This window comes from Bradyrhizobium sp. CCBAU 53421 (assembly GCF_015291625.1).
In the GTDB taxonomy this organism is placed as follows: Bacteria; Pseudomonadota; Alphaproteobacteria; order Rhizobiales; family Xanthobacteraceae; genus Bradyrhizobium.
Map to the genome: position 1 here is coordinate 7,952,780 of NZ_CP030047.1, position 57,671 is coordinate 8,010,450.

General features: G+C 59.2%; 47 protein-coding genes and 10 pseudogenes (2 of these 57 running past the window's edge). 26 read left to right on the top strand and 31 right to left on the bottom strand.

Annotated elements, in window-relative coordinates; genetic code table 11:
• The 6 genes from XH92_RS36980 to XH92_RS37005 form a co-directional block, all read right to left on the bottom strand.
• A protein-coding gene (locus XH92_RS36980) for a transporter substrate-binding domain-containing protein (protein WP_194456469.1) crosses the window boundary here: on the bottom strand, positions 1 to 691 show its 5' portion. 164 nt of this gene lie to the left of the window's left edge; 691 of the gene's 855 nt are visible here — the first part of the coding sequence; the start codon lies at positions 689 to 691; its stop codon lies off the left edge, out of view.
• A 53-nt stretch (positions 692 to 744) separates the two neighbouring features.
• A complete protein-coding gene (locus XH92_RS36985; protein ID WP_194456470.1) occupies positions 745 to 1,704 on the bottom strand; it encodes a PDR/VanB family oxidoreductase in 960 nt (319 codons plus the stop codon).
• A gap of 379 nt (positions 1,705 to 2,083) precedes the next feature.
• Positions 2,084 to 3,178, bottom strand: a complete 1,095-nt coding sequence (locus tag XH92_RS36990; RefSeq protein ID WP_194456471.1) for an L-2-amino-thiazoline-4-carboxylic acid hydrolase — start codon at positions 3,176 to 3,178, stop codon at positions 2,084 to 2,086.
• 354 nt (positions 3,179 to 3,532) lie between these two features.
• The gene (locus XH92_RS36995) at positions 3,533 to 4,546 is read right to left on the bottom strand and encodes a D-2-hydroxyacid dehydrogenase (RefSeq protein WP_194456472.1); all 1,014 of its coding nucleotides are present in this window, start codon (positions 4,544 to 4,546) and stop codon (positions 3,533 to 3,535) included.
• Between the two features lie 92 nt (positions 4,547 to 4,638).
• Complete coding sequence (locus XH92_RS37000; RefSeq protein ID WP_194456473.1) at positions 4,639 to 5,760, bottom strand: aromatic ring-hydroxylating dioxygenase subunit alpha; 1,122 nt, start codon at positions 5,758 to 5,760, stop codon at positions 4,639 to 4,641.
• The gene (locus tag XH92_RS37005; protein WP_194456474.1) at positions 5,757 to 6,503 is read right to left on the bottom strand and encodes a GntR family transcriptional regulator; all 747 of its coding nucleotides are present in this window, start codon (positions 6,501 to 6,503) and stop codon (positions 5,757 to 5,759) included. Before XH92_RS37005 ends, XH92_RS37000 begins: the two co-directional genes overlap by 4 nt.
• A 320-nt stretch (positions 6,504 to 6,823) precedes the next feature.
• Here XH92_RS37005 and XH92_RS37010 point away from each other — a divergent pair, with 320 nt between their 5' ends.
• Complete coding sequence (locus XH92_RS37010) at positions 6,824 to 7,603, top strand: Crp/Fnr family transcriptional regulator (RefSeq protein ID WP_194456475.1); 780 nt, start codon at positions 6,824 to 6,826, stop codon at positions 7,601 to 7,603.
• A gap of 135 nt (positions 7,604 to 7,738) precedes the next feature.
• On the opposite strand, the pseudogene XH92_RS37015 reads toward XH92_RS37010, so the two are convergent.
• From XH92_RS37015 to XH92_RS37025, 3 genes and pseudogenes are all read right to left on the bottom strand, one after another.
• Positions 7,739 to 9,413: pseudogene (locus tag XH92_RS37015) on the bottom strand (MFS transporter).
• 158 nt (positions 9,414 to 9,571) lie between these two features.
• Positions 9,572 to 10,330: an SDR family oxidoreductase gene (locus XH92_RS37020; protein ID WP_194461605.1), complete on the bottom strand. Its 759-nt coding sequence runs from the start codon at positions 10,328 to 10,330 to the stop codon at positions 9,572 to 9,574.
• Between the two features lie 478 nt (positions 10,331 to 10,808).
• Positions 10,809 to 12,341, bottom strand: coding sequence for a porin (locus tag XH92_RS37025; protein ID WP_194456477.1), 1,533 nt, complete (start codon positions 12,339 to 12,341; stop codon positions 10,809 to 10,811).
• A 1,426-nt stretch (positions 12,342 to 13,767) separates the two neighbouring features.
• On the opposite strand from XH92_RS37025, the gene XH92_RS37030 reads away from it, so the two are divergent.
• Positions 13,768 to 14,094, top strand: coding sequence for a hypothetical protein (locus XH92_RS37030; RefSeq protein WP_371818109.1), 327 nt, complete (start codon positions 13,768 to 13,770; stop codon positions 14,092 to 14,094).
• Between the two features lie 179 nt (positions 14,095 to 14,273).
• Here the strand turns inward: XH92_RS37030 and XH92_RS37035 are convergent, their stop codons facing one another.
• Both XH92_RS37035 and ehuB read right to left on the bottom strand, forming a co-directional pair.
• Entirely contained in the window at positions 14,274 to 15,452 is a 1,179-nt protein-coding gene (locus tag XH92_RS37035) for a cytochrome P450 (protein WP_194456478.1), read from the bottom strand.
• Between the two features lie 445 nt (positions 15,453 to 15,897).
• Positions 15,898 to 16,785 carry an ectoine/hydroxyectoine ABC transporter substrate-binding protein EhuB gene (ehuB, locus tag XH92_RS37040; RefSeq protein WP_194456479.1) on the bottom strand — a complete coding sequence of 296 codons (888 nt, stop codon included), beginning with the start codon at positions 16,783 to 16,785 and terminating at the stop codon, positions 15,898 to 15,900.
• Positions 16,786 to 17,691: 906 nt separating this feature from the next.
• On the opposite strand from ehuB, the pseudogene XH92_RS44140 reads away from it, so the two are divergent.
• The 3 genes and pseudogenes from XH92_RS44140 to XH92_RS37055 form a co-directional block, all read left to right on the top strand.
• Positions 17,692 to 17,895: pseudogene (locus tag XH92_RS44140) on the top strand (transposase); the annotation flags it as partial.
• A gap of 57 nt (positions 17,896 to 17,952) precedes the next feature.
• Positions 17,953 to 18,593, top strand: a pseudogene (locus tag XH92_RS37050) (IS3 family transposase); the annotation flags it as partial.
• Between the two features lie 367 nt (positions 18,594 to 18,960).
• On the top strand, positions 18,961 to 20,352 hold the full coding sequence (locus tag XH92_RS37055) for a hypothetical protein (protein ID WP_246787948.1): 1,392 nt from the start codon (positions 18,961 to 18,963) through the stop codon (positions 20,350 to 20,352).
• Positions 20,353 to 20,529: 177 nt separating this feature from the next.
• Here XH92_RS37055 and XH92_RS43425 read toward each other — a convergent pair.
• Positions 20,530 to 20,763 (bottom strand): annotated as a pseudogene (locus XH92_RS43425) (IS5/IS1182 family transposase); the annotation flags it as partial.
• 450 nt (positions 20,764 to 21,213) lie between these two features.
• Between XH92_RS43425 and XH92_RS43430 the strand changes: the two are divergent.
• The 5 genes and pseudogenes from XH92_RS43430 to XH92_RS37075 all read left to right on the top strand — a co-directional run bounded on the left by XH92_RS43430 (position 21,214) and on the right by XH92_RS37075 (position 26,080).
• Positions 21,214 to 21,501, top strand: a complete 288-nt coding sequence (locus XH92_RS43430; RefSeq protein ID WP_246787950.1) for a hypothetical protein — start codon at positions 21,214 to 21,216, stop codon at positions 21,499 to 21,501.
• A 450-nt stretch (positions 21,502 to 21,951) separates the two neighbouring features.
• A pseudogene (locus XH92_RS43435) lies at positions 21,952 to 22,206 on the top strand (hypothetical protein); the annotation flags it as partial.
• A 592-nt stretch (positions 22,207 to 22,798) separates the two neighbouring features.
• A complete protein-coding gene (locus XH92_RS37065; RefSeq protein WP_194456482.1) occupies positions 22,799 to 23,545 on the top strand; it encodes a YqcI/YcgG family protein in 747 nt (248 codons plus the stop codon).
• 187 nt (positions 23,546 to 23,732) lie between these two features.
• A complete protein-coding gene (locus XH92_RS37070; protein ID WP_194456483.1) occupies positions 23,733 to 24,986 on the top strand; it encodes an APC family permease in 1,254 nt (417 codons plus the stop codon).
• On the top strand, positions 24,983 to 26,080 hold the full coding sequence (locus tag XH92_RS37075) for a radical SAM protein (RefSeq protein ID WP_194456484.1): 1,098 nt from the start codon (positions 24,983 to 24,985) through the stop codon (positions 26,078 to 26,080). Before XH92_RS37070 ends, XH92_RS37075 begins: the two co-directional genes overlap by 4 nt.
• A 370-nt stretch (positions 26,081 to 26,450) precedes the next feature.
• Here XH92_RS37075 and XH92_RS37080 read toward each other — a convergent pair whose 3' ends face one another.
• Positions 26,451 to 26,609, bottom strand: a complete 159-nt coding sequence (locus XH92_RS37080; protein WP_194456485.1) for a hypothetical protein — start codon at positions 26,607 to 26,609, stop codon at positions 26,451 to 26,453.
• A gap of 283 nt (positions 26,610 to 26,892) precedes the next feature.
• On the opposite strand from XH92_RS37080, the gene XH92_RS37085 reads away from it, so the two are divergent.
• The 4 genes from XH92_RS37085 (at position 26,893) to XH92_RS37100 (ending at position 29,873) form a co-directional block, all read left to right on the top strand.
• Positions 26,893 to 27,315 (top strand): transposase, encoded by a 423-nt coding sequence (locus XH92_RS37085; protein WP_194456486.1) that lies wholly within the window; start codon positions 26,893 to 26,895, stop codon positions 27,313 to 27,315.
• A 63-nt stretch (positions 27,316 to 27,378) separates the two neighbouring features.
• Positions 27,379 to 27,657, top strand: coding sequence for an IS66 family insertion sequence element accessory protein TnpB (gene tnpB, locus XH92_RS37090; protein ID WP_194456487.1), 279 nt, complete (start codon positions 27,379 to 27,381; stop codon positions 27,655 to 27,657).
• A 51-nt stretch (positions 27,658 to 27,708) separates the two neighbouring features.
• Positions 27,709 to 29,274: an IS66 family transposase gene (locus tag XH92_RS37095; RefSeq protein WP_194456488.1), complete on the top strand. Its 1,566-nt coding sequence runs from the start codon at positions 27,709 to 27,711 to the stop codon at positions 29,272 to 29,274.
• Complete coding sequence (locus XH92_RS37100; protein WP_194456489.1) at positions 29,271 to 29,873, top strand: plasmid pRiA4b ORF-3 family protein; 603 nt, start codon at positions 29,271 to 29,273, stop codon at positions 29,871 to 29,873. The genes XH92_RS37095 and XH92_RS37100 overlap by 4 nt, the downstream gene beginning before the upstream one ends.
• Before the next feature lie 44 nt (positions 29,874 to 29,917).
• Here XH92_RS37100 and XH92_RS37105 read toward each other — a convergent pair whose 3' ends face one another.
• Positions 29,918 to 30,298: a Fic family protein gene (locus XH92_RS37105; RefSeq protein WP_246787952.1), complete on the bottom strand. Its 381-nt coding sequence runs from the start codon at positions 30,296 to 30,298 to the stop codon at positions 29,918 to 29,920.
• Between the two features lie 300 nt (positions 30,299 to 30,598).
• Between XH92_RS37105 and XH92_RS37110 the strand changes: the two genes are divergently transcribed.
• The 3 genes and pseudogenes from XH92_RS37110 to XH92_RS37120 form a co-directional block, all read left to right on the top strand.
• Positions 30,599 to 30,946 (top strand): transposase, encoded by a 348-nt coding sequence (locus XH92_RS37110; protein ID WP_246787954.1) that lies wholly within the window; start codon positions 30,599 to 30,601, stop codon positions 30,944 to 30,946.
• The gene (gene tnpB / locus XH92_RS37115) at positions 30,943 to 31,287 is read left to right on the top strand and encodes an IS66 family insertion sequence element accessory protein TnpB (RefSeq protein ID WP_027583889.1); all 345 of its coding nucleotides are present in this window, start codon (positions 30,943 to 30,945) and stop codon (positions 31,285 to 31,287) included. The genes XH92_RS37110 and tnpB (XH92_RS37115) overlap by 4 nt, the downstream gene beginning before the upstream one ends.
• Positions 31,288 to 31,361: 74 nt before the next feature.
• Positions 31,362 to 32,363: pseudogene (locus XH92_RS37120) on the top strand (IS66 family transposase); the annotation flags it as partial.
• A gap of 244 nt (positions 32,364 to 32,607) precedes the next feature.
• Here XH92_RS37120 and XH92_RS37125 read toward each other — a convergent pair.
• Positions 32,608 to 33,633, bottom strand: a pseudogene (locus XH92_RS37125) (IS110 family transposase).
• Between the two features lie 74 nt (positions 33,634 to 33,707).
• Here XH92_RS37125 and XH92_RS37130 point away from each other — a divergent pair.
• Positions 33,708 to 34,254, top strand: a pseudogene (locus XH92_RS37130) (transposase); the annotation flags it as partial.
• Here the strand turns inward: XH92_RS37130 and XH92_RS37135 are convergent.
• The 7 genes and pseudogenes from XH92_RS37135 to XH92_RS37165 form a co-directional block, all read right to left on the bottom strand.
• On the bottom strand, positions 34,240 to 34,554 hold the full coding sequence (locus XH92_RS37135; protein ID WP_194456491.1) for a hypothetical protein: 315 nt from the start codon (positions 34,552 to 34,554) through the stop codon (positions 34,240 to 34,242). The pseudogene XH92_RS37130 and the gene XH92_RS37135 overlap by 15 nt on opposite strands.
• Positions 34,551 to 35,654, bottom strand: a complete 1,104-nt coding sequence (locus tag XH92_RS37140) for an IS5 family transposase (RefSeq protein WP_194456492.1) — start codon at positions 35,652 to 35,654, stop codon at positions 34,551 to 34,553. The genes XH92_RS37135 and XH92_RS37140 overlap by 4 nt, the downstream gene beginning before the upstream one ends.
• 235 nt (positions 35,655 to 35,889) lie before the next feature.
• Positions 35,890 to 36,378, bottom strand: a pseudogene (locus XH92_RS44145) (Fic/DOC family N-terminal domain-containing protein); the annotation flags it as partial.
• Complete coding sequence (locus tag XH92_RS37150) at positions 36,327 to 37,979, bottom strand: IS66 family transposase (RefSeq protein ID WP_194456494.1); 1,653 nt, start codon at positions 37,977 to 37,979, stop codon at positions 36,327 to 36,329. The pseudogene XH92_RS44145 and the gene XH92_RS37150, both read right to left, overlap by 52 nt.
• A gap of 45 nt (positions 37,980 to 38,024) precedes the next feature.
• Positions 38,025 to 38,372, bottom strand: coding sequence for an IS66 family insertion sequence element accessory protein TnpB (gene tnpB / locus XH92_RS37155; protein ID WP_027584861.1), 348 nt, complete (start codon positions 38,370 to 38,372; stop codon positions 38,025 to 38,027).
• The gene (locus tag XH92_RS37160; RefSeq protein ID WP_194456495.1) at positions 38,369 to 38,770 is read right to left on the bottom strand and encodes a transposase; all 402 of its coding nucleotides are present in this window, start codon (positions 38,768 to 38,770) and stop codon (positions 38,369 to 38,371) included. The genes tnpB (XH92_RS37155) and XH92_RS37160 overlap by 4 nt, the downstream gene beginning before the upstream one ends.
• Positions 38,771 to 39,862: 1,092 nt before the next feature.
• Entirely contained in the window at positions 39,863 to 40,111 is a 249-nt protein-coding gene (locus XH92_RS37165) for a hypothetical protein (protein WP_194456496.1), read from the bottom strand.
• 1,678 nt (positions 40,112 to 41,789) lie between these two features.
• On the opposite strand from XH92_RS37165, the gene XH92_RS37170 reads away from it, so the two are divergent.
• The 3 genes from XH92_RS37170 to XH92_RS37180 all read left to right on the top strand — a co-directional run bounded on the left by XH92_RS37170 (position 41,790) and on the right by XH92_RS37180 (position 44,229).
• On the top strand, positions 41,790 to 42,149 hold the full coding sequence (locus XH92_RS37170; RefSeq protein WP_194456497.1) for a Dabb family protein: 360 nt from the start codon (positions 41,790 to 41,792) through the stop codon (positions 42,147 to 42,149).
• A gap of 104 nt (positions 42,150 to 42,253) precedes the next feature.
• Positions 42,254 to 43,648 carry an aminodeoxychorismate synthase component I gene (pabB, locus tag XH92_RS37175; protein ID WP_194456498.1) on the top strand — a complete coding sequence of 465 codons (1,395 nt, stop codon included), beginning with the start codon at positions 42,254 to 42,256 and terminating at the stop codon, positions 43,646 to 43,648.
• Entirely contained in the window at positions 43,645 to 44,229 is a 585-nt protein-coding gene (locus tag XH92_RS37180; protein WP_194456499.1) for an aminodeoxychorismate/anthranilate synthase component II, read from the top strand. The genes pabB and XH92_RS37180 overlap by 4 nt, the downstream gene beginning before the upstream one ends.
• A gap of 947 nt (positions 44,230 to 45,176) precedes the next feature.
• On the opposite strand, the gene XH92_RS37185 is transcribed toward XH92_RS37180, so the two are convergent.
• The 4 genes from XH92_RS37185 to XH92_RS37200 all read right to left on the bottom strand — a co-directional run bounded on the left by XH92_RS37185 (position 45,177) and on the right by XH92_RS37200 (position 48,522).
• Positions 45,177 to 45,941 carry an IS5 family transposase gene (locus XH92_RS37185; RefSeq protein WP_194456500.1) on the bottom strand — a complete coding sequence of 255 codons (765 nt, stop codon included), beginning with the start codon at positions 45,939 to 45,941 and terminating at the stop codon, positions 45,177 to 45,179.
• 146 nt (positions 45,942 to 46,087) lie between these two features.
• A complete protein-coding gene (locus XH92_RS37190) occupies positions 46,088 to 46,579 on the bottom strand; it encodes a lipocalin-like domain-containing protein (protein WP_194456501.1) in 492 nt (163 codons plus the stop codon).
• Between the two features lie 57 nt (positions 46,580 to 46,636).
• Positions 46,637 to 47,410: a dienelactone hydrolase family protein gene (locus XH92_RS37195; RefSeq protein WP_194456502.1), complete on the bottom strand. Its 774-nt coding sequence runs from the start codon at positions 47,408 to 47,410 to the stop codon at positions 46,637 to 46,639.
• On the bottom strand, positions 47,368 to 48,522 hold the full coding sequence (locus XH92_RS37200; RefSeq protein ID WP_246787956.1) for a tripartite tricarboxylate transporter substrate binding protein: 1,155 nt from the start codon (positions 48,520 to 48,522) through the stop codon (positions 47,368 to 47,370). The genes XH92_RS37195 and XH92_RS37200 overlap by 43 nt, the downstream gene beginning before the upstream one ends.
• Between XH92_RS37200 and XH92_RS37205 the strand changes: the two genes are divergently transcribed.
• The 4 genes from XH92_RS37205 (at position 48,502) to XH92_RS37220 (ending at position 53,064) form a co-directional block, all read left to right on the top strand.
• A complete protein-coding gene (locus XH92_RS37205) occupies positions 48,502 to 49,413 on the top strand; it encodes a LysR family transcriptional regulator (RefSeq protein ID WP_194456503.1) in 912 nt (303 codons plus the stop codon). The genes XH92_RS37200 and XH92_RS37205 overlap by 21 nt on opposite strands.
• 219 nt (positions 49,414 to 49,632) lie before the next feature.
• On the top strand, positions 49,633 to 50,682 hold the full coding sequence (locus XH92_RS37210) for an MBL fold metallo-hydrolase (RefSeq protein WP_194456504.1): 1,050 nt from the start codon (positions 49,633 to 49,635) through the stop codon (positions 50,680 to 50,682).
• A gap of 312 nt (positions 50,683 to 50,994) precedes the next feature.
• Positions 50,995 to 52,446, top strand: a complete 1,452-nt coding sequence (locus tag XH92_RS37215; protein ID WP_194456505.1) for an amidase family protein — start codon at positions 50,995 to 50,997, stop codon at positions 52,444 to 52,446.
• A gap of 39 nt (positions 52,447 to 52,485) precedes the next feature.
• A complete protein-coding gene (locus XH92_RS37220; RefSeq protein ID WP_194456506.1) occupies positions 52,486 to 53,064 on the top strand; it encodes a TetR/AcrR family transcriptional regulator in 579 nt (192 codons plus the stop codon).
• Positions 53,065 to 53,467: 403 nt separating this feature from the next.
• Here XH92_RS37220 and XH92_RS37225 read toward each other — a convergent pair whose 3' ends face one another.
• Both XH92_RS37225 and XH92_RS37230 read right to left on the bottom strand, forming a co-directional pair.
• Entirely contained in the window at positions 53,468 to 53,650 is a 183-nt protein-coding gene (locus XH92_RS37225) for a hypothetical protein (protein ID WP_194456507.1), read from the bottom strand.
• 106 nt (positions 53,651 to 53,756) lie between these two features.
• On the bottom strand, positions 53,757 to 54,800 hold the full coding sequence (locus XH92_RS37230) for a nucleotidyltransferase domain-containing protein (protein WP_194456508.1): 1,044 nt from the start codon (positions 54,798 to 54,800) through the stop codon (positions 53,757 to 53,759).
• Between the two features lie 218 nt (positions 54,801 to 55,018).
• On the opposite strand from XH92_RS37230, the gene XH92_RS43725 reads away from it, so the two are divergent.
• On the top strand, positions 55,019 to 55,141 hold the full coding sequence (locus tag XH92_RS43725) for a hypothetical protein (protein ID WP_256437509.1): 123 nt from the start codon (positions 55,019 to 55,021) through the stop codon (positions 55,139 to 55,141).
• 1,143 nt (positions 55,142 to 56,284) lie between these two features.
• Here the strand turns inward: XH92_RS43725 and XH92_RS44150 are convergent.
• The 3 genes and pseudogenes from XH92_RS44150 to XH92_RS37250 form a co-directional block, all read right to left on the bottom strand.
• A complete protein-coding gene (locus tag XH92_RS44150) occupies positions 56,285 to 56,527 on the bottom strand; it encodes a hypothetical protein (RefSeq protein ID WP_371817873.1) in 243 nt (80 codons plus the stop codon).
• 46 nt (positions 56,528 to 56,573) lie between these two features.
• Positions 56,574 to 56,750: pseudogene (locus XH92_RS37245) on the bottom strand (AsnC family protein); the annotation flags it as partial.
• Positions 56,751 to 57,594: 844 nt separating this feature from the next.
• On the bottom strand, positions 57,595 to 57,671 hold the 3' end of the coding sequence (locus XH92_RS37250; RefSeq protein ID WP_194461610.1) for a GNAT family N-acetyltransferase. Its footprint extends 472 nt past the window's final position; 77 of the gene's 549 nt are visible here — the last part of the coding sequence; the start codon falls outside the window, past its right edge; the stop codon is at positions 57,595 to 57,597.

Consider the following 57,671-nt stretch of genomic DNA (forward strand, 5'->3'; position numbering starts at 1 on the left):
CTTCCTTGCGAAATGCTGCTGAGGCACCTGATACAGGAGCCTGCTCGTCCACGACGAGCTCGAGCCCCATCTTCTCGGGATGATTGACCGCCGTCGTGCTTTCTACGTATGTATCCGCTCGTCCGTTGAGCACCGTTGCAACGCCGGCCTGAACGTCAGGGACACGCACGACCTGCTCCTGCTTCACTCCGTTTTTGAGCGCATAGGCTCCTTGAGCCGACCCATCGATCATCGCAACCTTGATGTCCGGATTTTGCGCAAGATGGGCGATACCGGTCAGGCGCTTCGGGTTGCCCGATCGCACATACAGCGCGACTCGGTAGACGTAGATGGGCGCGGTGAATAGGACTGCTTTGCAGCGTTCTTCGGTCGGCGCAAGATCGGCAACGAAGTCCACCTGCCGGCCCTGAAGCGCGGGGATCATGGCACTCCATGCGGTGAGCTGGGGCTTGATCATCGGCAAGCCCAACTCCTTGAGAATCATGTTCTCGATTTCTAGAACGGTGCCCTGCGCCTCGCCGCTCGGTGAAATCAGCATATAAGGGGGCTGCGAGGCCATCGCGACCTTGACGTCGCCCGCCTTGTGGATCGAGGCCAGCAGCGCGTTATCGATTTCGGCGAAGGCAGGGCTCGCAGCAAAAGTTGACGCGAGCACGGCGGCAAGCAGCAAGCGGTTCTGTATCCCAGACATGACATTCCCCTTCCTCGTTAATGTTTTCTCAAAAAGTTCCTTGCAGCGTGTCCCTACAGTCCGAGCTTTAGCCGTGCCGTGATCGCCCGAGAGCAGCACGTAACGATTTTCGTTGATTGCTCGGTTTCGAACAGGACCGAGTCGCGGTGATCGGCGACTCCCTCCAGCAGATCAACGACACAGGTGCCACATACGCCCTGCGTACACAGAAACGGCGGATCCAGACCATGCCGGCGCAACGCTGCGAGTATCGTCTCATTCGCCGCCACGGCAATGACCGCGCCGCTGCTGGCGATCTCGACCTCAAAGGGCTTGTCGTCGCCAGTCGTTACAGCGGCAGTGAAGCTCTCAAAATGGACACACTCCTTGGGCCAATCCTGAAACGCACCCTCCACTCTCTTCATGAGCCCGGAGGGGCCACAGCAATAGACATGCGCGCCATCGCCCTTCTCGGCCTCTGCAATGCGTTCGACCTGCATTCCGCGGCTTGGATCACCTCCATCGATGTGGAGCGTCGTACGCGCTGCAAAGGGCTGCTTGGCGAGCAGCCCCAGGAACGCCCCGCTCGTTGTGTCCTTGATGCAGTAATGCAGATGCCAGAGCGCGCCTTGTTCAGTCAGCGCACGAACCATCGAGAGTATCGGAGTGATTCCGATACCACCGGCAATCAGCACGTGCCGTTTCGCCGACGTCGCGAGCGGAAAATTATTGCGCGGTTGCGAGATCTCAAGCACCGATCCGCATTCGATACGGTCGTGAAATTCGATCGATCCGCCGCGTCCATTGAGCTCGCGCAACACCGCGATATGGTATGAGTTGGGAGCTTCGATTCCTCCGATCAGGGAATACTGCCTGATCAGACCAGAAGGCAGATGAACATCGATATGGGCGCCCGGCGAGAATCCCGGCAAACCATCTTTCGTGCCTTTCAGGACATAGGACCGAACTCTCTCTGCCTCGGCACGGACGTCCGCAACTTGAACCTGCAAAAGTTCATTGGGTTCAGCCGTCATGACTTCTCACCTTCAATCCCGCCCAGTGCCTAACGGGGTCGAAACGATCCAAATCGTTCACCAACTCCGTACCACCCGCCGTCCTCTTGACTATTTGACCTTCCGATCGATCCTGACGCGCTGTGGCTCGACCGCACGGCGTGGCTTCGGCTTCCGCTTGGCACTCGCCGGCGCGCGCACGCGCTGCGACGCCGTCGCGTCGGGCCAGCCAGTCGCCAGAGAATATCGATGCTATTTCGACCTTTAGCTCGCCGGCGGCGAGATCGTCTCTTCGGACGAAAACCAAAGCATCTTCCGCTTCGCTGCGGGCTTTGCGTTGCGTTACTCTTACCTTGAGCTCCACCGACGAAATCCTTTCCTCCACGCGGTCGCAAACGACCTAGTCGCCTACCGCACGTTTCTTCATACTGAATTGCGGGTCTTCAGGGCCGACGAGTTCGGGAATCGAGAAGCGAAATCTGCACACATGATCGCCTCTCGTCTTGAGGGATTCCCAGCGGACCAGGGCTTGGGGGTGGTAAGTTTGGTACAAGGTCGTGTGCAGCTCAACGTCGTACAGATATCCCAAGTCCATGCCCTCGTTTCCAAATTGAGTCCACACGTCAGCATACGGACAATAGATGCAGTCCTGGTGCCAGGTCCCCTCTGACAAAAAGCCCTCATCCTTGAAGACCCACGTGGAGACAAGCGGGCCGTCCCAATCAAGCATCAGCGTCTTCATGTTGAGTTCGCGGCCTTCTCGAAGGTGCTTTTCGCGCAGCGCCAACCCGCGTTCGCGCCCGAAGCCGCGGACACCTTCGCGAACGAGCTGTTCACCGGCCGCGTCGTAGTTACGGATGACTTCGCGGGCAACGAACATGTAGAGTGCGCCGGCGTTGCGCGAGCTGCGCCGGATCAAGGGCAGCGCACGTTCCGGATCCGACAGAATTTCTGTGTCGATCCCCTCGCTCCGCACGCGTCCTTTTGCATGTGACGCCAGGAACTCGACCGTGATCGTCCAGGGACCGAAGATATCGGGAGCATCGCTTCTGATCGTGCAGCCATCGCTAAAACCTGCCGCGATTCCGGACATCGTTTCAGCCCAGTAGTGGCGCAGCAGGTGTTCGTTGCCAGCACCCAAAAACTGCTCTGAGCCGAGCATGGCCGGCATCGTGATGCTCGCCTGCAGTAAGCCGCCTGATATCTCGTTCGATCCATCAAGTGTCCCCAGGACAAGGTCGCCGCTGTCCCAGTTCTGCAGAATTGCCCGGGCATTCTGATTTCCTGCGATCGCCGACGGCGCTATGCGCAGATTCTCGCCCCGCCACTCACCGAACTGGCGAAATCCGCGGTCGATGACGTCAAGCCCAGCTTGGCCAAGAGCAGCTTCTACTGGCTTCACCAGATTGCGCACCAGCATGAACTGCTTTTCACTCACGTCCCGAAGAGAGGCGAGAAGCCCATCACGGCTGGTTACATCTTCTTCGAGTCCCATCGCGCTCGATCCTTGAAGCTAAGTGCCTATGGCCACAGCAGGACCGTGGCGCCGTAACGTTTCCCGTCTTCAGATCGCAGATATACGAACCGCCTACCTTGCGCTCTCGCACACGGCTTTGCTGGTCGTGCCCTGGCATTCCTCTGGAGGGCTCGGCCGGCGGCTCGTCAAGACCGCGCCGGCACGCGGCCTTCCTTCCCAAACCGCGCTAACGCTGACGACCCGCGAGACGCCTAAAGAGTCGTCTGCTGGCAATCACGTGCTCGCGCAGCATTCACCCGGTGCATAGAGATCAGCACTCGCACCGAGCTATCCGGTTAACGATCGTCGAGCGCTAACCGGGGCACGCCATTCCTAGTATCCACGCTCCGGCTGCACCTGGTGAAGCAGGGGCTGTCCAGCAACATAACGCTTGATATTGTTGCAGAGAATATCAAGGCACCGGACGATGTAATTGTTATCGTCCTGCGTACCGATATGCGGCGTCAACAGCAGGTTGGGCGTATCCCAGAGCGGGGACTCCGACGGGACCGGCTCCGCTTCATATCCGTTGACGATCGCACCGCTCAAATGGCTGTCCGATAGCTTGGCACGAAGCGCATCCCAGTCGAGCACCTGGCCGCGCGAGATGGAGGAAAATCCGGCGCCAGGCTTCATGCTGTCGAACTCCTTCCGTCCGATCAGCTTTCGCGTCGCGTCGGTCAGGGCTGCGCTAAGGAACACGAAGTCGGCGCGAGCTAGCACCTTGTGGAGCGCCTCCGGTCCGAACATCTCGTCCACATTCTGGTGCGGCTCGCCGGAGCGGCGAACTCCAAGGACCTTGAAGCCGAGCTTCTTCGCCAACCCCGCAACAGCACCCCCAATGGCTCCCACGCCGATGACTGCAACGGTTTTGCCCTGAACAGTTGAAATGAATTTCCGTTCCCAACTATGGTTACGCTGATTTGTGACATACCAGGGCATCTTGTTGTTGAGCATAAGCAGCGTCGTGAGCCCATATTCGGCGGCGACCGGCATATGGGCGCCCAGACTCTTGGTCATCACCGCCCCCGCCGGCATCCAGTCGAGCGGCAGCAAGTGGTCGATGCCAGAACCGATGTAATGGACATATTTGAGCTTCGAGGCGGCCGAGAGGCGCTTGAGCGGAAACGTCAACCCCATCAGTGACGTAAATAAAATGTCGGTATTCTCCACGATGTCATTTATATCGTCATAGTCGGTGCCGACGCGAAATTCCGCTAGATCGGTCAGCCCCTCGTGCTTTTTCAGAGCGGCACTCAAGCGGTCCGGAGTAACCCAATAGATTTGCGGCACAGCCGTGATGTTGGCGATATTCACGACTAGACGACGCGATGCGTTGCTGTTCATTAAAGATTACTCCCAGAGATGCTACTTATCGGCCGCTTGTACCGTGATCTGCTCGTGCATCTAAATTGACGCCGACCGGCACGGCTCTGTCGCTACTTTGCGTTCACCTTGTCGATCACGTAGTTCGCGAAGCGATGGATGAGGATTTCCTCGTCCGCATAACGACCCGGCGTGCAAAAACGCGATCGCTGCCCCTGCTGCACAAGTGGCGCCACATCCATGTCTTCCTGCAGCACAGCCTCATACCGCTCGTAATAGCTCGCCGCCACCTCGGCAAAACCTGGTCGCTTGGTCGTGTTTTCCGGGAAACACCAATTGTGGACGAGCGCAAGTTTGTTGGGTCCTTGTGGCAGATACTGGCGGTAGTAGAGATAGCTCGAGGTCAGGATCAATTGCAGATTAGGCTGAACTAGCAAATGATAGGTGCCGCTTGCCTCGCGCTCCGATAAGGTCTCGATCACCGGCAAGTCCGAGAAGGCGGTGATGCCCGCAGGGACAAAGAGGGGAAAATAAGGCCCGGTTGTTTTTGGAAATTCCGCTACCGTCGCCTTGCCGACAAGGTGTTTCGTGTGCACTGTGGCAACATGATAATTCTCCATCGAGTTTTCAAAATAGATTTTCCAATTGCACTCGATGGTCTTCACGTGGCTGTGGGTTAGCCGCATGTTCGCCAGCCCGTAGTTCCTGACCAATTCCGGCAGATCGCCCAGCCATTCGAGCAACGGCTTGGCGTCACGATCGAAGTTGACGAAGATGAAGCCCCCCCAGAGCTCCGTGCGATGCGAGATCAACCCATAGTTCTTCGGATCAAAACCGGCCGCGTGATCCATCGGGTCAGGCGAGCCGGGAACCGAAACCAACTCGCCGGATAGAGCGTAGGTCCAGCTATGATACGGGCAGATGAAAGTACGGCACTTGCCTTTGCCGCGCCCGAGGACGGCCCCACGATGCCGGCATACCGCGCTATGGACACGGACGATGCCCTTACCGTCCCGCACGACAACGAGCGGCTCGCCGACAATGTCGAAGCGGAAATAATCGCCGGGATTGGGGACCTGCTCCTCGCGCCCAACGCAGATCCACTCCTTGGTGAAGATGCTCTCAACCTCCCGCTCGTACCACTCGGCAGACGTGTAACAGAACCCCGGCATCGTCGAGGCGCGCTCGAAATCGGCTCGCGTGTTGGCCAGCAAGCTTGCCTGCGCGCTGTTCATACCCCTTCCCTTTCTATCTGGAGATCCGATTCACTCGGCGAGTACCGGGACGCATAGGAGAACTTCACGCGATCGATGCGATAGTGCATCGCTGTGAAGGCATATGACTCACCGTTCTGCATGTAGTCGGTACCGGAGCTGACCACGATCATGGTGCCCGGAGTCACGCCCAGGATCTTCGCGTCATCCAGCGAAGCCGGTGCAAACTCCAATTCCATCTTGTGTTCAGTGATAGGCAGTCTTGCGTGGCCGCCGAACAACCTTCCGGCAGGGACAGTACCAATCCTGCTCAGGTCGACTTCATCGACGATTGAATCCGGGACGTACCGACGATCAAAAGAGATCACTCTGTCCTCGACGCTGCGAAGCAGGGTGACGACCGAGATCTTATCCAAACGCGCGCGCGGCAGCCTTTCCAGCACGTGATCGGGAGCTTGGGCAGCACGCTCTACCGACAATATCTCGGAGCGCATCTTGATCCCTTGTCGCTCGAAATCCTGTTCAATCGGCAACAAGGGCATCAGCGAGCGCACCACCCTGGGCGGGTTGACGATCGTCCCCCGGCCACGCTGCCGGTCGACCAATCCACTCCCCTCCAGCACGGCAAGTGCACGCCGGATGGTGACCCTGCTGACATTGAAACGGCGAGCAAGCTGATCCTCGCTGGGCAACAGCGAATTGAAGCCCAGCCCCTCGATCTGAGCCCTCAACTCGTCGGCCACTGCGACGTAGCGAGCCATCATCCTCGGTTCCCACCTCTTCGCGTCGCATCAGCGACGGGCTCTTGTAGATACTTAGATGTAGGTGCTAATATGTAGATACTAATATGTCAATACAAATATGTAGACACGATGCATGCTTATCCTCGAAACTGCAATTTCGGATGAGACCGTTCGGGGCGAGGACGCACACCGGAGAATGCCTCGATCCAGTCAGGCGGCCGAAATGGGTCTCGTTGGAGGCCGGCGATGAGCACCAAACTCGTTTTCGCAATGCCGATCGAAGTGCTGCCTAGCGCGCGCCTCGCATCGGAACAGCTCAAGCTTCTAGCGAGCTGAGTTCCATGGCTCGCAAAACGATTGCGTTAACACGGAAGAGCGATCAGGAACGACACGTGCGCCCGCAGACATTTATCAAGAACACCATTTTGGCGCGGCTCTCTCTTCCGGATCTCGCTGCGATAGGGCCGTTTCTCGAGCCGGTCCTGCTTAGAGAACGTCAGGTTCTACAAGAGTCGAAGAAGCCCCTCGAGTACATTCACTTCATTGAATCGGGCCTTGTCTCGCTGAGAATTGTCGCTGAGGGAAGCTTGCTTGAAACAGCGCTGATCGGCTTTCGCGGTGCGGTTGGCGCTTCATTCCTGCTCGGCGGACATTGCTCGACACATCAAGCCGTCGTGCTGTTTCCCGGGAGCGCGCACAGAATTCGTGTCGAGGATCTACGCAAGCTCATGGATGAGCGTCCTGACATCCGCGAGCAGCTCTCAGGCTACGTGCAGGCGCTAAGCTTGCATTGTGCCCAGATGGCCTTGTGCGGCGTTCGGCATGATCGCCGCAAACGGATTGCATCCTGGCTCTGTTTGGCGAGTGATGCGAGCGGCTCTCATGTCCTGCCAACCACTCATGATTACCTTTCCTCGGTCCTGGGACTGCGACGCGCCGGGGTCACGGAGACGCTCAACAACTTCGAGAGCAAAGCTTTGATTCGCAAGGCACGCCGCATCCTGCAAATCGATGACCGCAAGCACCTCGAGCAGCGGGCGTGTTGCTGTTACATGCTCATTTCCAATGGTTATGCGGCGATGGATCGAGCAATTCCGACGGCGGCGCCAGCAGTCCAGTGACACCCTCAACCGTCCTGGTTGTCACGTGCAGCGATTGCGCGGCGGTCAGTCGGGCCATCCCAAGGGACATGCGTAGGATCGCAGCGCGATAACCTTAGCTTGGTCGGCGATTTCGCTGACGTCGTCCAAGAACCCCTACTGGCCTCCGCCTGCGCCTGAGGCGATCGTCACCACATCAGCCGCGGCACGGTCCGGCGTATCGTCTTCACGGCACCGAGCCAAACGGCCGCTCGAGCATGCGGCGGACGCGCACTGGATCAGAACCGATATGGAAAGCGATCGCCTGCTTCTCCATCGCACGCTCCGACTGGGTGGAGCGGTTGCGCTGGCGCAAATAGTCGAGCCAGGTCGGGCAGTGATATCGCTCGATCCATATCTCGGGATCGGCAATGTCGCGCGCGATCGACCAGCCGTAAGCGCCGTTGCGCTTCCGGAACAGCTGCACGTCCTGCATGATGTTATGAAAAGCCCGTGCCTGCTCCTGCGCCACGCGATATTCGACTTCCACCACCAGGGGTCCGCTGCGTCCGGTCAGATGCAGCCGTACTTTGGGATCATCCAGGATTTCGGGCTCCTCACCTCGCGCTCCGACGGGCGGCATCCGCAGCCAGAATCCAATAAGCGGCGAGACGAACATTAAGGCAGCCGCGACCACCAGCGCCATTTCGACACCGGCGACATCGGTCAGATGGCCCCAGCCCCAACTGCCGATAGCGATTCCACCCGAGCTCGCAGCCTGATAGGCCGCGATCGAGCGGCCGGCAACCCAGCGGGGCGCCGAGAGCTGCACTCCGACATTGAACAGCGTCCAGGCCATCGTCCACATAGCGCCCGCGAGCATGAGCGCGGCGGCGGTCAATACCGGCTGACGACTCAGCGCGAGGCCGGCAATCGCCCCACCCATCGCAAGGCTGCAAGCACGGATTGCCGCCTCGCCGCTCATGCGCTTGCGAATCTGTGCGAAGCTGAGCGCGCCGAGAATCGCTCCGATTCCAAAAACGCCAAGAAGCATGCCGTAGGTCTGCGCTCCCGCTTGCAAAAGATCGCGTACGACCAGCGGCATCAGCGCGATGACCGCGCTCGTGATAATTCCGGTGACCGCGGCACGCGCCAGCACGATCTTGATCGGCGGTGAATTGGCAATATACCGCACGCCGGAAACGATGGCGCGGCCCAGCCGTTCAGGCGGCAGGCGCGATGGTTGGGCGATGCGTTTCCACAGGAATAGCGCGACCATCAGCGGCAAACAGAGCAGGGCATTCAGCGCGAATGCTGCCGCGGCGCCGGCGGACGCGACCACAATACCGCCGATGGCGGGCCCAACGCTGCGCGCGATGTTGTAGCTGATGCCATTGAGCGCGATTGCCGCCGGCAGCGCTTCCGATGGCGCCTGCTCCGCGACCGATGACTGCCACGCAGGTCCCAGCAGCGCCGTACCACTGCCGACGACAAAGCATAACGCCAGCAACAGCGTTGGCGTGGTGAGCCCCGCCCAGGCGAGTGTCGTCAATGTCGTGGCCCCGGCGAGCGCTATGGCAAGCGCGCTCAGCGCGACCACGCGGCGGTCGTACATGTCGGCGATCGCCCCGGCCGGCATCGAAATCAGCATGACCGGGAGCATCAGGGCCGTCTGCACCAGCGCGACCTTGTCGGCTGACGGTGTCATTTGCGTCATCGCCCATGCAGCCCCGATGCCCTGAATCAGAGTGCCGAGGTTCGACAACAGGCTTGCCAGCCAGATCCGACGGAACACCGGGAAACGTAACGGCGCGGTAACCCCGTCTACGCTAGAGGCCCGCGGCTTGGTCATGTCGGCTCCTGCCTCGCAGTCTTGCTGCTGCTTAATACTTCGACAGAGTCGATGCCACTCAAACTGGCGTGTTGCCGCGAATGTTTAGTTGTGCGTCTTGAGATACCTTGACGCGCGCGCCACCGACGCCGCAAGGCGAGCCGTCGTCGCAGTCTTAACTAGCCTCGTCCGACGAACGGCATCTTGGTTGCCATCACCGTCATGAACAGCACGTTAGCCTCCAGCGGCAGCGTCGCCATATAGACCACGGCGTCTCCAACCAGCTTCGTATCCATGCGCGGCTCGGGGACCTTGCGGCCGTCGGGCTGCAAGACGCCATCGAGCATGGGCTCGGTCATCGTGGTTGCGGCATTGCCGATGTCGATCTGCCCGACCGCGATATCATACATGCGGCCGTCCAGGTTGGAAGCTTTGGTGAGGCCGGTGATGGCGTGCTTGGTCGCAGTGTAGGCCGAGGAAAACGGCCGCGGCGCGTGCGCGGAGATCGAGCCGTTATTGATGATACGGCCCCCGCGCGGCGTCTGGTCCTTCATGATGCGGAAGGCGTGCTGGGTACAAAGGAAGGGACCGGTGAGGTTGGTATTCACCGCGGCCTGCCACTGCGAAAGCGGCAGATCCTCGAAATTCACCGGCGGGGCACTCACGCCGGCATTGTTGAAGAGCACGTCAAGCCGGCCATAGGTCGCTTTCACTCGCTCGAACAGCGCGGCGATCGAGTCCGGGCTTGCCATGTCCGCGGTCACGACCAGACTTTGGCCGAGATGCTGGCCGAGCTTTTGCGTTTCCTCCAACATCTCCGGGCGACGGCCGACGAGAACGACTGTAAAGCCGGCTCCCATCAGAGCCAACGACGTCGCACGTCCAACGCCGGTGCCTGCGCCGGTCACCATTGCGATCTTCTTGGTTGCTTCAGTCATGGCCTCTCTCTGCTTTCGGCGTTTGTCTTTGCTTTGAAGGAGATCGCTACAGCATGCATCCTGCCCCGGCGCGCTGCGGACCAGCACGAGCGCACCGAGGGAATCATGTCCACCAGGTTGGATCCGCTGATTTGATCCGATCGCCTTGATCGGATTGGCGATAATGCTTCAAGCGCGACGAATCGTCTGTGGCCGATCCAGGCAAGCGCGACCGATTCACCTACGCTAATACGAAGCATCTCTTGCATTTCGAATTGGCGGAGCCGCTGCTTTCCGCTCGCCGAATCCCGTGTTCCGATCAGGTACTCGCCACCCTCATGTCTTGCTCGTGGCGCAGATCCGCGACAAGGCATCAGTCTTCTATGCTGCCCATCACCGCAAGGGGGAGTTTGACAGCTCGCAGGCCTCCGGCGGGCATGCCGGAGGCCTACAGGAGGTCAACTCAGGAGATATCCATGATTGCCGGCTTGACTCAGTCTCAAAAGTTGCGCTGAGCCCAGAGCTGGAGTGCGAAGCTGCCCTGGTCCTTCAGCTCGTAGAGGCCAGCTGGCTTGCCGATCCCCGATTGCAGCGGCAGGACCACGGTGCTTCCGCCCGCGTACTTCTGGTCCAGCAAGCCGTAGGAAAGCTCCGCTCCGAAGGTCAGATTCTTGACCGGCGTCCAGGTGGTTTTTGTGCCGACAATCGCATAGTTGAAGTCGGGATTGCAGCCGTTAAGACCACTCGACAGTGCAAGAGTCGCTACGAACGCACCGCAGATGTAGCCCTTGGCAGTGCCATTATAACGCACCGCGCCAATGCCGCCGAACACACTGGTGGCCCAATAAGCATCCCAGTTGTGGTTATAGGCACCGTTGGCGCCGAACGTCGTGGTTAACTCCTGCCCCGAGCCCGCGATGAACACAGAGTCGGAAATTCCGCCAATTCCGAGGCTCTGATACGCGCCCGGCAGGTTGGTCCCGCTGTACCTAGCATAGGTAGTGAACATATAGGGGTTGAAGACATAACGGCTTGCACCGTTGGCGTAGACTGCGGTCAAGTTGATCGAGTCACCCGGACCGGTCGGGATGTTCTTGATGGACAATCCAAGCTGGGCAGCCCAACCCCATTTGTCGTCCGGATGGCCGGTCAACTCAGTCCCCCCGTAATAGGCTGCATGATTGTCATGCGCCGCGAACGATGCTTGGAACAGACCCCAGGACTGGTCGACGCGAAGCGCTGCGACGAAGTCAGGAGAGACGGTACCGGCGATGTCGTTGCCACCGTAAGTGCCGGTTGCGAGGCCGGCAGCGCTCGCCGCACTCACGTTCCAGACGTTGGTTGTGCTGTGCTGGACCTGATCTTCAGCCGATACGGAGAAGGTGATGCCCTGACCGAAGTCAGCAGTGTAGGCCACCTGGTTGACCTGGTCAAAGCCGGTACTTCCCGGCAATTCGCTGAAGTTGCCCGGATATTCCATCCAGGGCGTGGCGAACTGCGAGGCCACCTTACCGAAGGTGAAGCCGGCAAACTGAATAAAGGCGTTCCAGACGCCGACCGTACCGCCAGCAATGGCGCCCGGGTTGGCGTTGTTTGGCGCCGACACGCCACCGATCGACTGATAGACGGTCGAGCCGTTACCGAGCCCGCTATAGGTCCCCGTCGTCCATTGAAATACGCCCGTAAAGAAGGTGCGGACCGTGCCGTACTCCGATGCAGTGCGCGTATCGATGTTGACGAGCTCACGGGCGCGGTACGTATAATAATTGGTGAAGCGGTTCGCGGCTCCGCCCGCACCAGAATCGGGATTGACCCCGACGGCATTGGTGTTGAACGCCGCCCAGGCACGCGTATAACCACCCAGCTTGATACACGTGTCGGTACCTGGGATGTAATAGAAGCCCGGTCCATACAGCGAACAGACCTTAACGTACTCGATCGCCTTTGCTTTCACCGGCATATCCGCGGCCTGCGCCGCGAAGGGGATCAGGCCTACGGCCGAACTGAGCAAAAGGCTCTTCGTAACCTTCATGATAGTCCTCCAAAATGTTCACCCCCGAAGCGCCTGATCGCTCCCCAGAGAGACCAGGCACCTCCGCCCCCAAGCATTCTCGACTTGCAGGGCACCGCAGACAGATCACCCGACAAGATCCAGCGACGTGGCAGCGCGGACGACTCCGCCGCTTGCTTTAATCAGGTTGCCAGATTGCCTTGCGAAAGGTGGAACAAAGTCGGTGCGAAACGGACCGCCACGCGAAGGCGCCCGACCAAAGTGTTACATTAGCGTCACAATGGTACGTTTCGTACCAAACAGCGCCTAACTCCGCCGAAGCAACGGACTACGTCCCACAATTAGATACCCACCAGTCTCGAGCGGATCGGCATAGTGGTTCATCCTAGCCGGGAAGCGAAACGTGACGCACCGCATACGTCATCTCAATTGCGCTCATGAACATTTTGCGTTCTGAGAAAGGCAATCCCCTCGTTACAATATCCCGTCACCAGGAACCCGATCAAGGCAGCGGACGAATTGCGGCCAGACTGAGCGCTAGACATTGATCTACCAAGTCCCTGCTCGTGACTTGCAGGCTGTATCGACCGCGCTCTCAAGGGGGCTGGCAGGTAAGCTGCGAATGACGGTAAAGGCCGCGGGTCGACAAAGTGGATCGATGTCATGTCAAGTCAAGTCTAAAACGAGCAGGCTCGGGCAAGCAACGCAAATCCGACCGCGGTCGGTCCGAGCAAGTTGCAGGAGACAAGGTCATGATTGCCCATCAATGGCCTCCGTTGCGGCCAGTACCCGTTCGACGGTGGCCGCTACGTTTCGCGTTAGCGATCAGCAGATATTTGCAGAATCGGGCGCAGAATTCCTGCCACTTCGAAAAGAAGTTGCACTTCTCCAGCACGGTGAAAGGATACATCGCTGTATTCCAGCCTGAGTTATCGCGTAGGTGTGTGACATCTACAACCGCAATGCGACGAATCCGATCTAGTCCCAAGCGCCCGTCCCGTGCGGCGAGCGCACCGAATGGCAAGCACCACACGCTGTCCCCGCAACTTCCGGAAGCGCCTTGTGAAATGCAACGATAGCTAATCCTTCGATGCTTTATTGCAGTTATTATCTTGATGGCGCCCCACAGCGATCACGTTGCGCTGGGAAACAACGCGCTCTGACCGACGACTTCGCCTTAGCGGCAGCTTATGGTGTGACATGGTTATCATCTGGAGCATTTATCTCGTAGGCAGGACCATGAGAGCCCTTCGTTGGCTGTTGGCCCGATCATCGCAGTCATCGGATTGAACTGGTCATTTTGTGGAATCGGATGTGTGGGGATCGGATATTCGCGTGAGCTCCGGTAGATCATCGCTCGCTGCGAAATAGCCGAGCAACAACTTCACCTCTGTCCCTAGCCAAAGCGTACCGACACTCGAATATTGGAAGTCTGCAGGCGGTCCCGATCGGCCAGGAGCAGGCCGCAGCCTCGCTCGGACTGAGTTTCTGGCGCTCGATGCAGCACGTGATCCTGCCCCATGCGTTGCGGATGGTGATCCCAGGGCTAGTCAACCCGGCGATCGACTTCCTGCTCGCCACCTCGCTTTTTGCCTTGATCCGTATCATCGACATTCTCAATGCCGCCAACGCGGCAGCGAGCGATCCCAACCGGCTTGGATTCTACAAGAAAGCGTTTTCGACGCTCGCCCCGATCTCTTTTGCAATCGGCTATGGCCACTCCCGCTACAGCCTTTGGCTCGAAAACCGGCTTAGTCGCGCCGGCCAGCATTGAGTCCAGCGCGCAGCAGTCTCCTACCCTGTCGCGGCGCTTCCACTCCGGACTTGCTTGCTTGGGCTTCGCGTGTCGCGAGCTTCGGCCAGTTCCACCGGCCGTTCGGCATGGCGCGGAGATTGTCCGGTCTCGCGGCCTGTTCGCAGCGAAGCGAGCAGCAAACTTCCCTGATCGCAGCCTCAAAACAGAGTGTGCAGGGGACCAAAATAACGATGATAAAAATCCAGGAACCGCGGCGCTTCCTTGGATGGATCGAGTCGCAGATCGGGGCAACGTGTGATCAGAGCCTTGAGGCTCTCGCGGACTTCAAGCCGCGCCAGATGCATACCCACGCAGACCCGCGGGCCGACGTTGAAGGCCAGATGATCGGTCAGACGCGGCCGTCCCAAATCGACCATATGCGGGCATCCATAGTGATCGGAATCCCGATTTGCCGCCGCGTGAACGAGGCAAATCGTATCATCCTTCTTGATTGTCGCGTCACCGAGCGACACGTCGCGATTGGCAACCCTGTAGCGAAATTGAACCGACCCTAGGAGCCGGAACGTCTCTTCGACAAATGCATTGAGGGCGCCGTCCTGATCGCTTGTGACCGCCTCGCGCACGGCAGAGTTCGCCAAGAGGAGGTAGATGGCGTTAGCCGTGGCATTGGCGGTGTTCTCGCCGGCGCCGAGGGCCAGCTCTCTTACAACGCCCAGCACATCCTCCACTTCGACCTCGCCGCAATCCTTCTCGGCTTGAGACCACACCAGGCTGACGAAATCGCTCCCGCGATTGTGCCTTCGCTCAAGGATGTGGGGCAGCAGGATGGCGTTCAATTCCTTGCATGCGAGCTTTGCCTTCCTGGTCAACTCCTCGCCGAAATACTTCATGCCGATCCAGGCAACAATGTCCCGATGCCAGCCAGCCATGTCATTGAGAAGCGCGTCGTCCTGCCATGGAAGTCCGAACAGGCTTGCCATGACCTTACCGGTTATCGGCTCGCAAAACTGCGACACGAGCTCGACACTTCCTTCGTCGGCGAACCGGTCGATTGTCTCGTTGATGATTGGCAGGATGTGCTGGTCGCGATATCTTGGCATGGCCGACGGCGCGAGAAGCTTGAGGTAGACCCGCCGCATACGCGCGTGCCTCTCCCCAACAAGCGCCGACAGACCTTCACCTCCCCTGATCTCGAATACAAGCGGAGGCGCGTCAGCGTAAGTAATTCGATAGGTACCCTCGTCCGACTCGACCTGCTTGCAAAGATCGTAAGTCAGCACGAGCCAACAATTCATGCCTTGATCCCAGACGACCCGTCCCTTCTTGCGCAGTAAATCATAGGCTGGAAAGGGATCCTGACCTGCGAGTGCCAGCATGGACCACTCTGCGGAAGTCTGAGGAACGGAGGCAACGCTCATGTCAATGTCGATCCTCTCAACGTTCGGGAGCTCATAAAAAAATATACCCGGCATACCATCACCGGTCAACGCCAGGTTGCCATCGTTCTCGCCCGAAGATTCTCAAGATTTAGGACGCCACCGCTTCGGACAGTCACCGCCGGGCAAATGCGATTCGCTCTGCCTGCGATCACCGCGCCCTTTCTTGCCTCGGGTCGACCGCATCGCACCAGGCATGGCAGTGGCCTGCTGCGCGAAATTGACCGAGCCAAGACGATAGAACTTGCAGTGCCGGCATCTCTACCGGCACCTCGTTTCGCTCGTGGGGCGAACGCGCCGCTCATTGGGCCGTCTACGCGGGCGCGCCAACGACCACGGTGCGCACTATCGGACCTTTACGGCGGCCTGGGAAAGCTGGATGGGCTCAATGGTAATTTGTGCCACAGAGCTCTTTTGCAGTTATGGACTGCGCTGTGATGTCCTCACCGCCTAGACTATATTTCGTCAAGATCGTCTTTACGGTTCCGTCGGCCTGCCGCTGGGCCAGTTTCTGATTGAACAGATCTCGAAACTCGTTGTCCTCGGGGCGAAATTCAAACGCGCCATAGTCCTTCTTTTCCCGACCATTGATGACCAGCCCCGTGAACGGCGTTGCCCGTTCGATCCCGGTGACATTGGGGTCTCTGAGAATGCCTACGGTAGATCCAGTCGCAAAAAGGGCAGCATCAATGCGGTCGGCCAGCAGCGCCCCGAGAACGGCATCGTTGTCGGGAAACAGCTGAATTTGCTCCTTGGCTACCCCGGCGGCTATGGCGTTCGGGGCAGTTGAGGCGCCACGCAGTTCCCCGACGCGGGTACTTGGCCGCTTTGCGATGTCCTCGTAACTGTGAAGGTTGAGCGGATTTCCCTTCTTCACGAGGATCGAATCCCCGCCGGTATGAAATGGGTTGGAAAAGCTGACCTGTGCACAGCGAGCAGGGGTGATCACCATTCCGGAGGCAACGACATCGATTCTTCGCGACAGAAGACTAGGGATGAGTGCGCCAAAATCCATCACAACAAAATCGACCTTCTTGACACCAAGCGATTCTGCCGTGGCTTTGAGCACGTCCGGATAAAGACCGGAGACGTCGCCATCATCCGTCTTGATCCCCCAGGGAAACTTGTTGTGTACGCCAATCGTCAGCTTGCCTTCACTCGCAACTTTTTCCTTCAGAGTTTCCGCGCCGGCTTTTAACGCCGTACCCCCAAAAATGACGAGTGCGATGGCACCAACAAATGCAGCGCCGGACAAAATCCCTTGTACTCTCATCGGCCCCTCGGTTTGGTAGTTTGACAACGACCCTATCTGCGCGACCTCTACTCCAAGCAATGTTTCGAGATGAGGTCGCGGCGATTAATCAGACATGCACGGGTAACTAGGTCACTCAGGCCATTTTGGCCGCTCCGTCGCGCTTTCAGTTCCGCCGGGCCCCCGAACGGCGGGTTGGAAACCAGCTTCGCGGCGTAACAAGTCCATACGCCTCGCAAACCTCGCGACCGCCGGCACGTGAAGCACGCCCGTCAAGTGAGCCTCTAACGTTTAGTTAATGATATACCCGGTATACAAAGCTGGTCAAGACCGTCCCCCAATGATGTCCGGCGGTGAGGGGAGGCCGAACGGCGGAGGCCTGCTCTGGAGGCTGCTGGCTCAAGGAAGCCCGAACAAACCAGGTGAAGCCTGGCCGCAGACCGCAGTTCGGCAACTCGATCCGTGCCCGGTATAGTTGAACCCGCTCTAGGCCACGGTCTCTAATTCTCCGAAGATCAGGTGCGCGCGCGTTCACCAGTCTGGGCGGTACCGACTTGTAAGCGCGGCTATGCCTCCAACGCCGAGCTGCGGCCGTCATGAAATCGAAATACGAAGTACTTTTCCTCCTTCGACTCTTCCGATTTAAAGGAAGTTCAATCCGGTATCCGTTGCGCGAGGTCAGCTGCTTACGAAGATGCGCGGCAACTCTTCGCGCGATTGCATCAAGTCCGACAGCACCCTCTGTGCCAGCGTGTAAAGAAGCCGCCGGTCTGAAGACCGGGCGGCTAAGTCAAGGGAGGAAACGCCCGTAGGGGCAAGGGTAGCAAGGCTACTGCTTCGCACCGCAGACCACTTCGGCGGATCTGGGTGAACCTCCTCCGAATTGATGGACACCTGTAGTAGGCTCGAAGAGCCAGGAGGTGTCAGATGGAAGGACGTCAACGTCGGTCGTTTACGGACGACTACAAGCGGCAAGCGGTTGACCTCGTAGCGTCGAGCGGGCGCTCGATCGGATCTGTGGCCAAGGAGCTTGGCCTGCGCGATTCCGTGCTGCGGCGGTGGGTGGAGCAGCGAGGGGCCCGGCCGGAGCCGACGGCGGCGGCGCGGCGCCCCCCAACGCAGGCGACGCTGCCGTCGGCGGACCACGCGGCAGAGATCGCGCGTTTGCAGCGAGAGAACGAGCGGCTGCGCATGGAGCGCGATATTTTAAAAAAGTCGATCGCGATCTTTGCTGGAACACGGACATGAGATTCCGCTTCATCGAAGATCGCCGCGCCGATTATCCGGTGACGCTCCTGTGCGACGTGCTCGGCGTCTCGCCGGCCGGCTATTATGCCTGGCGCTCGCGCCCGGAGAGCCGACGATCTGCCGCCAATCGTGACCTCGTCGACGACATCAGGCGGGTCCACCGCGACACCCGCGGGCGTTATGGAAGCCCGCGTATCCATGTCGAGTTGAAGGCGCAGGGCCGCGGGGCGAGCCGTGGTCGTATCGAGCGGTTGATGCGGCGTCACGGCATCAGGGCCATCATGGCGCGGCCACGTCGGGTGCGGACCACCGACAGCCGCCACGACCTGCCGATCGCCCCGAATCTGCTCGACCGCAACTTCATCGCCACTGCTCCGAACCAGATCTGGCTCGCCGATATCACCTACATCGAGACCAATCAGGGCTGGCTCTATCTGGCCGCCGTCATGGATCTGTATAGCCGCAGGATTGTCGGCTGGGCGATGGCGGATCATTTGCGCGCCGAACTGCCCTTGGCGGCCTTGCGGATGGCGATCTCGGCGCAGCGGCCAAGTGCCGGCCTGATCCACCATTCGCCGAGGCCGGAGTAAGGACCGCTCCTTCGCTGGGGAAACGATATGAACGCTCGTGGCGCAGCTTGGGAAATCTGCGAGACGCTACCGCGTTCACGACAAAGGTCCCTGACCTGCGGAACAATCAACGATCGCCACGGCGTGCCTGCCGCCATCATCCGGCGCGGACAGCCGTGGCATCGAGGTATAAGCCAGGCCCCCCATCTGGATGGCTTATGAATTGTTTGGACGCCTCACAGCCGACCTCGGCCGTGACTTCCACATGGACCTTGCGGACGTACTTCGCAACAAACAGAAAAGCCGTGCGTTACCTCGCGCGGCCGAAGCGTAGAAAAAGCGCCGATGGGGACAGCAATCCGGCCCGGCGACGTCTATATTGACCGGCATGAAGCCCATTTCATCCCTCCGCTGGGACGCCCTGGCCGGGTACGCTCGCGACCCGAAGACGCTGTTTATGGCCGAAGAAGTCGGCTGGTACGAGCACGCACAGGAGCGCGTCGTCGGGCTGCTGATCCGGGATTACGAAGACAATGATTATGCCGGCGTTGTCTTCGGACGCGACAAGAAGCTGCGCTTTCGTTGCGTCTGGATCACCGGCTTCGATTCCCGGCGCCGCCACACCGAGGTGGCGCTCCGGCGTGAGATGGAACGCGCAGCGGCTGAAGACGACGCCGACTATCACCAAGGCGATGAGACCGGCAAGCCGGTTGATTTCTTCACCGCTGTCGTGCCTGAGGCGCGGCTAAATCCGAGCTTCGTCAAGCTGCGCGACGAGGAAGCGTTCTCCGCCGCGCGCGGCATCATCGAGCCGATGATGCGCTGGTATGAAGACGCTGACGGCAATTTCGTCGAGCAGTTTCAGACCACCGGCTTCGATGCAAGAATCTGGGAACTGTATCTATTCGCCGCTTTTCGAGAGATGAATTTTGGCATCGATCGCAGCCACGCCATACCGGATTTCGAATGTGAGAACCCGTTGGCGCGGTTTGCGGTCGAAGCAACAACCGTCAATCCGTCGCAAAGCGCAACGGGCGCGCCCCTGGCCGAACCGCCGCTCGATACGGCCGATCAGGTGCGGGCCTATCTCGATGGCTACATGCCGATCAAGTTCGGTAGCGCTCTTAAATCAAAGCTCGATAAGAAATATTGGCAGAAGCCTCATCTGGCCGACGTGTCGCTAATGTTCGCCATTCAGGATTTTTCGGCTCCGCCCTCCATGATCTATACGCGGTCCGCCTTCGAGCATTACATCGCCGGCTACAAATACGATTGGGATCGCGACGAGAACGGACAGGTGAGAATTCATCCGCGGAAGATCGGGACGCATCGATGGGGCACAAAGGAGATTCCTTCAGGTTTTTTTGAACTGCCTGGAACGGAGAATATTGCGGCGATTGCATTTTCAAACAGCGGCACGATCTCGAAATTTAACAGAATGGGGTTGCTCGCCGGGTTCGGATCGAAACGCCTCAGGCTTGTCCGCCAAGGCACGGCCGTAGATCACGATCCGAATGCCACGGAGCCGTTAGCATTCAAGCGTCTCGTGAACGACCCAGGCTATTCCGAGACATGGGTGGAAGGTCTCGATTTCTGGCACAATTCGAAGGCCTTGCATCCAATCGACCCGGTCGTTTTGCCCGGTGCCGCCCATCATCTGATTGGCGCGAATGGTCAGGTCCAGCATCGCGTTCCTGACTGGCATCCGCTGGGATCGGTGACACTGCACTGGCTAGACCATTCGGACGAACAGGCCGAACCAAAAGCATGATTCCCCATGCGGCGCTTTATTTGCTGCGCTCGCCAGATTTCATCGAGACAGAGGGCCGGATCGTCGGTCCTGTTCATCGGCAAAAGGCCCCTCCATGATCCGACGCAGATCGCCAGATCTCGCAGCTCGTTAATCCAGACCGCAAGTTTGGTTGGTTCGTCGAGCCTGCCTAGCTACATCGTCGGAGAGGTCGTACGTGTGCTTGAGGATGGCAGGTCCTGCCACCAGCCGCGTCGGCAGCGGCGGCCGGCCCGGCTTGTTCTCGTAGACCGCGCCGAACCGCTCTTCGAGAAACGACCAATCGATCGTCCGCGAAAGCTTCACCAGGGTATGGTCCATGTCGATCATCGCATCCGGCCGCGGGCGTAGAAGGTCGGCCAGTCTGCTGTCCCGTTGCTCGTTGGGCCGCATCGTTCCTTTCCTATGCAACCACGGGATGAAGACGCGCGATTTGAAAGGAATCGCAAAAATGAAATTGCAAGCTTTTGCGCCTTCGGAGCCAAAACGCTTGCAATCTGAAACATCGCTCCGCTCCAAAAAGCGACTCCCGCTCGATCGCTTGGGCATCATTTCCGATACGCTCGTCGCTGACGTTGCCCAACCAATCTACGTTGGTTCTGGCGGCGGATGGCTAGTGGAGCTATTTTGCACACCTGCCAAAAGATGCGCCGTCTCTAGAACCCAGCCATGAGGATGGTCAAATTTCCTTGGTCGGAAATCAGACCTCCGCGTTGAGGGGCCAGAGAGGTTTCAAGTCGCAAGGATTTGCCAACCATAGATGCTTTCCGATCCGTCCGCTAACCAATCGAAAATTGATCCGCCTCATGTTCGCGTCTCAAAGTCGAATGGGAAGAATCAAACATGACGGGATCGGCAATTCTGGAAAACGTGCGTCGCTACCGCGCAATAGCTTCGCTATGCCGTCAAGCAGCAGCATTCCGCCCGATCCAACGAATCTCATTACTGACACAGGCCGACGAATGGGAGCAGCGAGCGGTTAATGAGATCGAAGAATACTTCGACGCCCAAGGCTGTCCGACAACACCTCAGCTCTCCAGCAGTCAATTGACCCAGAGCTCGGCGCGAAAGCCGGATAGACTTGGCGCGTCAGGGGGACAATGTCGCCTAGTTGGCGCTTCCCGAACATGAAACAGATCCAGAAGCCGGCTAATGCCGCTGCAGTCGGCAAAAGCGCCCTCCGCGAGGCACGCCATCGGAACCGCCGACTAGCCCGACACCTGCTGGGTTTCGCTCCTACGGGACGAATGCGCCGACGCCGCTCACGCCCAAAGGCCGATCCAGTTACGCAAACTGTCCGAGTTCGGCCCCACTTTGGCGGATCTGCTGCAGCCGCCGCAGGCGGATCGTAGAAATTCAGAAGGCGGATGGCACGCGCTTCTACGTAGCAGACACTATCTGGCGGCCGGTCAGTCAGCGCCTGCTGGACAACACCTGAACGGAGCGCACAGGTCGCCGCGAGAAAGATGCTTGCTGGCCGTCGTTCGAATAGTCGCGCCGGCGCGCCAATCGATGTCTCTTGCGTTGGTCGAGCAAGCCGTCGACGGCGGGCTACCCTGGCTGAGATCGAAAGCGCGCTGCAACATCGAAGTCGGCGCCATCGACCCAAGGCGATGCCCGTCATCCTGACGACGCCCGACGAAGTGGAGACTTGGCTGACCGCGGCGGCCGACGAAGCTCTTGAAGCTACAGCGGCCGCTGACCGACGGCGAGCTCCGGATCGTCGACCGGCGTGGCTCTGGCCAATGTGATCCGGATCGCGCCTCACAAGGTCCAGCGCCGTTGATCTTGCCGGCGCGCCTTGCGCGGCAAGCGTCGTCATCTTCGATCACGTAGGACTGGCGCACCGGGCTCTCCCCAAGCCCGTCGGAGGCGCGCAATCATGCGTCGCTGCATTAAGGCTGTCTGTGCCTGGCCAAGCGCGGCCCTCAAAATTACAACGTACCGCGAAGCCGTAGCCATCCTGGGCTGTCGCCGGCCCGACGCTATTAGTGACGATCGTACTTCTCAAGGTCACACACGAAGATGGATTTGCACGACTCATTGTCGGAGCGTCGACAATGTAGGAGATCAGACAACGTGCCATGAGGGCGATCGCGTTGCTTCGACACCGCTTTCGCATTTTGGCATAGCACCTGCAAGACCATCCGCAAAAGGCGTTGCGTCATCGATGAACTCATCTCTTGGCCGGCCATGACGAACCTTCCGGGTGTAACAGACAAGGACTGCGCCTCGGCCGGCCGGGCCGTGTGCGCGCAAAACTGAGCTGCGCCAATGCAGTCGCGCCGTGGGAAACGAACTACTTGCCGTGGAACGATATTGGATCGCAATAGCGCAAGGCACGGTAATCGTCGACGTCCGTGCCGCGACGCATCAATCCGTCAAGGTTCGCCAACAATGCTTGGCCACCTAAATCGGAGAAGAGCCCATGCTAATCAATCAAGGAGATGTCCCCAGTCTCACGGCAAAGTTCCGGTGGGGACACGCAGCGATCTCGCATGTCTTGTCCAAGTTCGGCAATGAACCGGAGGTTTGTCCACAATTTCCCTGCTTTTTCGGCCGGCGAGCTGTCAAGCGCGGCAATCTGCGCTTTCTCCTCATTCCATATGATCTCGAACGACTAGGGTACGAGCTTGATCTTCTGGTTTGCGGCTTACGCGCATACATCGAGGATATTGACATCGATGCTCTCGACATCAAGCGCCACCGTCCATTACTCGTTCTTTTTGAGCCGATCGATACCCTTACGACCGCGGGTCAGTTTAAGCAGGTCTTCATCGAAGCGATGCAGCTTCTCATCGAAGAAGATCGGCATCCCTGGCCTACGCACGTGCCCAAGGATCCGGCGCATCCGAAGTGGACGATGTGCTTTCACGGCTGCGAACTCTTCGTAAATGTCAGTCATCCATCCCACGCTCTTCGCAGAAGCCGAAACATGGGAGCCGGCTTGGCTTTCGTTGTCAATCCACGCAAGATCTTCGACATCGCAGCTCCAGCCGATCGACGAGGCAGAGCTGTTACGGCAAAGATCCGACAAAACATCGACGCCTACGATCACGTCGCCCATAGTCCGCTGCTGGGATCATACCTTCTAGGGGAAGCGCAGTGGCCTCAATACATGATCCCTGACAACAATGAGGATGCACCCCTTGAGTGCCCTCTGCACTTCAAGTGACCGGCGAGGCCGCAACGGCTCGCTCGCCCTGGATTGCGCCGTCATCCAGTCATCCGGCGAGTCATGCTTCGCTCTTCTATCCGGATGGCAGCCAGGGCAGGCTCCAACGGCTTGTCGTCGGGAACCCTACCGATGGTGCCTCTTACTCCCAGACAGACGATCAGTGGATTTTTCCGCCGAGGCCAGGATGAAAGATGAGAGCCAGAGCGGAATTAAGGGACACCTGGAGCTTAGCTCAGGGATTTTGCTCGTCGTTTCGGTCATTCTTGGATCCGGCATACTCGTGCTGCCCGGAATGGTGTTCGAAAGAATTGGCAGTGATGGCATATACGCCTGGCTCGCGTGCTCCCTGCTCACGACGCCGATTTTGGCGACGATGGTGATGTTAGGCAGGGCCTATCCAAGCGCAGGCGGCGTTGCATACTATGCCAAGCTCGCTTTTGGTCAGTACTTCGAGTTGCTGGTGGCGTTGCTGTTTCTCGGAGCTGCAATGCTGGGCTTACCATCGATCGCAATCGTGGGGGCGGCTTACCTACAGAAGCTGATTGGCACCAGCGTCGACATTCATCTGCTCGCCGTACTGTTTATCCTGCTTTGCGGCTTCCTTGCCCTGTCCGGTGGCAAGTCGCTCTCGAGGGTCGTGAGGCTGGTGGGCGGTTCGTCGTTATTCCTTCTAATAGGCGTACTCTTTGTCTTAATCGTGCTGGCAGTCCGCGCCAATGGCGCCGGATTCAGTCGACCCGCAAGTTTCTCGTCGATCGTGGGTCAGATTCCGCTGATCTTTTTCTCCTTCACTGGCTGGGAAATCGTCTCGCATTTGGCTGCGGACTTTCGGACTCCTGGAAAGACTTTAGGACGCGCAATGGTCTGCTCGTTCTTTGTTGTCTTTTGCGTATACATCGGCAGCGCTGCGCTCGTGCATGTTGCCGATATCAAGTCGAACTTCAACACGCCAATATTGCAAGCCGCAGTGCAGATTGCGCCAGCGGCGCCGGGCTGGCTGGTTGCCCTGCTTGGAGTATTGTTGATCGCTGCCAATCTGTTCGGATCAGTTGTGGCTGTCTCGCGGCTCATTCTTTACCTTTCCGGTCGCCGCGTCCTTTCCGCCGGTCTCAGTTACGTGCGCAATGGAGCACCTCGCAACAGTGTCTATTTTGTCGCTGTGTCGCTCACCCTAATCGTTGCTTGCGACTGGATCGAGCTGCTCGATATCGAGATAATGTTTCGCTTGGCTGCCATGAATTTTCTCGCCATCTACGTGATCTCGGCGATTGCCTTGGTCAGACTCCGGCAGCGCCTGTTTTCACGACTGCTTGCTGCCGCGGTTGTATGTCCATCAGCCCTGATCATGCTCAGCTCCGCGTATTCCCTTTCCTATGTCGCGTTGATAGCGCTTATGACCTACTTCCTTACACGCAACAATCGAACGAGATCGACATGAACCAGCTCTATATCGATGGGGTTTTCAGGACCATCTCGATCAAGGAGGGGTTGCTACCCGTGAAGGTCACACCATTCTATGAAAGGAAGATCAAGGAAGAAGTTGAGGCGTTGGGCAATCATCAGGGGCCGCTTCACCGAGTGTCCTTCCCGACGCAGGACAGAATCTCATTAAGGGCCCCCAACGAGGTGAAGGACTTTGTCGATGATCGGTCCAATGCCTGTGGCCGTTCTAACAGGACGTCAGCGGTCCGCAAGTATGCCAGCCGCGTGCTATTCCTAACCACATCGAAGTGCTTTGGTAACTGCCAGTATTGCTTCCGCTCGGCCGCACTTAACGAAAGCGTCGACGTCGACACGCGAACTGAGCAGGATGCAGATTTGCGGCATCTGATCGAATATCTCCATAGCCAGCCCGATGTAACTGAAGTGATCCTGTCAGGAGGAGATCCGTTAATCCTGCCGGCGTCCCAGCTATCGGCCATTATCGAGGGGATTCGGTCGGTTTCATCCGTAAAGTCAATCCGAATTCATACAAGGGCGATCGTGTATGAGCCGAGGGCTTTTACAGCGGAGAAGATTGATCTCCTTACACAGCATAAGCTTCGCCTTACCTTCCATATCGTGCACCCGTACGAAATCTGTGAGGAAGTGTCGGATAAGATTGCAGAGCTTCGACAGCACAAGCTGAGGCTCTACAATCAATTTCCTCTGTTGCGTAATACAAATGACCACCATGCGGTGCTTTATCGGCTCCTGGAAAAGCTCGACGAGATGGGCGTACGCAATCTCTCAATCTTCATTCCGGATCCCATTTACTATTCCGCAGCATTCCGTGTGCGTTTGAGCCGCATCTGGCGCATTTCTGATCGTCTCAATTTCATTTCACCATCATGGATCAATTCGACACGCTTTGTGTTCGACTCCCCTCGAGGTAAGGTAAGGCGAGAACATTATAGCAGAACGAATGACGACACTGATGTCGCCATCTTCATGCGAGACGGCGACCAAATTTCTTTTCCCGATTTTCCTGTGGCTCTTGATGTCCCCGGCAGGATCGAATTCATGCTGTGGAAGGAAAGCCGACCGTCCTAAAAGACGCGTGAGATGTTGATCTCTCCGCTCTAGTGGATTCGAGCACCGCATCATCAGGACCTTGAGGTGGAACGGAAGCCGGGTCTGCCGCCTTGGAGGTCGTCTGCGATTTTCGCGATTTATTTTCGGCTCTCGGGAGGCATGCCCCCCTGACCTAACGCCGCAACTCCTTCATCCGCAGCATCAACGTTCGCCCATTTCGGACCGTTCTGATCTGCGGGGCTGCTGCTCCCGGGTAGTTCAGAAGGGCAAACGTCGGCGGCCTCCCTCAACGCTTCCGTCCCGTTCGTCGTCAATGAATCCTTGGAGAACGGTGAGACTTGTAGAGGTGCCGACAACGCATTCTTTTTCGATGATGCAAAGGTTGCCGTCACTTGGGACCTGCAGACACTTCGTCCGGATCGACCTCCTCGGGAAGAAGTGGCTCCTCGCCGAACGGGCGATTGATGATGCTCAGCGCTTCGGTGGCCGCATAGACGCGGTTGCGCGAATAGCCAGTACGCTCGGCCAGAATGCCAACCTCTTCCAATTGAACGATCGCTGATGGACTTGCGGAGAACTGATCTCGAGGAGTTCGCCGAGCCGCTTGGCCGTCACGACTGGATAATTGTGAAGTTCGTCTAGGGCGCGCGCGGCCGCCGATCCCCTTCTGAATTTGCGGCGCTCCCTCCAAATGTTGGACAGTTCGGACAGCGCCTCACGGGTTCGGATGAGTTCGTCTACCGTAAGCGTAGCGCCGAGGCCCCTTGGATTGCTTGTGCGGAGTCTTGAGAGCACCGCTAGAAGAGTCATCTTCTGCAAGGGTGCTCATAATGGACGACCATTCTGACGACATAAGACGACGGTTTTCACCACGTATCGAAGTGTATGCTGGTGCAGGTTGCAAGCGCTGGCCGGACGATTTGAAGGCGCAGATTGCCGCCGAAAGCCTCGAGCCGGGTGCGGTTGTCACGGATGTCGCCCGTCGTCATGGCTGCCGGCCCCAGCAGGTGCATGACTGGCGGCGCCGTGCGCGGTTGGGCCAGTTGGTGCTGCCGGCGTCGGCGGACACGCTGTCGTTCGTGCCGGTGGTATCGGAATCGGCGTTGCCGGCGACCGCGGAACCCTCCGAGTCGCCGGAAGCCGCCGTTGTGACGATCGAGTTCCAAGGGGCGCGCGTAGAGGTGCGCGGGACGCCTGGCCTTGCTGTGCTGAGTGATGTGTTCCTAGCGCTCCGACGGACACGTTCATGCTGACAATGCCCGCGAGCCTCACGATTTACGTGGCGACGCAACCCGTGGACTTCAGGAAGGGAGGGCTTGGCCCTGCTGGCGAAAGAGACGCTGGGCCATGACCCGATGAAGGGCGTAGCGGTGGTCTTCCGTGCGAAGCGCCCCGCTCGAGTGAAGATTGTCGTCTGGGATGGCACCGGCCTTGCGATGTACTGGAAGCGGCTCGATGGCAGCGGCTTCAAATGGCCACCCATCGTGGCCGGCGTGATGCGGATGAATGCCGCCCAGTTGTCAGCGCTTCTGGCCGGCATGGATTGGACACGCATGCACGCGCCTCGAATCCCGCAGCCGAAAGCGCTTGCGTAAAAATACAAATCTTCGCTGCATCACGGCGCGAAGCATGGCAAGCTCGGGCCAATGAGTGATTTGCCCGATGAGCTGCCGAGCGATCCAGCCGAGTTGCGTGTCTTTGCCGCGGCTCTGCTGGATCGCTGCGCCAGGCTCGAGCGGTTACTCAAGCTTGCGAAAGATGCGCAGTTCGGTCGATCCTCGGAAAAGCTCGATGCTGATCAGCTACAGCTTGTTCTGGAGGACATCGAAGGAGCCGTCGCAGCTCTCGAAGCCACCGAAGATCGCGCCAATCCCAGAGTTTGCGAGAAGAGGACGGCCGAGCGCAGAGCCAACCGTGGTCAGCTGCCGGAGCATTTACCGCGCATCGTGGAAACCTTGATGCCGGCCGAGACCTGTTGCCCGTCTTGTGCGGGCGACCTCTTTGAGATTGGTCGGGATGAGAGCCAGAGGCTTGACGCCGTTCCGGCGCAGTATCGCGTCATCGTCACCCGCCGGCCCAAGCTCGCCTGCCGCGCCTGTCATGGCGTCGTCCTGCAGCATGCTGCTCCCGAGCGACTGATCAGGGGAGGATTGCCCACCGAGCGGCTGGTCGCGCATGTGATCGACGCGAAGTATCATTGGCATTTGCCGCTTTACCGCCAGGCGCAGATGCTGGCGACGCACAGAATAGCGCTGGACCGTTCCACGCTGGCCTTCTGGGTCGGCTATGCCGCCCAGGAACTGAAGCCGTTGTGGCATCGGCTGCGCCAGCTTCTGCTCGCCTCCTCGAAGCTCTGCGTCGATGAGACCCCGGCGCCGGTATTGGATCCGGGGCGCGGCAGGACCAAAACCGGCTACTTCTGGGCGCTGTCGCGCGATGACAGGCCCTGGGCCGGACCTGATCCGCCTGGAGTGGTTTATGCCTATGCACCGGGCCGCGGCGCCGTTCATGGCTTGCGGTTGCTTGAGGGCTATCGCGGCATCATCCACTGCGACGGCTATCAGGCTTACAAGACCGTGACCCGAGAGACGCGTGCGGACGCCCTGTCCGGGACGCTCGCCTTCTGCTGGTCGCATCTGCGGCGCCAGTTTGTGAAGATCGAGCGCGAGGCGGCACCAGCGCCAGCTCCGGTTGCCCGCGAGGCCCTCGAGCGCATCGCTCAGCTATATGCGGTCGAGAAGGTTCTCCGCGGCCGATCTGCGGACGAGCGCCGCGCCGGCAGGCACGCGCATGCCCGGCCTCTGGCTGCAGCCTTGAAGCCGTGGTTCGAGGCCAAGCTTGATCACCTTGCGCAGAAGAGCGACACGGCGAAGGCTTTGCGCTATGCGCTGCGGCATTGGGACGGCCTGACACTGTACCTTGATGACGGGCGCATCGAGATGGACACCAATGCTGTCGAGCGAGCGATGCGGCCGATCAAGCTCAACGCCAAGAACGCCCTTTTTGCCGGCTGCGACGAGGGCGCTGAGAATTGGGCATTGCTCGCTTCGCTCATTGAGACCTGCAAGCTCAATGGCGTCAGCGCCGAGCACTGGCTTGCTGACGTTCTCGCCAAGCTCGTCAATGGCTGGGCTGCGGCACGACTGGACGAACTGCTTCCCTGGGCGTCGACCTATACGATGCATACACACGATCCGAGGCTGGCGGCATGAGCCTGAACACGACCGCGGTCCGGATCAAGGTGACCCTCAAGGACGTGAAACCGGAGGTGATGCGATGCCTTGTCGTGCCGCTCACGCTGCGCCTTGATCGGCTGCATCTGACGCTTCAGGCGGCGTTTGGCTGGACGAATAGCCATCTCTTCGAGTTCCTGGCTGGCGAAGGACGTTGGGGCATCCCTGATCCCGATGGTGATTTTGGCCCCCAGCCCGTCGATGCCCGCAAGACGCGGCTCTCCAATATCGTTCAAGAGACCGGTGCGAAGACGATCCATTATCTCTATGACTTCGGCGACAGCTGGGACCATGTGATCAAGCTCGAAAAATGGTTCGAGAACACCACAACGGAGGGCCTGCCCTTCTTGCTCGAGGCCGCCGGTCGTTGTCCTCCGGAAGACGTCGGCGGTGCGCCAGGCTATGCCGAATATCTTGAGGCCATCAGCGACCCCACCCACCCGGAGCACGAACATATGCGCCTCTGGGGCCCGGAACGATTCGATCCCAACGTCGTCGACCGGAAGGCGCTTGAGGCGGCGGTCAACGCATTGTCCGACATATGGAAGCCGCGACGACGCGCTACGCGGACAAAGTAGGCGTCAAGCGTCAATCAAAAGGGCCGCAGAGCTACGCTTACCGTCTACCGTTCCGGTGACGGCCTCGGCCATGAAGGCGATAATCGGCTGCCAGTCCAGCCGCTGTTGAGCATCCTTGAGCGAGGCGTAGTGTACGCTTCCTTTTTGCTTTCGATATACGGCGACAGGTACAAGGGGACGTGCTTCTCCGCCGCCATCATAAGCGGAAGAAGGAGGCGGCCGACGCGGCCGTTGCCATCGCGGAAGGGATGTACCGCTTCGAAATGAGCGTGCGCGATCGCCATGCGCGTAATGAACCCTTGAGTCATCTCCTGCATGCCCTCGTTCCGCAGGAAGTCGATGGTCTGAGCGAGGCAGTCGGGAACATCGGCTGGGGCGGAGGATTCAAGCTCGAATACGCGATATCGCCTTTTCCGCCGATCCATACTACGCGGTTGCGGAGATCACCGGGGACGTCCTGGTAGTCTGGATCGTCCTTCATCACGGCGCTATGGAGATTTTGGATCAACTCCATCGTGAAGACGCCGTATCCATCCTTCGCCGCCAGCGGAATGAATCCATCCAGTGCCACGGCGTAGTTTCTTATCTGACGTGCTTCATCCCTGGGTAAGCGGCAAAGAGACCCCGTCTGGTGCGGGGGTGAGCGATCGGCTATCGGCTGCTGAGTTTGTAAGCCGATGTGAGCTTCTATGTCTGCGCCTAGTTCTGGAACTAGAACCTTCCATATGATCGAAGCGGTCGCCGACCGTCTTGAGGGAGCGCCGCGGCAGCTTCGTCGACACTGGTCGGACGAGTTTAAGGCTCAAGTCGTGACAGAGGCGCAGGAGCCTGGCGCGAGCGTCTCGGCGATCGCCCGCAGGATCGGCATTCACCCGTCCCAGCTATTCGCCTGGCGCCGTGATGCTCGGGCCGACCGACATTGCCTGGCGCGGCACTCGAGCTGCGAGGGGGTGGTGGCGTCTGCGGCAGGCGGGGTGATCGAGATTGCCATTGGCGAGGTGATCGTGCGCGCCGGCGTGGACGTCGACGAGGCGCAGCTGCAGCGGGTGATCCGGGCAGTCCGTTCGGCATGATCCCCTCCGGCGTGAAGGTGTTCCTGGCCAGTCACCCAGTCGACTTCCGCAAGGGGATCGATGGGCTTGTTGCGCTGGTGCGCGATGCGGGCTCAGATCCGTTCGACGGTGCGCTTTACGTGTTCCGGGCGAAAAGGGCTGACCGAATAAAGATCGTATGGTGGGATGGCTCCGGCGTGTGCCTCTATTTAAAACGGCTCGAGAAGGCGAGGTTCTGCTGGCCGCGGATCGGACATCATCGGGTGCAGCTGAATGCTGCGCAGTTGATGGCGTTGGTCGATGGGATGGACTGGAAGCGGGTCCGAACCGCGGCGGTCAAGCCGCCGGAGATTGTTGGGTAAAAGCACTGCGGCGAAGTGAATCAGTGAGCTGAAAGGGCAAGAGAACCGGGGCAAAATGTGCTCTGGTCGGGTCAATGACATCGCCCGATCTTAGCCTCCCGAATGACGTAGAGACGCTGAAGGCCATGGTTCTTGCCATGGCCGAGAAAGCGGCCCGCGCCGATGCTCTGGAGAGTGAAGTCGGCGATCTCAAGGCCCGCAACGCCGACGCCGATGCACGCATCGAGCGGCTGACGCAGATCCTGAAGGCCTTCGACCGCGCCCGGTTCGGCCGACGATCGGAAAAGCTCGGCTCGGCGAACGGCGACGATGAACAGCAGGCCTTCGTCTTCGAGGACGATCGAGACCGGCATCGCTGCAATCAAGGCCCAGGTCAGCAAGGGCCGTGCGCAGGCGGATGACAAGCGTGCACCGCGTCGGCGCAAGGGCTTTGCGCCCCATCTGGAACGGATCGAAACTGTTATTGAGCCGCAAGAGCTGGCTGAGCATGCCGGCAAGCAGAAAGTGCTGATCGGCGAGGACGTCTCGGAGCGCCTGGATGTGGTACCGGCTAAGTCCGTGTGATCGTCACGCGCCGTCCCAAGTATGCCTTCAAGAACGCGGACGGCGTCATCCAGGCTCCGGCCCCGGCCCACATCATCGAAGGAGGCATTCCGACGGAAGCGCTTCTGGCCCAGATCGCCATCGCCAAATATGCCGATGGCCTGCCGCTCTACCGGCAGGAGGCGATCTACGCCCGCGATCATGTCGAGCTGGACCGCCAGCTGATGGCACAATGGATGGGTAAGCTCGGCTTCGAGCTCGAGATCATGGCCGACTACATCTTCAGCGAGGTCAAGAAGGCCGAACGGGTCTTTGCCGACGAAACCACTTTGCCGACGTTAGCTCCGGGCTCCGGATCGACAAAGACGGCCTACTTATGGGCCTATGCCCGAGATGACCGAACCTTTGGCCGCAGCGGTCCGCCGATGGTGGCTTATCGCTTCGAAGATAGCCGCGCCGGCGAATGCGCGGTGCGGCACCTCTATGGTTATCGCGGCATTCTGCAGGTGGATGTGTGTGGACGCCCCAGTAAATGCAAGCAAAATCTAACTTCGGAACAGGCATGTGGTCGGGTGCTGACGTGTGTCCGGCCTCGTGATGCGACCTCGACACGTCGCGGGCCCTTATGGAATGCGTGGATTGGATCCAATTCGGCTACGCGTGCTCGCTGGCACTCATCCACCTGTTGATTCTTCCAATCCCAGTCCCTGACCGATTGCCCATAACCCTCCGTTAGACCTTACCACATCCCGACGTCTCCCGGCGTCTGGCCTTGCGTTACGCAGCGCCAGACGCTGGAGCTTGGTAAGCGCCACCGCGGACCATCAAGGCCCAGGCGATACGCGCCATTTTGTTTGCTAGAGCGACCGCGATCAGCTTTGGTGGCTTCTTCGAGAGCATTCTCGCGAGCCAGGATCCTGCTGGCGATCCATGTCGTCTTGCCCATCGCACGACGGCGGTCGCACCAAGCACAAGGAGGCGCCGGAGGTCTCGCCGGCCCATCCTGGAGATTTTGCCCAACCGATCCTTGCCTCCGGAAGAATTCTGTTTGGGCGTGAGACCAATCCAGGCCGCAAAATCGCGCCCCTTGGAAAAGGTCTCCGCCGACGGCGACAAGGCCTCTATCGCTGTGGCGCAGATTGCACCGATCCCCGGAATGGTCATTAAGCGAGAGGCCACCTCGTCCTGTCGCGCGCGCACTCGCAGTTCCTTCTCCAGCTCTGCAATCCGCTCGGACAGGGATTCCACGTGCTTCAAGAGATTCTGGCAAAGGCCACGAGCGAGGTCGGGTAGGTCCGGATATGTTGCCAGGAGCTCATGCAATCGGGGGATATGCCTCACGCCCTGAGCCACGATCAAACCGTATTCCGCAAGATGTCCGCGCAAAGCATTGATCGTCTGTGTGCGCTGTCGAACTAAGAGATCACGAACCTTGAACGCGATGGAAGAGGCTTGCTTCTCAGCGCTCTTGACGCCGACAAAGCGCATCGTTGGTCGAGACGCGGCTTCGGCGATTGCTTCTGCATCTGCTGCGTCGTTCTTCTGGCGCTTAACGAAGGGTTTCACGTAAGAGGGATGGATCAGCCGGACATCGTGGCCAATCTTGCCGATCTCCCGCCCCTAATAATGAGCGCTGGCGCAGGCCTCCATCGCGACCACACACCTTGGCAACTTGGCGAAAAACTCGAGCAATCTGCCACGGTTGAGTTTTTTGCGCAGGACCATCCTTCCATCCTGCCCCGCGCCGTGAACCTGAAACACGTTCTTGGCCAAATCCAAACCAACGATGCTAACCTCGTCCACGGACGTCCTCCTTACCGGGTTTCAACACCCACATCTTGGCACAATCGATGCCGTCGGGGGGCGTCCACTCCATCGGATACGCCGCCTATAACAAGCTCGCGCGATCCGATCGCGGCAATGATGGCATCTCGTTGGCTGGCTGCTGGTCACACTGCAGACGCAAGTTCTACGAGCTGCATGTTGCAGGGAGCTCGAACGTGGCAACGACGACGGTCGAGCGGATGGCAAAGCTCTGGCAGGTCGAGAAGACCGTACGCGGTCAAAGCCCCGACGCACGCGTTGCTGCGCGTCAGCAAGCCTCCGCGTCGATCGTCGAGGATCTCTTCGACCTCTGGCAGCAGACCTTGCGGCGGATCTCCGGCAAATCAAAACTGGCCGAGGCAATCGCTATGCGTCTCGCGCCGTGCCATCTTCGAACGCTTCCTGACCGATGGTCGCATCGAGCTCGGCTCCAACATCGTCGAACGCGCCATCCGGCCACAAACAATCACGAGAAAGAATAGCCTCTTCGCGGGCAGCGACGGCGGCGGACGAACCTGGGCGACCATCGCAACACTGCTGCAGACAGCAAAGATGAACAACGTCGATCCGTTCGCTTGGCTTGCCCTAACAGGCTGTTGAAGAAGTCTTTGATCGACGCGCGATGAATGGGATGTTGTCGCCGTTGGCGAGGCAGATCTCACCTTCGAGTGAGTCGTCATCCTGCAATTCGGCCCAGCCGTCACCATTGGCTGGCTCCATTTCGTCGTTTCCCTGCCAGCCGAACTCGACGGCATCGCCGTGGCAGGCTCCATGAATGGAGCCAGTGAGGCAATCGACGGCGAACTCGCCGCCGTCCGCATCGAACAGGATATAGGCGCCCGCCAGGGCCATATCGTAGCCTGGCGTCTCGACAACCCGCCACCTGCCCCGGATGCTCATGCCGGCGCCGCCAGAAGCTTGGGAAGCCGGATTAGATTGTATGCTGCAAGCGCCAGGACGAAGACGGCATCGACCCGGTCGCGGCCTCGCAGTTTTACCTTGGCCAAACCAGCGGAACTCTTGATCCAGCCGAACACCTCTTCGATCCGTTTGCGGCAACGCTGGCTGATGTCATAGCCGCTGTGGCGTGTGGTCCGCGCGTCGATCGCCGTCTTGCGCCGCTTGCCGGTCTTGCTCAGATGTCCGTCGATCGCGATATGCGGAGTGACCGACCTCTCTCTGAGATCGTGCACGAACTGCGTGACGTCATAGGCCTTATCGGCCCCCAGAGTGATCCGCTTCGTGCACCTGCGCCTGTCGATCATGGCAAGCGCAATCTCCCGTTCGGCGGTGCCCGTTGCTTGGCTCACTCCACCCAAAACCGCCAAGCCATTGCGGTTCTCCATCAGAGCATGGCCCATATAGCTCAGCTTGGCTGGCTGGCCGTCACCCTTCTTGTAGAGCCGCGCCTCAGGATCGGTCGTGCTCTCATGGATCTGGTTGGATCGCTTCTCCTTATGGAAGCTGCGCTCGGCGTTGCGTCCCGGACCATCCTGGTCTTTGTCGCTGCCATCCTTCTTCCGGAAGCTCTTGATCGAAGCCCAGGCTTCAATCAGCGTCCCATCCACCGAGAAATGATCGCTCGATAGCAGACGCTTGAGCTTTGGCTGCGCCAAGAGCGCGTTCAGGAATTTGGCCGCAATCTCGCCCTCGAGCAGCCAGTCGCGGTTCTTCGAGAAGGTCGAATGGTCCCAAACCACATCGTCCACGCCAAGCCCGACGAACCAGCGGAACAGCAGATCGAACTCTATCCGTTCCATTAGATGCCGTTCCGAACGAACACCATAGAACGCTTGTAGAAGCATCGCCCGAAGCAACTTCTCCGGTGCGATCGAGGGGCGACCGAAGTCCGTATAGAGCTTGCCGAACTCCCCAGAAAGGTCGCCCAGCGCCGCGTTCGCCAGGTCCCGGATCACCCGTAGCGGATGGTCGGCGCGAACCCGAGCCTCCAGGTCCACATAACTGAAAAGCGAGCCAGACCGTTCGTCACTCCCCCGCATCGCATCCCCCAGGCAAATCCTGGTTCTAGAGAATCACGATACAAAACGCTTCGCTACCGACTTCTTCAACAGCCTGCTAACTCTTCAGCGTATCGCCAACGGTTGGCCGAGCAGCGAAATCGATGCGCTGATGCCATGGAACCACGCCGCCTGACGGCCTCAGCTTGCCGCTTACATCCCTGGCACCATCGTCCCCCGTCTCTTCCACGGACAGCAGTTCGTCGAGGGTGCTCTGGGTACCTTCGATCGACGACGAACTGACCGCCTCGCGTCTGGTCAGCACGCGGCTGACGATGTAGGGGTCCTTCATCTGCGCCGCGATGGCGTCGACCTTGCCGAAAGCCGCTTGGGCAGCATCCAGAGCTTTCGCCGCCCCAGCTACCGAAACGCCCTCCTCGGGCGGCGCCGGCGGAACGACTCCGTAATGTGAATCGTACGGCGGCGGCAACCGCTTGAGGGTCTCCCGGATGGTGTGGCTGAGATCGCTCCGCTTCATGAAAAGCCAAATCTGGGCGTTGGGTTTCCTATTATAATTAGGGTTCCTGTAAAAAGCCATAGCAGACTGCGATCTCAGAACCCCAAAACAGGGTGTACGCATACGACGAAGACCGCCAGATTGGCTCATGCGCGTGAGAGCGGCAGCCTCTATGATGGCCGGGCGTTGTGTGAAGGTCAGGCGACCTGCTGATCGGCGGGCTTGTCGGCTTGGCGCAGGAGCTTCCATTCCCAGGGCAGCAGTTCGTGCAGACGCGATGCGGGAAGATCGGCGATACGGTCGAGGACGTCGGCGAGCCAGGCTTTCGGATCGACCTCGTTGAGGCGACAAGTCGTGATCATGGTCAGCATGATGGCGGCGCGGTCGGCGCCACGCTGGCTGCCGGCGAAGGTCCAGTTGCGCCTCCCCAACGCGATGCCGCGCAACGCTCTTTCAGCGGCGTTATTGCTGAGGCAGATCCTGCCGTCGTCGAGGAAGCGGGCGAAGTCGTCCCAGCGCCTGAGCATGTAGTTCATGGGCTTCAGGACCTCGGAGGAACGCGATAGGGTTTCTCGCTCGCGGAGCAGCCAGTCGTGCATGTCGTCGAGCAGCGGCTTGCTCTGCTCCTGGCGCACGGCACGCCGCTCGTCGGCGCTGCGGCCGTTGATGGCGCGCTCGATCTCGAACAACGCATCGAGGCGTCTGACAGCCTCCAGCGCGATCGGGGAGATCGGTTTGCCTCTCTGGCCTTCCCGGGCATTCTTCTCGATGTCGGCCAGTTCGAAGAAGCCTCGCCGTGCATGGGCGAAGCAAAATGCCGGCGTGACCGGCAGCACCTTCTTCTGCGGGTCGAACAGCGGCTCGAAGCCGTTGTAGCAATCGGCTTGCAAGATACCGGCGAAGGCGGCCAGATGCTTCTGGGGATGCTTGCCTCTTCGGTCGCTCGAGGCGTAATAGACCGCCGCCGGCGGCGCAGGCCCGGCGAAGGGGCGGTCATCCCGCACGTAAGTCCAGATCCGTCCGGTCGTGCACTTGCCCTTCGCCAGGATACGGATGGTGGTGTCATCGCCATGTAAACGCTCGGCAGTGAGCACACGGCGTTCGATCAAGTGGAACAGCGGCATGACCGCGAAGGTCCCGTGGCCGACCTGGTCAGCCAGCGTCGACAGCGGCAAATCGATCCTCTCGGCCTTAAAGCGCGCACTCTGGCGGTTGAGCGGGATATGCATGCCGAACTTGTCGAACAGGATCGTCGCCAGCAATTTTGGGCCGATGAAGCCGCGCGGCGTGGCATGGAACGGCGCCGGCGGCTGGCTGATCTTCTCGCAATCGCGGCAGCTGAACTTCTCGCGCACTGTCTCGATGACCTTGAAGCGACGCGGGATCTCCTCCAGCGTCTTGGTCACATCCTCGCCGACCTTCGCCAGCCGCGATCCGCCGCAGCAGGCGCAGCTCGTCGGAGCGTCAATGACGACACGCTCGTGTTCGATATCGTCCGGCCAGGGCTTGCGCACCGGCCGCTTGCGCGTGAAGGGGCGGACGTTCTGCGTCTTCGCCGCTGCGGCCTGCGCGGCAAGCTCATCCTCGCTCGCCGCGGCGACGAGGTCTTCGAGCTCCAGTTCCAACTGCTCGAGCAGCCGCGCCGTGCGCTCGGAGCGCTGCCCATACAGTTCGCGCTTGAGCTTCTCGATCCGCAGCTCAAGATGTGCGATCAGCGCCTCGTTGTCCGACAGCTCCGCCCGCGCACTGGCAGCTACCGCCTCGGCTTGTAGCCGCGCCTCACGTTCGGCCTGCAGCGCCGCCAGGGCACTCGCAAGATCCGATGGAAGGTCGTCCGGCTTCGATATCATGAAGCCATTGAATCAGATCAAGCAGCAGATTCAAACCCAAAACGACTATCCGACCCGTGTCGGACGCTGGGTTTCTTGTGGGTTGCGCCAATCGATTCCGGACAACAGGTAGCTCATCTGCGCCGGTGAGATCGTCACTGCTTCGCCCGCAACCGATGGCCAGATGAACCTTCCTCTTTCGAGTCTTTTGGTGAACAGGCATGCTCCTTGGCCATCGTGCCAGATCACCTTCACAAGATCGCTGCGGCGACCGCGGAAGACGAACAGATGACCGCTGAGCGGGTCTTTGCGCAGCACCTCCTGTACTTGGAGTGCCAACGACGGAAAGCCTCGGCGCATGTCCGTGTAGCCTGTCGCGAGCCACACTCGCGCGCCTGTCGGAACCGGAATCATCGGCGCACCAGGGCATCGACAACGCGACGTAGCGCGTCTCCATCAACGTCGCCATCGACCCGGATGCGGTGTCCGCTACCAAGGTCGATCTCGATGATGCCCTGGCTCCTCCGTCGACGCGCCGGCGCCGTCGTCAATGGCGCTTCGGCCACATCCCGCGGCGGCACAGACGGTCCAATCTCGACCGGCACGAACGGAGCTATACTCGTCTCACCGTGCTTGCAAAGCTCTTTGCGCCACCTGAACAGCTGGCTCACATGAAGGCCGGCCATGCGAGCTACCTCGGAAACAGTAGCTCCGGGCTCGAGCGATGCTGCAACTAGCCGTTCCTTCTCGTCTCGCGACCACCGACGCCGCCGCTCGACCGATGTGATCACCTCTGTCCGCGAAATCGTCATAGCGCTTCTCCTAGGATTACCCCTAGGACCTGCAGCGCTCGCCTCCGTCAAACAAGGCGGCCGTCGACGGATGGATACAACAGGGTTCCATAGCTCGCCAGCAGGAACTCGCTGTTACGTTCTTTATATGTTCCTATGCCCATGACGGTACTATCCAAGATAGGACACTCGCTACGGGGAATGAGGAGGACATTCACGTCGACGTCACCGCGGGCTTTTTACGATGGCTATTTCGGCGAGCACGTCCTGTCTGTGAAGTTGACCGGGAAGCGCAAGCTTGGCTGACATCAACAATGAGAGCGTAGGGCAAAATTCGTATTCGCGCCGATTGCCCAACGAGTTCTGGCCATCAGGCATCGGCCGCCGCTCTGATCTCTCCACCAAGTGCTGAGTGGTAAGACCTCGAAATCCTTGTGAGGTGGGGCTAATGGATCGCGTGCGTCCTTCTAGCCCTTGGCATTCATCAACCTAGTCGCAGCGGCGAGCCTGAGTGCGTTTGTGGCGATTTATCTAGAGATAGGACCCAGTTAGCGAAGCCCCTCCAATTGAGCGACCCCAGCAACTTTGGGCCCTGTGTAGAGGCTGGAGCCATCAACCGGACCCAGGTTGGATCGGGTGCGGACTACTGCACGAACATCGCGACGCCGATGATGACGAGCGGAGTTAACCCCAGCATTACGATGAACGCGCTTTCAAGTATGCCACTGCCCATGACACAACTCCTGCGAGATGTTGCAAATCCACGCCAAATGGACTTTGGCTGAAAGTGCAGATTGTGCCGGCAATCTACTGAAACCAAGTGGCGCCCCTCTTCGGCTCTTGGGTCAGATGAAGAACGGATCGCGACCCATCGAAATTGATGGGGCCAGAACATCCGATAGCGGACTCAGTAGTCCTACTGATAACGGCCAAGGCACGGTTTCTGCTCGCTTAATCGGAATCAGCAAACTCCGAAATCCGACTTGGGACACGGGCTTAAATCCGTCTTATGGCGACCCCGACCGGCGAGTTAGCGAATACCGCCCGAGCATGGATGGAAGGCCAAGCTCGCGCCCTCCCCAACGACGGCGTGCACCTTATCTGCCGCGCCCCTCATTCCAGCGGCACGGAAAGCAAAGGCGCTTTCTTACCGTGCTCGCAAGCTGTTGGTCCGTTGAGCGGCATGACCGGAGATGAGGCAACCGACGCGACCTCGGTGCGGCTGATGAATTCGGTCAGATTGGTGTTTGAAGACCACTCCAGATAACTGACCAGGACAAAGACAAGCGCGAGGACAACGAGAATGCCGAGCACCGACGTTGTGGCTGTTCCTGACCAGCTTTCGCTGCTGAATAATGACATCAGGACCTCCGAGACCGAAGCTGTTACCCCATGTAAATCATCTCGCAATCATCATGTGTGAAGGGCCCCACATCTCACGCGTACTTGATCCGAAGTCATAAACCAAGGCTCGTCGGTACGAAGGGCCAAGACGTTTCGGACTCCTGCCGGCCTAAATTGACGATGGCAGCGAAATCTTCTGCCTTAGCTGATCGTGCAAGCCCTTCCCGGCGATCCGGGCGGCACCTGGCAACTTCTGTCGACCGACAGGACACAGCGACGCCGACCGGGTCCATGAACCCGGCTGGACCCGGGCAAGGCGATCAATTTCACGAGGCATTTGCATACCATGGACGCGATATTCGACAGGGTCTCGGTCAGCGGCATGAACCGTGCAGTAGTTTTGTTGGCAGGCATTTTCAGTGTCCCGATTCAGGGATAAAGCGCCGGGCGTGTTCTCTTGACAACGAGGTCGTCTTTGTTCGGGACACTGGGCGCGATCTCGTACCTAGATCGATCAGGGAGGGACAATGAGCCACGACCTACCTCCGCAACAATCCAGATTCGTCGTTCGAATGGGCACCACAGGCTGGATGGTTTATGATCGTGAACGCAAGGGGCCGGCGCTGTTAAAGGATCACAGCTTGGCCGAGAAGCTATCCAAGGAACAGGCAGAGCGAATAAGACAGGTACTCCTTGATGGTTCGATCAAGCGTCGACCATGATCCCCGAAGTCAACCTTCAATTCAAGGAAACGAAGGTCTACCTGCATTCAGCCTCGCTCCTAGAACCTCGCGTGTAGAGAACAGCCTCGCTGACGCGCCGTTGTACAACCGGGCCTGGTGAGTTTGAACAGTTCCTTGGCACCTGCCGGTCATCAATGCCGATGACTTTGAGACAATCGGCCGGCGAACGGCAGCGGCGTCGGACAACACGCGGAAGCATGTCCTGCTGGCAGCATTTGCCGTTTTGCTCAGCCCGTTGCCGGTCGGCGATCAACCGCAGTCACGTATCGCCAATATCGACTACCAAGGTTCAGCAGCTCCGGTCGCTGTTACCAACAGTCGAGCAAACGATGTCGTCAGCGACGCTCGTCAGCTGATCGACAGGTAGGCTTGCTAGGGGCAGAACGCTTGCACGTTGACTGTCCTCTTGGACTTATTCGGTCGATGAAATCGCAGCAAGCTTCGCAGCAGTATCGATCCATTTGCCGCTGGGGGATTGGTGGGAACCTGCCCGACTCGAGGCTAAGAGCCGCCGTGCACGTGCAACGCGAGTGATCATTGCGCCGGGCAATCACCGCCTTGGCGGCCTTGAGAAGCGACGGGTATATCAGCGGCTTCACCCGAGCCGTGGCGGATTGGGTCGAAGTATCGACAGGATATCGGACTCCCGGCTCTACGCGCGAGCGGATTCTGGAAAATTGGGTTGCCGAAGAGGGGCAGGGCGAAGCCGAGAATCGCTTTTTAGACGCTCAGAGCGCGGCCACGTCGATCACGCCTTCTCTTCCTGTTTCGTACGTCGCGTACAAACCGTCGGAGACTGGACCTGCTCAAATAAACTACGCGAATTTTCGGTTTGCAAAGCTATGACATCGCATGGCGTCAAACCCCGCTGCGGAGATCTGTCCATCATTGCCTTACGCTGGATCGTAATATACGAATGCGAGCTAAGTCGCGGGCACCACGTCTACGGTCATATGATCCGTCACATCGTTTTCTTCACAGCCAAGGAAAAATCCGATATCGACCAAATCATCGAAGGTCTATCGGTTCTCACCTCGATTCCATGCGCACGCAGGCTCGAGATTGCCGCTAACCGCAAGAGCGATCAGCTAGGTAACGACGTTGATGTCGTGGTGTACGGTGAATTCGACAGCGAGACAGATCTCGCTGCCTACAAAATGCACGATTTGTATCGAGAAGCGATCCGCCGCGTACGGCCACTCCGCGAGCTGCGGTTTGCAGCTGACTATGAGCTATCAACAAATGTGCATTTCGCTGGAATGGCAGGAGTGAGCCAGGCTCCTCCGCTGAGCCGACTATCTGGCCGCGGCTAGCTTGATCATCATGCTCAGGATTCTTGCGCGTAGAACAACGAGCACTCGTTTGAAACGGCGTTCCGCGGCTCGGGCATCTGCCGGTCGTCGATAAGAGATAACCTATGCACATCCGCGAGCTGCAGTGGATTGAGCCTGTCACGGCCCTGCGATGCCTTGCGCGGCGGCCGGAGCTTACTTTTCTTGATAGTGCGGCAAGCCATGAGCTGCTTGGGCGATACTCATATCTGGCCTGCGAGCCGTTCGGCACCTATCTGGTAACCGACGGACAAGCAAGTTGGAATGGAACGGCCCTCGCAGGCGATCCGTGGCAGTCGCTTCGCGACCTTCTAGCCAGATACAAAGAAGCGCATTGTCCCGATCTCCCCCCCTTTCAGGGCGGTGCAAGCGGCTTCCTTGCTTATGATCTGAACCGAACACTCGAGCGGGTGCCATCGCCATCCAATTTTGGTCTGCGATTGCCTCAATCAATGCTGCATTTTTACGACGTGGTGGTCAGCTTCGATCACCGGGAAGGCAGGTGCTGGATCGTCTCGACCGGATGGCCGGAGCAGGATCCTACTCGACGAACCGAGCGCGCACGACGTCGCGCCGACGAGTTTGCCGCGCTACTTGCCAAACCAAAGTCGCCGCGAATCATAATCCCTAGCACCGCCGGCGCATGGCATTGCAACTTCAGCCGTCAGCGCTTCATGGCAGCGGTCCAACGCGTCATCGACTTGATCATGGCCGGAGATATCTTCCAGGCAAACATCGCGCAACGCTTCAGTGCCAGGGTTTCGCCCCTGTTCGACCCGCTCACCTTCTATTGCCAGCTCCGATCATTGAATCCGGCACCGTTTGCGGCTCTCTTGCGCTATGGTAAGCTTACGATCGCATCGAGCTCCCCCGAGCGATTTCTAAGACTTGATGGACGGCAGGTCGAAACACGTCCGATCAAGGGAACAATCGCACGCGCCGCTGATTCCGCAGAAGATGCGCGCCGGGCCAAACTCCTTCTTGCCTCCGAAAAGGATCGCGCGGAGAACATTATGATTGTCGACCTGCTGCGCAACGATCTATCACGGGTTTGTACAGACAATTCGGTCGAGGTTGCCGCACTGTGCGACCTGGAATCCTATGCGTCGGTGCATCATCTCGTCTCGACCGTCCGAGGCGCACTTTCTGCAGGCCAGGACGCTGTCAGCCTGCTTCGCGCCTGCTTTCCCGGCGGCTCCGTCACGGGCGCTCCAAAAGTGCGAGCAATGGCGATCATTGCAGACATCGAGAAAGTGGCGCGGGAGGTCTATTGCGGGGCGATCGGCTTCATTGGATTCAACGGGCACATGGACACCAACATTGCGATCCGAACGATTGTGATCGACGATGACCTTGCTGTGTTTCAGGCAGGTGGAGGGATAACGGCGATGTCAGATCCTGAAGCTGAGTATGAGGAGACGATTGCCAAGGCACAGCGGCTGTTCGATGCCTTCGGTTCCGATAGATGTGATGCATTTTGATCGTCATCGTCGACAACTACGATTCCTTTGTCTTCAACATTGCTCGCTATTTTCGTAAGCTTGGCGCAGAGACGGAAGTTGTCCGAAACGACGCGGTCAGCCCTGCCGACCTCATTGCTGTTAAGCCGCGTGCAATCGTAATTTCTCCCGGCCCCTGCACACCGAAGCAGGCCGGCGTATCTACTGACGTCGTTCGCGAACTTTCGGGTCGCGTGCCACTCTTAGGAATCTGTCTTGGGCACCAATGTATTGGAAGCGTTTTCGGCGGTCGCGTAGCGCGCGCACATTGTCCCATGCACGGCCAAGCCTCCCCCATTAACCATGACGGCCGAGGCCTGTTCAAAGCTCTCCCATCGCCACTTTCTGTCGGACGGTATCATTCTCTGGCGGTCGAACTCGATGAGTCAGACGCGCATCATCTCGTCGTGACCGCCCGTTCAAACGAAGGTGAGGTAATGGCTTTGGAGCACCATCGCCACCCAACCTATGGCGTACAATTCCACCCGGAGTCAGTACTTACGCAACAAGGTCAGAGGTTGCTCGAAAATTTCTTGCAACTGGCAGACAGTTTCGAAGTTTGAGCCCGGTCCCCAAGAGCGGTGTAACGGAAAGCGCGAAAGAACTCGGTTCGTACGCTACGTACGCAACTTTTTCTTTTAGTGCGGGCTCGATTGAATTACTTGAGGCGGCAAAGCGTAGCTCTTCGCATCACCTCCATTCGATGAGCAGGGATCATCCTCTGGCATAGTGGCAAAGTGCTTGTTCCGAGATCCGCCAAGCGATTGGCGGTGCCTTGCGGTACTCTCGCTACCGCTGCCCTCACGGGCGTTTCCTCCCTAGACTTGGCCGCCGGTCCTAAAGGATCGGCGGCTTCCTTCGATATCGGCCCGCTTCTCAGATCAATCCGCACTTGAGAAAAGCGGGGTCTGACGGCGGCCGAGGGCGTAATGGCAACTAGAGGAATTTATGCAACACAGGGGCGTGCAATTCAGCATTCAAGAAGCATTGCCGGGCGAATGGCGCTACAGTTTTAACGTCGATGGCAAGAAGATCAGTGGCAAGACTCACACGAGATTGGAGCTTCTTGCAGTCCGTCGGGTTAAGGATCGGATTAATCGTGCACTGAATCACAGCGTGGAAAGTCAGAGTTGATATAGCAGTGGTCTCGCCGGCGTCGTGTCCGCCGCTCCGGTGATCCGCATCCGAACTCGCCGCTGGCCGGCGCGACCGGACCAGGCGCCGCCACCGATTCCGGGTCACCCTCGCTGGTACGAAGCCATCTGCTCGGTGGCATCCTTCGCTCGGGGCGAAACGACGGTCGAAAGCAGATTGTGCTAAGCACCACATGCTGGTTTTCGAATCGGCGTCGTCATGTCCACGATACGGGCAGGCACCTACTCTCGCTCGGGTGACTTGATTGAGCGCCATGACATCTGCCGCCGAGATGGTTTGAAGGGCGCTTCGCTGGAGCGACATCCAGCACTCTTGGCCGTAGACTTGCAGACTCGACCACCTGCGCACGCGTAAGCTAGGGCGCGGACTCATAACGCGCGGCCAGCCATAGGCGGATGGATGCGAGTTGGACGAAGGCAAGGTAGTTTCCCGCAAGCCTATCGTAGCGCGTCGCCACCCGACGACATTGCTTGATCCTGTTGAAGAACCGTTCGACGCGGTTGCGAGCGCGATAGAGGTAAGGGCTAAAGCAGATCGGATCGCTGCGGTTGCTTTTCGGCGGGATATTGGCCCACGCGCCTTTATTCATGGCAAGCTCTCTGATCCAGTCGGCGTCATAGCCACGGTCGGCAAGCAGCATTGATCCGGATTTGAGACGAGACAGCAGTTTTCCGGCAAGTCGAACGTCGTGCGCCTCGCCAGAGCTCAACGCAAGCCGTACCGGCAGACCATTGCCATCGACTACCGCATGGATCTTGCTCGTCAAGCCACCGCGTGATCTTCCCATCGACTGGCGCTGGTTCCTTCTAATGCAGGCCGCCTGCTGATGCACACGGACGATCGAGGTGTCGATCATCTGGACAGCGGCATCATGGGCAGTCGCAAGCGCATCTATGATACCGCCCCAGACGCCAGCCCGCCGCCAACGGACGAAGCGGTTGTAACACGTAGTGTACGGACCGAAGTTCTCTGGCAGGTCGCGCCATGGCGCCCCGGATCGCAAGACCCAGAAGATGCCATTGAGGACACGACGGTCATTCACTCGTGGCACACCGCGCGACTTATTCGGCAGCATCGGCTTAATGGCAAACCACTCATTGTCCGTCAGTTCGTAGCGCATGATTCGACCCCTTCCGTCGGATGGCTTGAATCATGGTTCGGCCGTCAGGCTCAACTGGTCGCTATGCACCCGAAAGCGGACCTATTATGCTCACCTTGAGTTTTGTCGTTCATGGCCCACAGGCTACATTTCCGTCTCCAGCGCGGTCAGTGTTCGCGTTCCCAGGTCAGAGTGCCGACGACTTTTTTACCCTGATAGATGCCAACGGAGCTGACTTGTTCAGCCGTCCGAAGGCTCAACTGATCACCCTCCAACTTGAAAAACCTCACTTGATCCAGCCCGGTGAGGAGTTCGTTGCCCGATATGTCGACCTTGGTCGTGAACTTATCTCCGTCGATGGTGAATTTGCCGGTGTAGACAAGCAATGACTTGAGCAGCGCCACTGCCTCTTCGTTGTTTGTTGCAGGCTTGCGGTTCGCTCCGACAATAATGAAGGCCGCATACCCGTCTGGCGTGAAAGCTGCCCTACCTTTCGGGTTGGGACCGAATGGCTCGGTTGCATCGCCACCGACAATGTGAATGGTCCATGAAGTCAGCTTCCAACTTCCGACCAGCAGCTTCGATGCGTCGTCCGCAAACGCGGGTCCAGACGGAAAATAGCAATAGAGAGCAACGAATAAGGCAACGAGACGCGCCATGCTGTTCTCCCTGAATGGCAAGTCGGGCTCCAACAAAAATGAGGATAGCCCGGACAATCAAATGTTACGAGCCTCGGACTGCGACTTGAGACGTCGAAGAATATCGCAAGCACGCCTCATTGAAAAATCATATGCCGGCCGATCGAAGGACGGGCTTGTCCGCATCATGTAGCCGTGGCGCACGCCAGGAAAGATGTGCAAATCGACGTTGTCCATGCGCACCGCCACGTCACGATACGCCTGCAGCACCTCGGCCGGAGCGCGATCGTCCTCGTCACCCCACATCAAGCAGACTTGCTCGCCGACCCCGGCAAGCTCGTGAAGATAGTCCAGCATTTGGGACCCGTGGCAGCAGATACCTGCGGCATAGCCAAGTCGCTTCGGTCCGAGAATCGCATAGGGGCCGCCGTAGCAAAACCCCATCACCGCCGCGCGGCCGTTGAATTGCGGGATGGTGCCGAGGTGTCTCAAGGTGCCGATCATATCGTCTTCGCCAGCCTTGATTTGCTCGAGGCGCGGCTGCGCGCGCTCGGCCGCACGCGGGTCGTTCCGAGGCAGCGGTCCGGCGACCGAACGCCAGAACAGATCCGGCACCGCCGCGATGAACCCGTGTGTCGCCAGTTCGTCGGCGATCGCGATCATGTCGGCATCCACGCCGTGAATAGCGGAAGCAAGCACGACGGCAGCGACCGGCTTGTCCGTCTCGGGCACGACCAGATAGCAATCGAACGCGCCGCCAGCCTTCGCGAAAATCTTGCTGACTTTCCCCCCCCCATTTAAAACTCCGTCTATTCCGGTCGGATCTTCGCGAAGCTGATCACTTTGGCCCACTTCTCGGTTTCGTCTGCCATCAACTTGCCGAAATCGGCGGGCGAGCCGCCCAGTGCCGTCGCGTCGAGACTGCGCAGGCGCATCCTGAACCCCGCATCGGCCAGCGCGGCGTTGGCCTCCTCGTTGAGCCTGTCGATAACAGCGCCAGGGGTGCCTATCGGCGCGCCGATGCCGAACACCGAGCTCGCCTCGTAGCCGGGCACGAATTCGCCGATGGAAGGCACATCCGGTAATGCCTGGGAACGCATCGCCGTCGTCAGCCCGAGCACGCGCAGCTTGCCGCTCTCGATAAAACCGATCGCGGGCGCCACATTGGCAAAGACGACCTGCACCTGCCCGCCGAGCAGATCCGTGATGGCGGGCGCCACGCCGCGATAGGGCACATACTGAAGATCCAGCCCCCCGGCGGCCTGCTTGAACAATTCCGCGGCGATGTGGGTGATCCCGCCCACGCCGCCACCCGAACCGTAGGCGAGTTTCCCGGGATTGGCTTTGGCATAGGCGATGAACTCGGGAATCGTATGGGCAGGAACCGATGGGTGGATCACCATCACCAGCGCGCCACGGATCAGCCCTGCGACCGGCGCGATATCCCGCAGGAAGTTGAAATCGAGATTTTCATAAAGCGTGGCATTGATCGCGTTGGAAGAGCCAGCCAGCAGGAGCATGTAGCCGTCGGGCGGCGCGCGCACGACCGCGTCAGTGGCAAGATTGCTTCCTGCCCCGGGCCGGTTCTCGACGATGAATTGCTGGCCGAGCCGCTCCGACCACCAATCTGCGACCAGGCGCGCGAGAATGTCGTTTGGGCCGCCGGCGGCGAAGCCGACCATGATCCGGACCGGCCGGGAGGGATAGGTGTCGGCGTAAGCCAGGCCCGACAGCAGCGGCGGTACCCCGGCTGCGAAGCGTAGAAATTGACGTCGAGAGGGAGTCACAGCCTTTGCTCCGTCGAACCTGCACTCACGGGGGCTCTCTTCAACGGCAAAGGATAGTTGATGCTGCCATAAACGCATAAGGCTATTGTCTGATGAGACCATCTCAAAACAGATATTGGTACTCTCATGCAGATGAGCGATCGCATCGGAAAGCGAATGAAGCTGCAGGATCTCCACGTGCTGATGGCGGTGGTGCAGGCCGGCAGCATGGGCAAGGCGGCCGTCTTGCTTAACACCACCCAGCCCAATATTTCGCGATCGATCGCGGAACTCGAGCATGCGTTTGGCGTCCGCCTGCTGGATCGCCACCGGCGCGGAGTCGAGCCGACCGCGTGCGGCCGCGCCCTGATCGATTGCGGTGCCGCCGCATTCGACGAGCTACGGCGGGGCGTGAAGAGCATCGAATTTCTGGCCGACCCCACCGCCGGAGAGGTGCGAATTGGAAGCACGGCTGATCTGGCGGCGAGCTTCGTTTCCGCGCTCATAGACCGGCTCTCGCGGCGTTATCCGCGGATCAGATTTCAGCTCGTGACCGGCTACATCGAGGCGCTGCATCGCGACCTCCGCGAACGCAAAGTCGATCTGTCGTTCGTGCGGAGTCGCGGCCCGATTGCCGACGAGAGGCTGCATTTTGAGTTTCTTTTTGAAGATCGCTACGTCATTGCGGCGGGCGCGAAAAATCCATGGACGCGCCGGCGCAATATCCAGCTGTCTGATCTGGCGGAGGAACGTTGGGTGCTTCCGCCGCGGGAGAGCGTGATCGGCTCCATCATCACGCAAGCCTTTCTGGCCCGAGGGCTTGCGTATCCCCAGGCGACGGTGGTCACCGATGCCCCCAATATGCGGGTCAGCTTGCTGGAGACGGGGCGGTTCATCACGGTTTTCCCGGCTTCCACACTGAAATTTCTCGCCAGGGAGACGGCGCTCAAGGTCTTGTCAATTGAACTGCCGGCGGACCGTCGACCGAACGGGATGCTCACGATCAAAGATCGCACCGTCAGCCCGGTTGTGCAGCTCGTCATCGACAGCGCCCGTGAGCTCGCTAAGCCAATGGCGAAACGAAAGTGACGCGCCGCATGGCGGTTTGTGGCCCATTTGCGAAGTTGCGCCGTGTCTGACAGAGGTCCGCTCATTGCGGCAGAGCGGACGGGATTTGCTCAACCTGAGTTCTTCGCATTTTGACCCATCTGCGACATTGGCCCGAAATCGGGAACGCAACTTCCTCCCGCGACGCAGTAGTGTATTGTCCTTTCGTATCGAGCGCAGATCGGACGGGAGGTTCTCGACATGAGACGAATTTTTGCGGCTGTGACAGCGGCGATGATTTTCGCGACTCTGTCGATCTCCGCACGAGCTGCGCCCTGCCTTGTTGTGACACTGACGGGCACCCAAGGTGGGCCAACAGTGTTCAACGGTCAGGCCGGTGCTGGAACATTGGTGAGCTATGGTGATGACAGTAACGCCTGCGCAGCCGTCAGGCTCCAATTCGATGCCGGTCGTGGCACGAGCATGCGGCTTTCGCAGATCAACGTGACCCCCGTTCAACTCAGTGCAATCTTCCTCACGCATATCCATGGTGACCACACCGAAGGATTGCCCGACGTGCTGGCTTTGCGCTGGTACCTCAAGGGCCCAAAGGTCGACGTCGTATGCAGCGCAGACACAGCCACGCGGTCCGGGTCAATCAACAGTTGCCGAAACTATGTCACCCATATTGCCGATGCATTTATTGGGTCCGGTGAGGTCGCCGAGCGGCTGTCCGAGGATCGCGAGCGCCTTGCGGGCGGACCCGCGGAATTGGCTAATGTGCTGACCTTCGAGCCGAAGGAGGAGCCCCAACTCGTTTGGACGTCCGGCGACGTAAAAGTTAGTGCCATCCGTTCAACGCACATCGCGGGGCACGCGTCCTACCGCGTAGATACACCGGCTGGCAGTGTCGTTATCGGCGGCGACGCCAGCAACGACACGCCGGCTCCGCCCCGATCCCACTCCACGTCAGATCAGGTCGAACGGTTGGCGCAGGGAACCGATGTCATCGTACATTCGGCGATACATCCAGTACTGGGTCCTGACCGGGGCAGCGGCTTTCCCGGGCCGATTTTCTATCGGCAGAGCCTAGCCACCGACCTTGGCGCAATGGCAAAACGAGTGGGCGCGAAGTACTTGATGTTGACTCACCTTGCTCCCTCGCTCGGTACTGCCCGGCACAACCGCTGGCCTGTGCCGGGCGGCCCTCTCTCGGACGCAGATTACCGCAGGGCCGTTGAAGAAAGCGGCTATACGGGGAAGACCATCGCGGGCACTGACCTGACCACACTTCGGTTACCGCTGCAGTGAATCTCTTAAACCGATGTCCAGCGATCTACTTGATGTCCCCTGTTGGCCCATCGCTGCCGCCTGCCGAGGAAACGTCGGCTGTCAGAGGTAGGCCGGACCTAATTTAAACCGAACCAAACCGTCGCGATTGACCCAAAACCGACATGCGGTGGTCACCCCATCGCCGCCTCGTCAACACCTCACGCTCATGTGTCCAGAGAAGCCCTGCATTCCAATTGAATTACAGTCGTAATGTGATATTACGATCGTAATTACATTCCGGTCGATGTTTGACGGCGTCGAATGCTGCAAACAGCTCTTTACGAGGACTTCATGAACGACACCACCGCCACTCCAAGCCAAGAAGTCATGGATCTCCCCTCGCTGGGGCTCGCAGCCGCTGCAGCCGCCATTCGTAAGGGCGAGATCACGTCGGAGGCCTACACTTCGGCACTTCTACTTCGCGCCCGAACGCTTGCGGAACTTAACGCCTTCATCACAATCGATGAGGCCGCCGTGTTGACGGCTGCGAGAGACGCAGACAAAGCACGTGCGGCCGGATCGACAGTTCCGCTACTCGGCGTGCCGCTCGGGGTGAAAGATAGTTATTTGACAGAAGGACTACCGACGAGCCTCGGACTGGATTGCCTCGCTCACTTCGTGCCGCACGAGGATGCCGACGCCGTCCGTGCCATCAAGGATGCGGGCGCGTTCGTTTTCGGCAAGAATAACCTAGTCGAGATGTCCTATGGCTTGACCGGTCACAACGCACGTTACGGCCAGGTCAAGAACCCGCACGCACGAGGTCGCGTGTCGGGCGGCTCCTCGAGCGGCTCCGCCGCATCGGTGGCCGCCGGCCTCGTTCCGGCGTCGCTGGGCGGTGACACCGTTGGCTCGATCCGGGTACCCGCATCGTTCTGTGGCGTCGTGGGGTTCAAGCCAACCACCGGACGGTGGCCGCGCAACGGCGTTGCTCCGATCTCTCACACGCTCGACACCACGGGCGCATTCGCTCGAAGCGTCGAGGACTGCGTGTTGCTGGATCACGTTGTGACTGGCGAACAGACTGCGGAATTTTCCGACGGCCATGATCTAAAGGGAGTCCGACTCGCCTTCGCACCTCGCCAGTTCCTGGAACTTGTGGATTCGGAAGTCGAAATCCGCTTCCTCGAAGTGGTTCGACGGCTGCAGGATGCTGGCGCCGAAATCGTCGAGGTCGACCTTGGCAATGATTTCAACGTCCTCGTCCAAACCGCGACATGGGGCATCTTCGCCCATGAGACGATGGGCGCGATTTCGGAGTTCCTTCGCCGCCACGACATTCCTACTACGTTCGAGGCCATTTACGATGGGCTCAAGCCCCAACTTCGGCAGGCGTGGGGACACATCGTGCTGCCGGGCGGCGCAGGCGCCACCTCCGTAGAGGCCTATCAGTCCGCGCTCAACGTGAGCCGGCCTGAAATCCAGCGCCGCCTCGACACGGCCTTCGTCGCTCGTGGGGCGCAGGCCATTCTGCAACCGACCACGCCGTGCACGGCGCCTTTGATCGAAGAGCAAGCGACCGTCCAAATCGCGGGGCAGGTCGTCAGCTACCTCGCTTTGGCGAACCACACCGTGTCGGCGAGCAGCGTGGGGATGCCGGGAATCAATCTACCTGTCGGCTCGTCCCGCGCTGGCCTGCCGATTGGCCTCGAGCTTGACGCCCCGCTCGGGAGCGACCTGACGCTCTTGGTCCTTGCCCGCAGGCTCGAAGGTATCCTGGGCTACAAGTCGACAGCGATCTAACGCGACCAGGCTGCGGGCAGTTTGTGGAGTTGAGCGAAGATGCGATTCGAGAAGGGTCACAAGGCGGCGACGCGACGGCACATCGTCGATGTGGCATCGAAGTGCATGCGCCGGGACGGCATCTCTGCGGCCGGCATTGCGGGGATTATGGGCGAGGCCGGCCTGACCAAAGGGGCCTTTTCTCCGCACTTCGAGTCGAAGGACGAGCTTGTTCGCGAGGCGCTGGCGAGCGCGCTGGGGGGCCAGCAGCATTGCCTTGAAGATCAGCTCAAGGGCCTCGACCTTGAAGGCGCGATCCGTCAATACCTCAACCGCGCTCACCTCAAAGACCGGGCCGACGGGTGTCCCTCCGCGGCCTTATTACCGGAAATCGCCCGCCAGCCCCTGTCTACAAGGCAAGATTACGAGAAAGCGTTGCGAAGGTACGTTGCGACTTTGGCCGCGTTGCTTCCGGGTGCAGATTCCACGGCGAACCACCGCCGTGCGACGGCGATCTTCGGGCTCATGGTCGGCACCCTGCAATTCGCGCGGGCCGTGCCCGACGCGAGAGAGGCGCAGCAGATCCTGGATGGCGGCGTTGAAGCCGCGATGCACTTGGCGCGACCCCCATCAGCCTAGTTCAGCAAGGACGGGAAGTCTCAAGATCGGACATGCCTGCGTGCCGAAATTGCCGATGTCGCCTTCTGGCCCTTCAGCGACCTCGGAAGGTGTCCGCTTTTTCGGCGCTGTTGGAGGTAGAGCGGACATCGGGCGGCCAACTCCTTAATGAGTACACGGCCTAGCTTGCCAATGGCCGATTCTGGGCTTGAGGCACCCGAGCCGACTGAAACGGAAAAATTCCGATGAAAGTCGTCTTGATACTCAATGTCGGACAGATCGCTATGGCGATCGTCCTTCTCATTGAACTGTTGAAGTGAATAAGGGCGGGCGGTCTTGGGGCCGCCCTTTTTTTTGGCATTTCTGCGCGCACTTCGTCACCTTCGCTCGCTGCGGCTCCCGCAGGAGGTTTGAAAGACGAGCACTACGCGCCGCAATCCGCACCGAGGATCAAATAAGCCGGCTCTCTGGCCGGGTCAGCGAGGCCAGCAGCCGCTGGGCCGTCGGCAACGCCGGCTGCGCCTATCGCGAAGCTGGTGGTGCTGGTGCTGCTGTTGGCCGTGCTGCTCCTGGCAATGATGATGCCGATGACGATGATCGGCGTCACGGCAACTATGGCGCGACCATCATGCCAACGAGCGGGGCTATGCCGATCATTATGGTGCCGCCGATGATCGGCGCCGGCTATGCCTCGTTCTTGTCGAGCCTTACCGCTAGGCCCGCGCAGCGGCGTCTTTCTTAACAAAAAGCGGCGCCGCGCTGTTTACCACTTCTTTGGGGAGCATCCTTAGCTGCTCTGCGTCGAACGGCAGGTAAGTGAGATAGTTCGCGACGAGAGCACCCACGGCTTCCGCCTGTGCTGCATCTCGTTGGCGCTTGAGCGGCTCCCTGTCCGAACGTCGGGACAACCAAAGCTTATGGGCAGCCCAAACCCGCGGATCTGGGGCGACGATGCGCACCGGTTCGCCCTTTTCGTCGATCGCGACCGCCTCGAAAGCTGGAGAATTCTGCAGCCAATGGAGCCCTTCGATTTGAACGGCAGTCAGGTCTTCGGGGTCCGAGCCGACCTTGTCGGGAACCTTCTTCCAAGGAGGGCTCCGCATGGGCTTGATCAGATCGACGAGATAGCCGTCGCGGTTCACAGCTCGAAACGTCTGCTTAGTGCGTTCGAAGCTGGTGTCGACGCGTTGAAGTATCTTCAAGAGCGAAGATTCGGAGACGTCGTCGTCGGCTACGAAGGTAAGCCCGCCCCGCGCGTCAAACAGAAGGTCGATATCTTCCGTCGTGGCCAGGCCCGGATCGACTCTGACGCCGGAAGAGGCTTCATAAGCGTAGATCGCGTTTGTTCCAAGAATCCGAATGCCGGAGCCCAACATCCCGAAGCCGTCGAGAGCTCGTATGATCCGAGCTCCGATCAGGGGTACGCGACCCAAGCCAAGTGCACGATTGATCGCAGATTGTCGCTCCATCGTGTCACGCAGATTCTTCAAACGATCTTCAGCCGCAGCGCGCTTAGCCTCGAAGTCGGCCTTCATCTTTTCGGTTTCGGGAGACCGCGCCCCGAGCGAGCTTTGCTTTCGCAGGCCGGCTTTGTCATAGTAGCTTCGGGCGAGATATTCGTGGCCTTTGGACTTCACCCAGGTCACTGAACCGCGATGCGCGTCATACGCCTCCTTGGCGGCCCGCAGCGCTTGGAAGCGCTGCTGGCTGTTGACTACCTCGCGGCGCTGATCATTGTTAAGCTCTTGAAATTCCATGGTTTCAACACTTATGGCTGATTTAGGTCCAAACTGTTTGAACCGTATTTATCATTAAAAATCAACGGTTTCAACAGTTACGTTGGAAATAATACCAAATTGTTGAAACAGGGAACTGCAGCAGGAGCGCGATCCTCGTTACCCACGACATCGGCGAAGCCATCGCCATTGCCGATCGCGTGCTGGTGCTGAGCGCCCGCCCGGCGACGGTCCAGTCAATGCCTGTGATCGACCTGCGGCGCGCCAACGGTGTCCCCGCAGGCCTGCGCACCGAGCCGAAGTTCCAGGAGTATTTTGCGAAGATCTGGGGCGATCCGGAAAAGCCCGGCGGCTTGCGGTAGGCCGATTGCCCGCGATTACAGGGGCATGATGCGACGAAGTTATGCAAAGGCTTCGAGCTTTTCGAACACCGTGCCGACAAGCACCACCAGTGCCGCGCCGATTGCCAAGTTCATGGCAAAAGGACCGAAAGCGGCGCGTGACGAAGCGTATGTCCGAGCTTTCGGCGCAGCTCGCGCGCCGTCAGGCGGGCCGGCGACCGAACAGGCCGCCGAGCGCATGGCGCTGCGTCGGCGGCGCCGGTTTCGACATTGCCGAACACGGCGGTGTCGGCATCGTCGGCCGACGGCGATCCGGCAGCGCTCCGGCAAGGTTAACAAGACAGGTGCTCTGGTTAGCCCGGCCGCCTTTTTGAGGCGCTCGGCAAGCCGTGAATATTTTTCACAAAAAATGCTCTGTTGAATTGTTTTTCATACGATAGGATAGAAATTCAGCCATGAGGCGAACTTTGGGAAGAAAATTCACGCATGGAGAACATTTTTCATAGGATTTTCGAGTGAGCATACAGTTTTCAGGCCCGGCGAACGTTTTTCACGACCGGAGGCTCCCCGCAATGGGCGCCCCCGCCGGTTACGCTGCCCTCATCAATGCTTATAAGCTGACTGTTCCGGTTTCCCCGTGCCCTTTCGGCGATTGGCGCCAAGCACCGCATCATTGAGCGAGGCGGCTGGCGCATCTTTACCCCGCGCCATGCTCCCGAGGCCTCCCTTGAAGGGCACCTGACTTTTGCCCTCAAGAACGAGGGACTGGACCTTGCCGTTCTGAAGCGGCTGTTCCTCGCCGTTAAGGAAGAAGAAATCGCCGAACTCGTCTGCCAGAAGCCTACCGGCCTCTATACTCGCCGCATCTGGTTTTTGTACGAGTGGCTGCTTGGCCGTGAGCTCAAGCTGCCTGCCGCAGACAAGGTTTCATATGTGGATGCCGTCGACACCGAACTTCAGTTCGGAGGAAGCGGGGAGAATTCGGCTCGGCATCGCGTCCGCAACAACCCTCCCGGCACGCCAGAATTTTGTCCGCTCGTCTTTAAGACTCCTGCGCTGAACGAGTTCATCGCTCAGGACTGGAAGGAGCGAGCACGCGCGGTCGTCAGCGAAGTTCTGAAAGACTTGCTCGCGCGCACGGCCGCGTTTCTGCTGCTGAAGGATTCAAAGTCCAGCTACGTGATCGAAGGCGAAAGGCCTCCCCAGGATCGTATCCAGCGATGGGGCCGTGCCATCGGCGAGGCAGGCCGAGCGCCGCTCGACGAGCAGGAATTTCTTCGTCTGCAGGGCATCGTGATCGGCGACGAGCGTTTCGTGAGGCTCGGCTTTCGCAAGGAGGGCGGCTTCGTCGGCGAGCATGACCGCGAAACGCAGCGGTCTATTCCGAACCATATCAGCGCGCGCCACGAGGATATTGCTTCCCTTATGGCGGGGCTGATCGCCTTCGACCATAGCGCGGCGAAACGATTGAGACGTCCGCTTCTATCACGCGCCTTGATCGCAAGCGCTTCAGCCGGCGCTGCACTCCGGATGCAGACAAGCCGATCTTCTCGCCGAGCGCTTCACTGCTCAGCCGATTGTTGTGTTGCACAAGATCAAGAAGACGAGCATCGAATATGTCGAGTGTCATGGCTCCGCTGCCGTCAATGGAGTGCGGTCGCTTTCGGTCCTGTCGCACCGGGTCCTTGTGCACTATATCTTCCGGCCTCCTCAGCTATGCAAACTTCAGCTTCAGCGTTAGTCTTCGCCATTGCGAGCACTTGTCGCGGAATTCATTTCTGTGGTTGCCCACGAGAAGCTACGCGCCAAAGTTGGCCGAGATTGCTTCAGCGCCATTGCTTCTCCTCGCTGATCCACCAGGATCCGGGCAGTACCCCCGGCTTCACGAACGCGTCCATGCCCACAGCAAGCGCAGACGAAGAAAACAGGTTCAAGTTGCGATTCCGGATTGACCGTCCGGCTTGACCGATGCCAGAGAACCAACCGGCCAGAACGCCTCGCCACTGGGCGAGAACAAATCGGAGAGGTGGGCGACATCGTCTCGGAATCGGCGGGCGACTTCATATCGGTACGCCTGGGCGACTTCGTCGGAATCCGCAACGGGGTAACTGCCCGCCAAGGTATAGCGGCCTGGATCACCATCATGCTTTAATCCTTGGCGATGGCAGACGCATCGGGAAAATTTGCCGAGCCCGCACACTGATGACCGGGTTCAGGCCCAGCGGGTCGGATATTATCTACTTCCCGTGGACGTAGAGAACGCGTTGCTTGTCAGTGATCTGTCGATTTCCTGGAGCCAGCGATCGAAGTTATTCAACTATACCTTGTGGCCCACATACGCGTTGCGGCTGATTTTTCAGCAGGCTTACAACGTAGGATCTGCCATAATACAGGAACAAATCTTCCACCCTCGAAGACTCGAACAATCGCTCCGCGAAGCGATTGCTCGCGAGCACGATTCGGCCTGTGCCTGATCAGCTGATTCTGATGTCGTTATTTGGCGTGGGAGGGCGAGGAGGCTGCGCTGCAGCGAGATCCCAGAGCATATAGG

Coding starts and splice junctions, on each gene's coding strand:
- XH92_RS37095 (WP_194456488.1), top strand. CDS start 27,709: ATGAGTGATTTGCCCGATGAGCTGCCGAGCGATCCAGCCGAGTTGCGT.
- XH92_RS37150 (WP_194456494.1), bottom strand. CDS start 37,979: ATGATATCGAAGCCGGACGACCTTCCATCGGATCTTGCGAGTGCCCTG.
- XH92_RS37220 (WP_194456506.1), top strand. CDS start 52,486: ATGCGATTCGAGAAGGGTCACAAGGCGGCGACGCGACGGCACATCGTC.
- ehuB (WP_194456479.1), bottom strand. CDS start 16,785: ATGAGAGTACAAGGGATTTTGTCCGGCGCTGCATTTGTTGGTGCCATC.
- XH92_RS43725 (WP_256437509.1), top strand. CDS start 55,019: ATGCCTGTGATCGACCTGCGGCGCGCCAACGGTGTCCCCGCAGGCCTG.
- XH92_RS37020 (WP_194461605.1), bottom strand. CDS start 10,330: ATGACTGAAGCAACCAAGAAGATCGCAATGGTGACCGGCGCAGGCACC.
- XH92_RS37215 (WP_194456505.1), top strand. CDS start 50,995: ATGAACGACACCACCGCCACTCCAAGCCAAGAAGTCATGGATCTCCCC.
- XH92_RS37105 (WP_246787952.1), bottom strand. CDS start 30,298: ATGGATCGGCGGAAAAGGCGATATCGCGTATTCGAGCTTGAATCCTCC.
- XH92_RS37025 (WP_194456477.1), bottom strand. CDS start 12,341: ATGAAGGTTACGAAGAGCCTTTTGCTCAGTTCGGCCGTAGGCCTGATC.
- XH92_RS37100 (WP_194456489.1), top strand. CDS start 29,271: ATGAGCCTGAACACGACCGCGGTCCGGATCAAGGTGACCCTCAAGGAC.
- XH92_RS37135 (WP_194456491.1), bottom strand. CDS start 34,554: ATGAGCATCCGGGGCAGGTGGCGGGTTGTCGAGACGCCAGGCTACGAT.
- XH92_RS37170 (WP_194456497.1), top strand. CDS start 41,790: ATGATCCGTCACATCGTTTTCTTCACAGCCAAGGAAAAATCCGATATC.
- XH92_RS36995 (WP_194456472.1), bottom strand. CDS start 4,546: ATGAACAGCAACGCATCGCGTCGTCTAGTCGTGAATATCGCCAACATC.
- XH92_RS37205 (WP_194456503.1), top strand. CDS start 48,502: ATGAAGCTGCAGGATCTCCACGTGCTGATGGCGGTGGTGCAGGCCGGC.
- XH92_RS37110 (WP_246787954.1), top strand. CDS start 30,599: ATGATCGAAGCGGTCGCCGACCGTCTTGAGGGAGCGCCGCGGCAGCTT.
- XH92_RS37230 (WP_194456508.1), bottom strand. CDS start 54,800: ATGGAATTTCAAGAGCTTAACAATGATCAGCGCCGCGAGGTAGTCAAC.
- XH92_RS37165 (WP_194456496.1), bottom strand. CDS start 40,111: ATGTCATTATTCAGCAGCGAAAGCTGGTCAGGAACAGCCACAACGTCG.
- XH92_RS37085 (WP_194456486.1), top strand. CDS start 26,893: ATGGACGACCATTCTGACGACATAAGACGACGGTTTTCACCACGTATC.
- tnpB (WP_027584861.1), bottom strand. CDS start 38,372: ATGATTCCGGTTCCGACAGGCGCGCGAGTGTGGCTCGCGACAGGCTAC.
- XH92_RS37035 (WP_194456478.1), bottom strand. CDS start 15,452: ATGCTGGCACTCGCAGGTCAGGATCCCTTTCCAGCCTATGATTTACTG.
- XH92_RS37190 (WP_194456501.1), bottom strand. CDS start 46,579: ATGGCGCGTCTCGTTGCCTTATTCGTTGCTCTCTATTGCTATTTTCCG.
- XH92_RS37140 (WP_194456492.1), bottom strand. CDS start 35,654: ATGCGGGGGAGTGACGAACGGTCTGGCTCGCTTTTCAGTTATGTGGAC.
- XH92_RS37000 (WP_194456473.1), bottom strand. CDS start 5,760: ATGAACAGCGCGCAGGCAAGCTTGCTGGCCAACACGCGAGCCGATTTC.
- XH92_RS37075 (WP_194456484.1), top strand. CDS start 24,983: ATGAACCAGCTCTATATCGATGGGGTTTTCAGGACCATCTCGATCAAG.
- pabB (WP_194456498.1), top strand. CDS start 42,254: ATGCACATCCGCGAGCTGCAGTGGATTGAGCCTGTCACGGCCCTGCGA.
- XH92_RS43430 (WP_246787950.1), top strand. CDS start 21,214: ATGACGGGATCGGCAATTCTGGAAAACGTGCGTCGCTACCGCGCAATA.
- XH92_RS37065 (WP_194456482.1), top strand. CDS start 22,799: ATGCTAATCAATCAAGGAGATGTCCCCAGTCTCACGGCAAAGTTCCGG.
- XH92_RS37185 (WP_194456500.1), bottom strand. CDS start 45,941: ATGCGCTACGAACTGACGGACAATGAGTGGTTTGCCATTAAGCCGATG.
- XH92_RS36985 (WP_194456470.1), bottom strand. CDS start 1,704: ATGACGGCTGAACCCAATGAACTTTTGCAGGTTCAAGTTGCGGACGTC.
- XH92_RS37010 (WP_194456475.1), top strand. CDS start 6,824: ATGGCTCGCAAAACGATTGCGTTAACACGGAAGAGCGATCAGGAACGA.
- XH92_RS36990 (WP_194456471.1), bottom strand. CDS start 3,178: ATGGGACTCGAAGAAGATGTAACCAGCCGTGATGGGCTTCTCGCCTCT.
- XH92_RS37210 (WP_194456504.1), top strand. CDS start 49,633: ATGAGACGAATTTTTGCGGCTGTGACAGCGGCGATGATTTTCGCGACT.
- XH92_RS37160 (WP_194456495.1), bottom strand. CDS start 38,770: ATGACGATTTCGCGGACAGAGGTGATCACATCGGTCGAGCGGCGGCGT.
- XH92_RS37070 (WP_194456483.1), top strand. CDS start 23,733: ATGAAAGATGAGAGCCAGAGCGGAATTAAGGGACACCTGGAGCTTAGC.
- tnpB (WP_027583889.1), top strand. CDS start 30,943: ATGATCCCCTCCGGCGTGAAGGTGTTCCTGGCCAGTCACCCAGTCGAC.
- XH92_RS37005 (WP_194456474.1), bottom strand. CDS start 6,503: ATGATGGCTCGCTACGTCGCAGTGGCCGACGAGTTGAGGGCTCAGATC.